Annotated in this window: 47 protein-coding genes and 2 pseudogenes (2 of these 49 only partly in view); 25 read left to right on the forward strand and 24 right to left on the reverse strand. The window is 71.7% G+C overall.

From position 1 onward, the window contains the following. A protein-coding gene (locus PV682_RS27840) for a hypothetical protein (protein ID WP_319734545.1) crosses the window boundary here: on the forward strand, positions 1-2,623 show its 3' portion. 1,319 nt of this gene lie to the left of the window's left edge; only the last 2,623 of its 3,942 coding nucleotides appear in the window; the start codon falls outside the window, past its left edge; it ends in the stop codon at positions 2,621-2,623. A gap of 127 nt (positions 2,624-2,750) precedes the next feature. Beyond that, positions 2,751-3,290 carry a hypothetical protein gene (locus PV682_RS27845; protein WP_319734546.1) on the forward strand — a complete coding sequence of 180 codons (540 nt, stop codon included), beginning with the start codon at positions 2,751-2,753 and terminating at the stop codon, positions 3,288-3,290. Here the strand turns inward: PV682_RS27845 and PV682_RS27850 are convergent. Then, entirely contained in the window at positions 3,287-3,781 is a 495-nt protein-coding gene (locus tag PV682_RS27850) for a hypothetical protein (RefSeq protein WP_319734547.1), read from the reverse strand. The genes PV682_RS27845 and PV682_RS27850 overlap by 4 nt on opposite strands. A 13-nt stretch (positions 3,782-3,794) precedes the next feature. Next, positions 3,795-4,319, reverse strand: a complete 525-nt coding sequence (locus PV682_RS27855) for an RNA polymerase sigma factor (protein ID WP_319734548.1) — start codon at positions 4,317-4,319, stop codon at positions 3,795-3,797. Between the two features lie 92 nt (positions 4,320-4,411). Here PV682_RS27855 and PV682_RS27860 point away from each other — a divergent pair, with 92 nt between their 5' ends. Next, positions 4,412-5,329 (forward strand): MerR family transcriptional regulator, encoded by a 918-nt coding sequence (locus PV682_RS27860; protein ID WP_319734549.1) that lies wholly within the window; start codon positions 4,412-4,414, stop codon positions 5,327-5,329. Here the strand turns inward: PV682_RS27860 and PV682_RS27865 are convergent. From PV682_RS27865 to PV682_RS27880, 4 genes are all read right to left on the reverse strand, one after another. Beyond that, entirely contained in the window at positions 5,304-6,629 is a 1,326-nt protein-coding gene (locus PV682_RS27865) for a cryptochrome/photolyase family protein (protein WP_319734550.1), read from the reverse strand. The genes PV682_RS27860 and PV682_RS27865 overlap by 26 nt on opposite strands. An 81-nt stretch (positions 6,630-6,710) precedes the next feature. Further along, positions 6,711-7,352 carry an alpha/beta fold hydrolase gene (locus PV682_RS27870; RefSeq protein ID WP_319734551.1) on the reverse strand — a complete coding sequence of 214 codons (642 nt, stop codon included), beginning with the start codon at positions 7,350-7,352 and terminating at the stop codon, positions 6,711-6,713. 110 nt (positions 7,353-7,462) lie between these two features. Continuing rightward, a complete protein-coding gene (locus tag PV682_RS27875) occupies positions 7,463-8,983 on the reverse strand; it encodes a glycoside hydrolase family 43 protein (protein WP_319734617.1) in 1,521 nt (506 codons plus the stop codon). Positions 8,984-9,123: 140 nt separating this feature from the next. Then, complete coding sequence (locus PV682_RS27880; RefSeq protein ID WP_319734552.1) at positions 9,124-10,164, reverse strand: LacI family DNA-binding transcriptional regulator; 1,041 nt, start codon at positions 10,162-10,164, stop codon at positions 9,124-9,126. A gap of 203 nt (positions 10,165-10,367) precedes the next feature. Between PV682_RS27880 and PV682_RS27885 the strand changes: the two genes are divergently transcribed. Continuing rightward, positions 10,368-12,074, forward strand: a complete 1,707-nt coding sequence (locus tag PV682_RS27885) for a cellulase family glycosylhydrolase (RefSeq protein ID WP_319734553.1) — start codon at positions 10,368-10,370, stop codon at positions 12,072-12,074. A 186-nt stretch (positions 12,075-12,260) separates the two neighbouring features. Here the strand turns inward: PV682_RS27885 and PV682_RS27890 are convergent, their stop codons facing one another. Next, positions 12,261-13,031: an NADPH-dependent F420 reductase gene (locus PV682_RS27890; protein WP_319734554.1), complete on the reverse strand. Its 771-nt coding sequence runs from the start codon at positions 13,029-13,031 to the stop codon at positions 12,261-12,263. 218 nt (positions 13,032-13,249) lie between these two features. Between PV682_RS27890 and PV682_RS27895 the strand changes: the two genes are divergently transcribed. Together PV682_RS27895 and PV682_RS27900 are read left to right on the forward strand one after the other, a co-directional pair. Further along, on the forward strand, positions 13,250-13,885 hold the full coding sequence (locus tag PV682_RS27895) for a TetR/AcrR family transcriptional regulator (RefSeq protein WP_319734555.1): 636 nt from the start codon (positions 13,250-13,252) through the stop codon (positions 13,883-13,885). A gap of 169 nt (positions 13,886-14,054) precedes the next feature. After that, positions 14,055-15,260, forward strand: a complete 1,206-nt coding sequence (locus PV682_RS27900) for a cytochrome P450 family protein (RefSeq protein ID WP_319734556.1) — start codon at positions 14,055-14,057, stop codon at positions 15,258-15,260. 35 nt (positions 15,261-15,295) lie between these two features. Here the strand turns inward: PV682_RS27900 and PV682_RS27905 are convergent, their stop codons facing one another. After that, positions 15,296-16,750, reverse strand: a complete 1,455-nt coding sequence (locus PV682_RS27905; RefSeq protein ID WP_319734557.1) for a carboxylesterase/lipase family protein — start codon at positions 16,748-16,750, stop codon at positions 15,296-15,298. Between the two features lie 88 nt (positions 16,751-16,838). Here PV682_RS27905 and PV682_RS27910 point away from each other — a divergent pair, with 88 nt between their 5' ends. The 4 genes from PV682_RS27910 to PV682_RS27925 all read left to right on the forward strand — a co-directional run bounded on the left by PV682_RS27910 (position 16,839) and on the right by PV682_RS27925 (position 21,113). Then, positions 16,839-17,930 (forward strand): DUF3592 domain-containing protein, encoded by a 1,092-nt coding sequence (locus tag PV682_RS27910; RefSeq protein WP_319734558.1) that lies wholly within the window; start codon positions 16,839-16,841, stop codon positions 17,928-17,930. A 10-nt stretch (positions 17,931-17,940) separates the two neighbouring features. Continuing rightward, positions 17,941-18,798, forward strand: coding sequence for a DUF3592 domain-containing protein (locus tag PV682_RS27915; RefSeq protein ID WP_319734559.1), 858 nt, complete (start codon positions 17,941-17,943; stop codon positions 18,796-18,798). A 66-nt stretch (positions 18,799-18,864) separates the two neighbouring features. Continuing rightward, positions 18,865-20,562: an acyltransferase gene (locus PV682_RS27920; protein ID WP_319734560.1), complete on the forward strand. Its 1,698-nt coding sequence runs from the start codon at positions 18,865-18,867 to the stop codon at positions 20,560-20,562. Next, the gene (locus tag PV682_RS27925; protein ID WP_319734561.1) at positions 20,559-21,113 is read left to right on the forward strand and encodes an SMI1/KNR4 family protein; all 555 of its coding nucleotides are present in this window, start codon (positions 20,559-20,561) and stop codon (positions 21,111-21,113) included. The genes PV682_RS27920 and PV682_RS27925 overlap by 4 nt, the downstream gene beginning before the upstream one ends. A gap of 2 nt (positions 21,114-21,115) precedes the next feature. On the opposite strand, the gene PV682_RS27930 is transcribed toward PV682_RS27925, so the two are convergent. The 3 genes from PV682_RS27930 to PV682_RS27940 form a co-directional block, all read right to left on the reverse strand. Then, positions 21,116-22,081 carry an aldo/keto reductase gene (locus PV682_RS27930; RefSeq protein ID WP_319734562.1) on the reverse strand — a complete coding sequence of 322 codons (966 nt, stop codon included), beginning with the start codon at positions 22,079-22,081 and terminating at the stop codon, positions 21,116-21,118. Positions 22,082-22,198: 117 nt separating this feature from the next. Then, complete coding sequence (locus PV682_RS27935) at positions 22,199-25,081, reverse strand: aminotransferase (RefSeq protein WP_319734563.1); 2,883 nt, start codon at positions 25,079-25,081, stop codon at positions 22,199-22,201. 379 nt (positions 25,082-25,460) lie between these two features. Next, on the reverse strand, positions 25,461-25,874 hold the full coding sequence (locus PV682_RS27940; protein WP_319734564.1) for a helix-turn-helix domain-containing protein: 414 nt from the start codon (positions 25,872-25,874) through the stop codon (positions 25,461-25,463). Between the two features lie 239 nt (positions 25,875-26,113). On the opposite strand from PV682_RS27940, the gene PV682_RS27945 reads away from it, so the two are divergent. From PV682_RS27945 to PV682_RS27970, 6 genes and pseudogenes are all read left to right on the forward strand, one after another. Next, positions 26,114-27,184, forward strand: coding sequence for a DUF3533 domain-containing protein (locus PV682_RS27945; protein ID WP_319734565.1), 1,071 nt, complete (start codon positions 26,114-26,116; stop codon positions 27,182-27,184). A gap of 181 nt (positions 27,185-27,365) precedes the next feature. Further along, positions 27,366-30,563, forward strand: a complete 3,198-nt coding sequence (locus PV682_RS27950; RefSeq protein WP_319734566.1) for a Tn3 family transposase — start codon at positions 27,366-27,368, stop codon at positions 30,561-30,563. A 54-nt stretch (positions 30,564-30,617) separates the two neighbouring features. Continuing rightward, positions 30,618-31,265, forward strand: coding sequence for a hypothetical protein (locus PV682_RS27955; protein ID WP_319734567.1), 648 nt, complete (start codon positions 30,618-30,620; stop codon positions 31,263-31,265). A gap of 167 nt (positions 31,266-31,432) precedes the next feature. Continuing rightward, positions 31,433-31,834: pseudogene (locus tag PV682_RS27960) on the forward strand (recombinase family protein); the annotation flags it as partial. 107 nt (positions 31,835-31,941) lie between these two features. Then, positions 31,942-32,361 (forward strand): resolvase, encoded by a 420-nt coding sequence (locus PV682_RS27965; protein ID WP_319734568.1) that lies wholly within the window; start codon positions 31,942-31,944, stop codon positions 32,359-32,361. A gap of 189 nt (positions 32,362-32,550) precedes the next feature. Next, positions 32,551-33,165 (forward strand): DUF1707 SHOCT-like domain-containing protein, encoded by a 615-nt coding sequence (locus PV682_RS27970; protein ID WP_319734618.1) that lies wholly within the window; start codon positions 32,551-32,553, stop codon positions 33,163-33,165. Positions 33,166-33,168: 3 nt separating this feature from the next. Here the strand turns inward: PV682_RS27970 and PV682_RS27975 are convergent, their stop codons facing one another. From PV682_RS27975 to PV682_RS28005, 7 genes are all read right to left on the reverse strand, one after another. Then, complete coding sequence (locus tag PV682_RS27975) at positions 33,169-33,564, reverse strand: hypothetical protein (protein WP_319734569.1); 396 nt, start codon at positions 33,562-33,564, stop codon at positions 33,169-33,171. 147 nt (positions 33,565-33,711) lie between these two features. Beyond that, positions 33,712-34,686, reverse strand: a complete 975-nt coding sequence (locus tag PV682_RS27980; RefSeq protein ID WP_319734570.1) for an ArsR/SmtB family transcription factor — start codon at positions 34,684-34,686, stop codon at positions 33,712-33,714. Positions 34,687-34,856: 170 nt separating this feature from the next. Further along, positions 34,857-36,581, reverse strand: a complete 1,725-nt coding sequence (locus PV682_RS27985; RefSeq protein ID WP_319734571.1) for an amylo-alpha-1,6-glucosidase — start codon at positions 36,579-36,581, stop codon at positions 34,857-34,859. A gap of 45 nt (positions 36,582-36,626) precedes the next feature. Next, positions 36,627-37,436, reverse strand: coding sequence for a carbohydrate ABC transporter permease (locus PV682_RS27990; protein ID WP_319734572.1), 810 nt, complete (start codon positions 37,434-37,436; stop codon positions 36,627-36,629). Further along, the gene (locus PV682_RS27995) at positions 37,433-38,362 is read right to left on the reverse strand and encodes a carbohydrate ABC transporter permease (RefSeq protein WP_319734573.1); all 930 of its coding nucleotides are present in this window, start codon (positions 38,360-38,362) and stop codon (positions 37,433-37,435) included. The genes PV682_RS27990 and PV682_RS27995 overlap by 4 nt, the downstream gene beginning before the upstream one ends. 8 nt (positions 38,363-38,370) lie before the next feature. Further along, the gene (locus PV682_RS28000) at positions 38,371-39,609 is read right to left on the reverse strand and encodes a sugar ABC transporter substrate-binding protein (protein WP_319734574.1); all 1,239 of its coding nucleotides are present in this window, start codon (positions 39,607-39,609) and stop codon (positions 38,371-38,373) included. A 46-nt stretch (positions 39,610-39,655) separates the two neighbouring features. After that, complete coding sequence (locus tag PV682_RS28005; RefSeq protein ID WP_319734575.1) at positions 39,656-40,675, reverse strand: LacI family DNA-binding transcriptional regulator; 1,020 nt, start codon at positions 40,673-40,675, stop codon at positions 39,656-39,658. Positions 40,676-40,977: 302 nt separating this feature from the next. On the opposite strand from PV682_RS28005, the gene PV682_RS28010 reads away from it, so the two are divergent. Both PV682_RS28010 and PV682_RS28015 read left to right on the forward strand, forming a co-directional pair. Beyond that, positions 40,978-44,580 (forward strand): LamG-like jellyroll fold domain-containing protein, encoded by a 3,603-nt coding sequence (locus PV682_RS28010; RefSeq protein ID WP_319734576.1) that lies wholly within the window; start codon positions 40,978-40,980, stop codon positions 44,578-44,580. Positions 44,581-44,722: 142 nt separating this feature from the next. After that, positions 44,723-45,256, forward strand: a complete 534-nt coding sequence (locus tag PV682_RS28015) for a 2,4'-dihydroxyacetophenone dioxygenase family protein (RefSeq protein ID WP_109363080.1) — start codon at positions 44,723-44,725, stop codon at positions 45,254-45,256. On the opposite strand, the gene PV682_RS28020 is transcribed toward PV682_RS28015, so the two are convergent. After that, positions 45,232-47,274 carry a HelD family protein gene (locus PV682_RS28020; RefSeq protein ID WP_407705751.1) on the reverse strand — a complete coding sequence of 681 codons (2,043 nt, stop codon included), beginning with the start codon at positions 47,272-47,274 and terminating at the stop codon, positions 45,232-45,234. The two genes, PV682_RS28015 and PV682_RS28020, sit on opposite strands and share 25 nt — an antisense overlap. Positions 47,275-47,569: 295 nt before the next feature. On the opposite strand from PV682_RS28020, the gene PV682_RS28025 reads away from it, so the two are divergent. Continuing rightward, positions 47,570-47,962, forward strand: coding sequence for a hypothetical protein (locus PV682_RS28025; RefSeq protein WP_319734577.1), 393 nt, complete (start codon positions 47,570-47,572; stop codon positions 47,960-47,962). Between the two features lie 10 nt (positions 47,963-47,972). On the opposite strand, the gene PV682_RS28030 is transcribed toward PV682_RS28025, so the two are convergent. Next, positions 47,973-48,857 (reverse strand): IS5 family transposase, encoded by an 885-nt coding sequence (locus PV682_RS28030; protein WP_319734578.1) that lies wholly within the window; start codon positions 48,855-48,857, stop codon positions 47,973-47,975. A 53-nt stretch (positions 48,858-48,910) separates the two neighbouring features. Then, positions 48,911-49,822 (reverse strand): annotated as a pseudogene (locus PV682_RS28035) (IS5 family transposase). Between the two features lie 37 nt (positions 49,823-49,859). Here PV682_RS28035 and PV682_RS28040 point away from each other — a divergent pair. Then, positions 49,860-50,489, forward strand: coding sequence for a class I SAM-dependent methyltransferase (locus tag PV682_RS28040; RefSeq protein WP_319734579.1), 630 nt, complete (start codon positions 49,860-49,862; stop codon positions 50,487-50,489). A 525-nt stretch (positions 50,490-51,014) separates the two neighbouring features. Here PV682_RS28040 and PV682_RS28045 read toward each other — a convergent pair. Together PV682_RS28045 and PV682_RS28050 are read right to left on the reverse strand one after the other, a co-directional pair. After that, positions 51,015-51,767 carry a hypothetical protein gene (locus PV682_RS28045; protein WP_319734580.1) on the reverse strand — a complete coding sequence of 251 codons (753 nt, stop codon included), beginning with the start codon at positions 51,765-51,767 and terminating at the stop codon, positions 51,015-51,017. 104 nt (positions 51,768-51,871) lie between these two features. Further along, a complete protein-coding gene (locus tag PV682_RS28050; protein ID WP_319734581.1) occupies positions 51,872-52,645 on the reverse strand; it encodes an alpha/beta fold hydrolase in 774 nt (257 codons plus the stop codon). A 398-nt stretch (positions 52,646-53,043) separates the two neighbouring features. On the opposite strand from PV682_RS28050, the gene PV682_RS28055 reads away from it, so the two are divergent. From PV682_RS28055 to PV682_RS28065, 3 genes are all read left to right on the forward strand, one after another. After that, on the forward strand, positions 53,044-53,256 hold the full coding sequence (locus tag PV682_RS28055; RefSeq protein ID WP_319734582.1) for a hypothetical protein: 213 nt from the start codon (positions 53,044-53,046) through the stop codon (positions 53,254-53,256). Further along, positions 53,225-53,404, forward strand: a complete 180-nt coding sequence (locus PV682_RS28060; RefSeq protein WP_319734620.1) for a substrate-binding domain-containing protein — start codon at positions 53,225-53,227, stop codon at positions 53,402-53,404. Before PV682_RS28055 ends, PV682_RS28060 begins: the two co-directional genes overlap by 32 nt. Positions 53,405-53,508: 104 nt before the next feature. Beyond that, positions 53,509-54,141 (forward strand): permease prefix domain 1-containing protein, encoded by a 633-nt coding sequence (locus PV682_RS28065; RefSeq protein ID WP_319734583.1) that lies wholly within the window; start codon positions 53,509-53,511, stop codon positions 54,139-54,141. A 23-nt stretch (positions 54,142-54,164) separates the two neighbouring features. Here PV682_RS28065 and PV682_RS28070 read toward each other — a convergent pair whose 3' ends face one another. Continuing rightward, the gene (locus PV682_RS28070) at positions 54,165-54,491 is read right to left on the reverse strand and encodes a PadR family transcriptional regulator (RefSeq protein WP_055721870.1); all 327 of its coding nucleotides are present in this window, start codon (positions 54,489-54,491) and stop codon (positions 54,165-54,167) included. An 89-nt stretch (positions 54,492-54,580) separates the two neighbouring features. Here PV682_RS28070 and PV682_RS28075 point away from each other — a divergent pair, with 89 nt between their 5' ends. Further along, positions 54,581-56,719, forward strand: coding sequence for an MMPL family transporter (locus PV682_RS28075; protein ID WP_319734584.1), 2,139 nt, complete (start codon positions 54,581-54,583; stop codon positions 56,717-56,719). Between the two features lie 75 nt (positions 56,720-56,794). After that, on the forward strand, positions 56,795-57,671 hold the 5' portion of the coding sequence (locus PV682_RS28080; protein ID WP_319734585.1) for an arsenic resistance protein. Its footprint extends 68 nt past the window's final position; 877 of the gene's 945 nt are visible here — the first part of the coding sequence; it begins with the start codon at positions 56,795-56,797; its stop codon lies beyond the right edge, outside the window.

Below are 57,671 nucleotides of genomic sequence, written 5' to 3' on the forward strand. Positions count from 1 at the left end.
GACGGCGCTGACCGCGTCGAACGCGGCGAAGGCGACGGCGGCCGACAGCCAGGCGCTGCTGGCGCTCGCCAAGACCCAGTCGCACGCCCTCCAGACGGAGTTCCGCAAGGCGGCGGCGCTGGAGGCAGCGGCGCAGGCGAAGGCGGCGGCCCAGGCGGCCGACAGGCAGGCCAAGGAGGCCGCCGCCAACGCGACGAAGGCGAAGAACGCGCAGGCCACGGCCGAGGCGGCGGAGAAGACCGCGCAGGCCGGCGCGGCCGAGGCGAAGCGGCAGCGCGGGATCGCCGAGCGGGAGAAGGCGAACGCGGTCGCGGCGCGGGCCGACGCGGCGCGCGAACGCGGCAAGGCCGCCGACGCCGAGCGGCGGGCGAGCGCCGAACGGGACGCGGCCGGTGTGGCACGCGGCGCGGCGGAGACGGCCGGTACGACAGCCGCGCAGAAGCGGGCGGAGGCCGAAGAGGCCGAGGCCGAGGCGTACTTGGCGCGTGACCTGGCGGCCGAGGCCGAGCGGGAGAAGAAGGCGACCGAGTCGCGGGCGCGGGCGCTGGAGGCGGCTGCCGCGGCGGCGGTGGGCACGTCCGCCGCCGGTGAGGCGCGCGAGGCGGCGACGGAGGCGCGCGGCGCCGCCGACGACGCCACGGCCGCCGCGGGCCGGGCACGGTCCGCGGCGAACGACGCGTCGACGGCGGCGGTGAACGCGCGCGCCGCCGCGACCCGCGCCCAGGGTGCCGCGTCGCGCTCCCGCGCCGCGGCGGACGCGGCCTGGTCGGCGTACACCACCACGCACGCCGCCGCGGCCACCGCCCACGCGGCGGCGGCCGACGCGATCGACGCGGCGGCGGCGGCCAACCGCAACGCCCGCAGCGCCGAGGCCGAGGCGAAGAAGGCGCAGGCGGCGGCCATCGCGGCGCGCAAGGAGGCCACCGCGGCGCAGGCGGAGGCCCTCAAGACCGCCGCGTGGGCCGTGAAGACGGCCGGGTTCGCGATGGCGACCAGCCAGGCGGCGACGGCGGCCCGGGACGCGGCGAACGCCGTCACCAAGGCGGCCGACACGGCGATCTCGCTGGGCGCGCCCTACCAGGAGAGCGACGTCTCCGCCGCGTTCGCGGTGCTCATCGGGCAGACCTCCAAGACGCTCGCCGAGCAGCAGGCGTCGGCGGCGAAGGCCAAGGCCGACGAGGCGAACAAGGCCGCCGCGACCGCGAAGGCCCTCGCCGACAAGGCGGCCGGCGACGCGAAGATCGCCGCGCAGGCGGCGGCCGACGCGGCCTCCGACGCCGCGAAGGCCCTGGTGTCGGTGGCGGCGGCCCGCGCCTCGGCCGCCGAGGCGGACAAGGCGGCAGCCGCCGCGAAGAAGGCCGACGCGAACGCCCAGCGGTACGACGAGCAGGCCGGCGTGGACGCCGTCTACGCCGGGTACGCCGCGACCGACGCCGAGTCCGAGGCCGCTGCCGCCGACCGGGACGCCACGGACGCCGAGCGCGACGCGGCCAGTGCCCGATCGTCGGCGACGGCCGCCGAGTCGGACGCGGCGAGCGCCCGGTCCACCGCGACGAAGGCCGAGTCGGACGCCACCGCCGCCGAGACCGCCGCGAAGAACGCGGACGGCGCCGCCAAGGACGCCGACGCCAGCGCGGACCGCGCCGAGGCCGCCGAGCGCAAGCGGCTCGAAGAGCAGCGCAAGGCCGCGATGGAAGCCGGTGACACCGGCACCGACGGCCCCAAGGAGGCGGGGCTCAGCGCCGAGGACGAGGCGATCCTGCTGGCCCAGTGCGGTCAGAAGTGCGTCGACGAGTACCGGGAGGCGCTGGCCGCCGTCAACAAGTCGATCATCGACTGGGTCGTGGAGAACGGCGGTCAGATCCTCCTCGAAGTGCTCGGCGTGGAGAACGTCAAGCGGTGCTTCGGGCAGGGCGACATCGAGAGCTGCCTGTGGTCGCTGGTCGACGTGGGCAGCCTGGTCCTGGTCGCCGGGAAGCTGCCGGCGGTCGGCAAGGCGATCGTGCGGGTCGTCAGCGGCGTCACGAAGTTCTTCGAGAGCGCGCAGCGGGGCCGCAAGTCCCTGAAGATCCTCAAGTCGATCATCGAGAAGGCCCGCAAGGGCGAGGAGCTCGGCGAATGCGTCCTGGACGCGGCCGAGCTGTTCCCCGGGGTCGCCGCGCGCACCACGTTCTCGGCGAAGGCCGCCGGGGGCAAGAAGCGGTTCTGCGGGATCAAGCACATCTCGCCGGTCAGCCGCGACTGGTGCACCAAGAAGGGCGCGCACGTCAACCTCCTCAACGGCGCCGAGGTCGGGCTCCAGACCACGCACGAGCCCGGCGGTCTGATGGCGGTCGCGCTGCGCATGAAGGACGACAAGGTGCCGACCGACGCGGAGATGAAGGCGACCATCCAGGCCATCATCGACGACGACATGCTCCGTGAGGACCTGATCTCCAAGTCCCGCGAGGCCATGACGATCTTCAACCAGGACGCCAACAACCAGCGCTACAACGACAACCTGCCGCCCGGCGGGAAGCGCAAGCCGCTCAAGTTCGGCTGCGCGACCAACTTCGCGCCGAAGCTGAAGCGCCTCATCGACGCGCTGAACATCATCACCGAGCAGAAGGCGGGCCGCCGCTGACGCTCCCCGCGAGAGGGCCGCTCCAGAAGGGGCGGCCCTTTTCAGGATTCTCCGGACCGCCCGCGCGGCGGCGGTCTACGGTACGAGCACGAGGCGTTGCCCACCGTGACCGTCCGAGGAGGCTTCCGTGCCCGCGCCCTGTGACCCCGCGTACGCACCCGTCGGCGATGTGAGCACCGCGCTCATGATGATCGACTCCCGGCTCAAGACGCTGTACTCGGGGCGGACCACCACGGACCCCGAACAGCAGAAGATGATCGACCAGTACACGGACTCCATGACCCCCCAGGGGGCGCGCGACGTCCTCGACGGGGCCTGCACGCTCATCTACGTCTACATGAGGTGGCTGCGGCTCGCGCACGCGGAACACGACCGGGACGTCATCGAGTACGTCGTACCGAGCCTCGTCGCCACCCTGCGCCAGATGACCGTCAACGTCCGCCCCGAGGCCATCCCCACCATGGTCGGCCTCGTCGTCTCCTCCGCCATGGAACTCAGCCCCAGCCTGTGGCGCCAGCAGTACGGGGAGTGGACCGAGGCGGAGATGATGGCCCTGGAGGCGACGGCGACGCTCCTCGCCGAGCACATCAACCGGGTGACCGACGACCACGACTTCGCGACCCGGCTGATCACGGACGCGTTGTCGCGGGCGGAGGAGGACGATTAGCAGGTGTGCTCGACGTCCTTCGCGATCACGCTGTGCAGGGTGGCGGTGTCCGGTGCGGTGGGATCGGGGACGGCGAAGGTGTAGTCGACGTTCTCGGGGTACTCCCCTACGACGACGGTGAGTTGAGTCGTGACGGCGGATGGCTCCCCCAGCTCCCACTCCACCCCGGCCGTCGCGAACAGCTCCTTGAGCTCGGCGAACGTGACCTCCGACGCGAGGGCCACCACCTCCCCCGGCCGCCCGGTGGGCACCTCCACGGTCCCGGTCCATGTACTCAGGGCGACCTGGAAGATCTCGCGGCAGCCGCAGACTTCGAGGCGTACGTCGCCGTAGGCGAAGGTCCGAGGCCAGGTCCCCTCCGGACTGGGGAAGTAGTCGGCCTCCGCCGGCGGTCCGAGCACCTCGGTGACGGCGTCCAGTCCCGCTCCCGGTCTCAGGACGCCGACGCCGCCCGTCGTCGCGTAGTCCATCAGCACGTCTCTCATGTCCATGCCGGAAATGATCTCAGGCTTCCTGGAGGGCGTGGCGGAGTCGGTGGAGGCCGCGCCGGGTGTGGCTCTTGACCGTGCCGAGGGGCCAGCCCGTGCGTTCGGCGATCTGGGGGTGGGTGAGGTCCTCGTAGTAGGCGAGGGTCAGTACCCGGCGTTGGGGCGGGGAGAGTCGGGCGAGTGCGGCGTGGATCAGGACCCGGTCGAGGACCGCTTCGGGGCCCGGGGAATCGGTGGGTGTGGCGCGCGGTTCGCCGCGGCGGGCGCGGGCCGCGAGCGCGTCGGCGATGCGGTGGCGGGTGATGCCCATGATCCAGCCGGGGAAGGTGCCGAGGTGGGGGCGGTAGCCGTGGCGGCCCCGCCATACGCCGAGGAAGACCAGCTGGGTGACGTCCTCGGCCTCCTCGGCGTCGCCGAGGCAGCGGCGGGCCGTGCCGCGCACCAGCGCCGACCAGCGGTCGTAGGCGACGGCGAGGCACGACTCGTCGCCCTGGACGACGCCTCGCGCGAGTTCGTCGTCCGGCATCGAGGTGGGGTCCATGGCGTCATCGTGCGGAGCCGCCGGAGCCCCCTCAACTCGCGTCGATAGTGCGTCGTTTCCCGAGGCGCCCCTCCTCAAGGAAGGCTGACCCCATGCACCGCCCCGCCCTCACGACCGGCGCCCTGGCCCGCCGCCTCGGCATCGCCCCCACGACCCTCCGCACCTGGGACCACCGCTACGGCATCGGCCCCACCACCCGCCCCACCGGCACCCACCGCCGCTGGACCCCCGCCGACGTGGCGGTCGTGGAGCGAATGTGCCGCCTGACATCGACCGGCACACCTCCGGCGGAGGCGGCACGGCTGGCGATCAGGGAACGGGACCTGGAGGAGGGGCGGGCGGCCGTCGGGGAGCAGACCCCGGCAGCACCCCACACCCTCCCCCTCGGTGACCTCCGTCATGGCCTCGCGCGGGCCGCTCTGCGGCTGGACTCCCCCGCTCTGGAACGGCAGTTGGCCGTAGTGGTGGACGCCTGCGGTGTAACCCGCGCCTGGGAGGAGGTCATTGCTCCCGTCCTGCACGCCGTGGGCCGTAAGTGGGCGTCCTCCGGGGAGCGTTACGTGGAGGTGGAGCATCTTTTGTCGTGGCATGTGTCCACCGCTCTCCGTCGGCATACCCGCCCGGCGGTCGGGGCCGACCCCGTGGTTCTGGCCTGCGTGCCGGGTGAACAGCACACGCTTGCCCTGGAGGCTCTGCACGCCGCACTTGGTGAACGGGCCCTGCCGGTGAGGATGTTCGGCGCCGCGCTCCCCGTACCCGCTCTCGCGGCAGCCGTGTCCCGGCTCGGACCGTCCGTCGTCGTCCTCTGGGCGCAGACCCGTTCGACGGCGGACCCGGCGTTGACCCGGCGGATCGCGCGCACCCGGTGGGGTGTGCGGGGCGCCCGCAGCGGCCCCCTCGTCGTCCTCGCCGGCCCCGGCTGGCTGGGCCGGGTGGGCGACGGAATGCTGTGGCCCGGCAGTCTGCGGGACGCGGTCGACGCGGTCAGTCGAGGCCGCGGGCCCGTCTGAAGCGGGCGAGGCCGAAGGGGAGGTCGACGATCGGGTCCGGGTAGTCGCCGATCGACGCCCGGTCGAGGCCCTGGAGGCGCCACGGCTCGTGCACCGACGGGCCCTGGACACCGGCGAGTTCGGGAACCCAGCGGCGGACGTACACCCCCTCGGGGTCGTACCGCTTCGCCTGGGTCACCGGGTTCAGGACGCGGTTGGGCCGGGAGTCCGTGCCGGTGCCCGCCGTCCACTGCCAGTTGAGCTGGTTGTTGGCCACGTCCCCGTCGACGAGCAGCGACATGAAGTGGGCGGCGCCCACGCGCCAGTCGACGTACAGGGTCTTCGTGAGGAAGCTCGCGGCCAGCAGGCGCCCCCGGTTGTGCATCCAGCCCTCGGCCAGGAGCTGGCGCATCGCCGCGTCCACGACGGGGTATCCCGTACGCCCCGCCTTCCACGCCGCGATGTCGTCCCGCGCGTCCTTCCCGGTCCGCCAACGGTCGTGTTTCGTACGGTAGTCGGCGTGCGCGGCGTCGGGCCGGGCGGCGAGCACCTGCCGGTGGAAGTCCCGCCACGCGACCTGCCTCAGGAACGCCTCGGCCCCCGGTCCGGGTACCGTCCGCGCCAGGTGGACCAGCTCGACCGGCGAGAGCGTCCCGAAGTGCAGATGCGCGGAGAGCTTGGAGGTGGCGTCCCCGGCGAGGTCGTCGTGCCGCTCCTCGTACGCGTGCACCCCCGTACGCAGCCACGCCGCGAGCCGCGCCCGGCCGGCCGTCTCACCACCGGTTCCGTCCCCCGGAGGCAGCGCCTCGGACTCGACGCCCTCGGGGACCCGTACGGTGCGCGGCGCGGCGAGCGGGTCGCGCAGCGGCGTGCGGGCCCAGTGCCGGTGGTACGGCGTGAACACGGCGAAGTGGTCCGACCCGGCGGGGAGGACCGCACCGGGGGCGACGGCCGCGTTCACCGCGTCGTGGACGTGCAGCCGTCCCCCCAGCTCCCGCCGGAGCCGCTCCTCCCGGCGCTGCGCGAACCCGCTCACGTCGGCCGCCATGTGCACCTGACCTGCACCGGTCTCGGCGACGACCCGGCACACCTCCTCGACGGCGTCCCCGCTGCGGACGACCAGCCGCCCGCCCCGCTCCCGCAGCCCGGCGTCCAGGTCGCGCAGGCAGTCCGCGAGGAACGCCGGCCGGCCCGGGGCCGTGAACCGGGGCTCGCGGACGAAGAGGGGGACGACCTCGCGGGCTCCGGCGAGGGCCGCCGTCAGCGGGGGATGGTCGTGCAGGCGCAGGTCGGAGGTGAACAGGACGACCGAGACGTTCATGGTGGGTGACTCCGGGAGCGGGACGGGATGCCTTCCACCGATCTCTTCCGCGGCGGGGCGGTGTCCGGATGCTCCGAAAGGTCACACGTTCCACGAGGTCGGCAGGAGGTCCGCCGGCAGCGGGTCCGGGCCGGCCCCGGGGTCGACGAGGTGCGCCACCAGCGCCGCCGTCGTCCGCTGCCAGACGCGGTAGCGGCGCAGCATCGCGTGATCGCCGCCCGCGACGAGGGCGAGGTCGGCGCGTACGGCGATGCCCTGGGCCCGCCGGATCAGCTCGGCCGTCTCGGTCGCGGACGTGATGTGGTCCCGGTCGCCGTGCAGGGCGACGACCCGCCGCCCGGCGAGCTGGTCGACGGGTTCGCCGGGCGGCCACCACGGGGCGAGCCCCACCACGGCGTGGACCAGCGGATGCCCGGCGGCGTGCAGCGCGGCCCGCCCGCCCATGGAGTGCCCGACGAGCACGGTGGGTACGTCCCCGTACCGCTCGGCGAGGTCGTCGAGCGCGCCGAGGGTGTCGCGTACGGGGTCGGCCCGGACGCCGTTCCACCCCCGTACCCGGTACCGCACGCGCGTGACCACCGCGTCCTCCCCCACCGCCGTGTCCAGCGCCCGCACCACGGGCCCCAGCCGCAGCGCGGCCAGCTGCCGGTCCCGGCTCGGCCGCACGTCCTTCACCGCACCACCGTGCAGCACCACCACCGCCGCACGCACCCGCCCGGACACACGCCTCACCTCCTCCCCCGATCTTCCCCCGCCGTCGGGGCCCGATACGCGCGGGGGCGGACTTTCTCTCCGTGGGGCGGGTGGGCGCGGCCGTTCGCGGCCGACGGGGGTCAGGAGTCGGTCGGTTCGTAGGCGCACCAGTCGAAGTGGACGGTTCCTTCGGCGGCGTACATGCCGATGACGCGGCCGGTGAAGCCGCCGGCGACCTCGGTGGAGAGGTAACGGCCGTCCAGGGCGGCGAGTTGGACGTACGTGCCGTCGGGGTTCTCGATGCCGAGGGTGACGGTGTCGGGGCCGGTGCGGGCGCCCCGGGGTTCGGGGGCGGTCGTCTCGACGCGCAGGACCACGGGTCCTGGCGGGGTGGGGTGGGTCGCCACGACCGGGTTCAACGGGCCGATGCGGGCGCGGACCTGGACCTCACCCTGGGTGGCCTCGATGGAGTAGTGGTGCTGTTCGTCGAGGCGGACCGCGAGGCCGCCGCGGCCCTCGGCGGGGTCGATCAGGGTGCGGGTGCGGGAGTGGGGGTGCTGCTGGCGGCGGCCGGTGAAGACGACGTCCGGGGCGTCGAGGGAGGTGCCCCGGGCGCGGAGGGTGAGCCAGCCGGGGCGGTCCTTGGTGGTGCAGTGGGTGGTGGGGCGGTCGCGGAGGGAGATCCAGTGGGGGGCGAGGTCGGCGAGGTCGAAGTCGTCGTGGGGCGGGTCGAGTTGCGCGGGGGTGCGCGCCGGGTCGGCGGCCGGCGAGGTGAACTCGCCGCCGACCGCGGCGGGTTCGGGTGACGTGAGTTCGCCGACCACCGGCCAGCCGTCCTCCCACTCCACCGGCGCCAGGAACGTCTCGCGGCCCAGGACGTGCCAGCCGGGGGTGCCTTCGGCCGGACGTACGCCGAGGAACAGCATCCACCAGGTGCCGTCGGGGGCCTGGACCAGGTCGGCGTGGCCGGTGTTCTGGACGGGGTGGTCGGTGCCCCGGTGGGTGAGGACGGGGTTCGTGGGGCAGGGCTCGAAGGGGCCGTCGGGGGCGGGGGCGCGGGCGATGGAGACGGCGTGGCCGCGTTCGGTGCCGCCCTCGGCGATGAGGAGGTACCAGAAGTCGCCGATGCGGTAGAGGTGCGGCGCCTCGGGGGCCTTCGCGCCGGGCGCGCCGGACCAGACGCGGCGGGCGGGGCCGAGGGTCTCGCCGGTGCGGGGGTCGATGCGGTACTGGCCGACGCCGGCGACCGTGCACCAGCAGGTGCCGTCGTCGTCCCAGGCGAGGTCGGGGTCGATGCCGTGGACGCCGGTCAGGAGGACCGGTTCGGACCAGGGGCCCGCCGGGTCGGTGGCGGTGACGAGGAGGTTCCCGTCGCCGCTGACGTTCGTGACGATCAGCCAGAAGCGGCCGTCGTGGTGGCGGAGGGTGGGCGCGTAGATGCCGCCGGAGGAGGGCGAGTCGAGGGGGAGCCGCAACTGGGTGGGCCGGTCGAGGGCGTTGCCGATGCGGGTCCAGTTCCGCAGGTCCCGGCTGTGGAAGAGCGGTACGCCGGGGAAGTACTCGAAGCTGGAGCAGGCGAGGTAGTAGTCGTCACCGACCCGGCAGACGCTGGGGTCGGGGTGAAAGCCGGGGAGGACGGGGAGGACGGGGTGGGCGACCATGGGGATCACGACCCCTGGGGGCGCCCGGCGTTGGCAAGTGTCGTTCCGTAGATCGGAAAGTTTCGCGCGGATCATCGGAAACTTTCTCGGCGGCGTCCTCACGCGAACGCGCTGCCCGCGTGAGGGCGCCGCCGTCACCGTCACCGCGCGGGCGGGGGCGCCGTGCTCTCCCGTACCGTCAGCCGCGTCGCGATCTCCACCCCGACCTGCGGCGCCTCCTCCCCGCGCCCCAGCAGCAGCGCCAACTCCGTCGCGGCCACCGCCATTTCGGTGAGCGGCTGGTGGACCGTCGTGAGCGGCGGGTCGACCCACCCGACGACCGGCAGATCGTCGAACCCGACGACGCTGAGGTCCTCCGGGATGCGCAGCCCCGCTTCCCGCGCCGCCTGGTAGACGCCCAGCGCCTGGAGGTCGTTGGCGGTGAAGATCGCCGTGGGCGGGTCGGGCAGCGTCAGCAGGGCGCGGGCGGCTGCGCGGCCGTCCTCGCGGGTGAGCTGGGTGTGGACGACGAGTTCGGGGTCGTCCGGCAGTCCGGCGGCGCGCAGGGCGGACCGGTGTCCGTCCAGCCGGGCGGCGCAGCAGAGCTGGTCGCGGGGGCCGCCGATCATGGCGATCCGGCGGTGTCCGAGGCCGGTGAGGTGGCGGGTGGCCGCGCGTCCGCCGGACCAGTTGGTGGCGCCGACGAAGGGGACGTCGTCCGGGAGTTCGACGATGGGGTCGAAGACGACGAACGGGATGCCCTTGGCGGTGAGCTGGGCGCGTTCGGCCTCGGAGAGCTGGGCCACGGACAGGACGCAGTTGGGGCGCCGGGCGACCGTGTCGTCCCAGCCCGGCGCGGAGTCGTGCAGGCCGAAGCGGGAGACCATGAGGCCGACGCCGTTGCGCCGGGCGACCTCCTCGACGCCGCGGATGATCTCGACCGCCCACATGTCCTTGAGCTCACGGAAGACGAGTTCGACGACGTTGCTGCGGCCGGCGCCCGCGGGTTTGCGGTAGCGGTACTTGTCGACCAGCGCCTCGACGCGGGCCCGGGTGTCCGCGGAGACGCCGGACTTGCCGTTGATCACCTTGGAGACGGTCGGGACGGAGACGCCGGCCGACTCGGCGATGTAGGCGATGGTGACGGGCCGGGGCGCGTCGGTGTCGTGGCCGGTCACCCGGTCCGTTGCGTGCTCCTCCAAGGTCGCCTTCCTCGTCGTCGGTACCGGCATTCTCGCACCGGCTCTGGCCCCTCGCGGCTCCCCGTGTTAATTTCTCCGCCGCAGAGAGCGAAAGTTTTCCCGCACGGCCCGAGTTTCCTTCGCACCGGCTTCCTGAGCGGCGGCCCACCGAGAGCGGCCCGCGTCCCGGCTAGGTCCCGCACCCCACCGTCCGGAAGGTGCACATGGCGAACCTCCTCCGCCGCAGAACCCTGCCCCGGCTCGCGGCCCTCCTGCTGGCCCTCCTCCTGCTCCCCCTGCTGCCGGCCACCGCGCACGCCGCCGACCCGCCCCCGCCCGCCTCCGCCGCCGCCCGCGGCGCGGTCGCGGCGATGCAGCCGGGCTGGAACCTCGGCAACACGTACGACGCGATCCCCGACGAGACGTCCTGGGGCAACCCGCCCGTCACCCGGGCCCTCCTCCACCACGTCAAGTCGCAGGGGTTCCGCAGCATCAGACTCCCCGTCACCTGGAGCGGCCACCAGGGCGGCGCCCCCGGCTACACCATCGACCCCGTCTGGCTGGGCAAGGTCCGGCAGGTCGTCGACTGGGCGCTCGACGAGAACCTGTACGTCCTGCTGAACATGCACCACGACTCGTGGATGTGGCTCAACACGCTGCCCACCGACCACGACAACGTCCTCGCCCGCTACACCGCGACCTGGACGCAGATCGCCGCCGCGTTCCGCGACCACTCCCCGAAGCTGACGTTCGAGAGCGTCAACGAGCCCACGTTCACCGGCACTTCGGGCGACGACCAGAACTACCGGCTCCTCGCCGAGCTGAACCGCGTCTTCCACACCGTCGTCCGCGCGTCCGGCGGCGGCAACACGAACCGGCTGCTCGTCCTGCCGACCCTCTACACCAACTCCGAGCAGGGCCGCCTGGACGCGCTCGCCGCCGAACTCACCGCGCTGCGCGACCCGATGATCGCGACGACCGTCCACTTCTACGGCTGGTGGCCGTTCAGCGTGAACATCGCCGGGTACACGCGCTTCGACGCGACCTCCGAGCAGGACCTCACCGCCCAGTTCGACCGCGCGTACAACACGTTCACCGCGCACGGCGTGCCCGTCATCATCGGCGAGTACGCGCTCCTCGCCTACGACCACACCCGGCCGGGGATCATCGAACGCGGCGAGGTGCGCAAGTACTTCGAGTACGTCGGCGACTACGCGCGCCGGCGCCACCTCACCACCATGCTCTGGGACGCGGGGCAGTTCCTGAACCGGGGCACCCTCCAGTGGCGCGACCCCGAACTCTTCGCCCAGATCAAGTCCGGCTGGACGACCCGCTCGGGCACCGCCTCCACCGACCAGGTCTTCCTCCCCAAGTCGGCCCCGATCACCGCCCGGACGATCACCCTCAACCCCAACACGACCACCTTCCAGGGCCTGCGCGCCGGCTCCCGCACCCTCCTCCAGGGCCGCGACTACACCCTCTCCGGCAACCAACTCACCCTCACGGCCACCGCCTTGACGGAGCTCGCGGGCAACCGCGCGTACGGCCTCAACGCGACGCTCCAGGCACGCTTCTCGCGCGGCGTCCCCTGGCGGATCGACATCGTCACCTACGACACCCCGGTGCTCTCCGACGCCTCCGGGAACACCAGCGGCCTGACCATCCCCACCCAGTTCCGCGGCGACCAGCTCGCCACGATGGAGGCCCGCTACGACGACGGCACCAACGCGGGACCGGCCAACTGGACGCCGTACCAGCAGTGGGACACCGCCTTCACCGCGTACACCTCCGACTCGATCAAGCTCACGGCGGAGTTCGCCAACTCGCTGCGGGACAACGCCCGGGCGACGCTGACGTTCCACTTCTGGAGCGGGGCGACCCTCACGTACCACGTCGTCAAGGCGGGCGGGGTGGTGACCGGGACCGTCTGACCCACAGCTCCTGCCCGTGACGCGCTGCCGTGCGCGTCACGGGCAGGTTCGGCGTTTCAGCGCTTCGCGGACGGACGGTGCCGCCCCCGCCGACCGGGGACGGCCCCGGACCGGCCACGCGGGCGAGGCCGGATGGGGCGAGGCCCGGTGGGGCCCGGCCGGGCGGAGCCGCTGTGGCGGGCCCGGTCAGGCGACCACGCGGTCGGCGGTGAGTACGCGTGTCGCCTCGGTGAGCAGGGTGTACAGCCGTGCGGCGGGCAGCGGGGCGCCCGGGTCGGCGGGAGGCGGCGTCTGCGGCAGGTCGCCGGTGCGCAGACCTTCGGCGAACCGCGCCATGAAGGCCCTGATGCCGGTGGCGTCGGCGAAGTACGGCACCGCGTACGCGGGGGTCTCCGGTTCGAAGCGCCAGCTCTCGGCCAGCGAGCCGGCGTCGACGACGTCGAAGCCCAGCAGCCCGATCAGGTCCGCGGCGTCCTCCTTGGCCCGCGGGTCGTCGCCCGCGATGGGCAGGGCGGTGCGGTCGACGGCGTCGGCGGGGCGGGCGAGCGCGGGGATGTGGAAGTCGCTGATGTTGTTGAACGCCTTGACCAGCTTGGCGCCGGCCAGGTGTTCCTGGACGAGTTCGCTGGTGGTGGCCTTGCCGGTGTCGAGGACCTCTATGCGGCCGTCGCGGAACGGGTAGTAGTTGCTCGTGTCGAGCACGACCTTGCCGGCCAGCGCGGCGGTCGGCAGGGTCCGGTAGGCGGTCAGCGGAACGCTCACCACCACCCAGTCACCGGCCCGGGCCGCCTCCTCGGGGGTCGCGGCGCGGGCCCGCGCGCCGAGTTCGGCGACCGTCTCCGACAGGGTCTCGGGGCCGCGGGAGTTGGACAGGACGACGTCGACGCCGACCGCGACCGCGAGGCGGGCGATCTGCGTGCCGATGCTGCCGGTGCCGATGATGCCGAGTGCTGCCATGGAAGGGGTCTCCTGATCTCACGGGTCGCGGGGTCCAGCGGAAGTCGAGCGGGGGTCGAGCGGAAGAAGTGCACGCTGAGGCCGGGGCTTCCCGCACCACCGAACCGGAGCAAGCGCTCCCCTTCAAGGTAGCACAAGCGGAGCGAATGCTCCTCTTAAGTGGAGGATAAACGGAGCGAGCGCTCCGCAATATCGCGGTTCCCTGTACCCTGAACCTCGTGAACCTCGCCGACCAGCCCACTTCCGCGCCCGCGCCCGAACCGCCCGCCAGACGCGGACGCCGGGCCGACGCCGAGCGCAACCGCGCCACGATCATCGAGGCGGCGACCGCCGTCTTCGCCGAGCACGGCGGCGCCGTCGACGTCCGCGAGATCGCCCGGCGCAGCGGCGTCGGCATGGGCACCCTCTACCGGCACTTCCCGACCAAGGAGGAGTTGCTCACCACGGTCCTGGAGCTCCAGTTCGCGTCCTGGCTCACCACCGCGCACGACGAGGCGACCGCCACGGAGGATCCCTGGCAGGCGCTCACCGGCTTCTTCGAGCGGATGCTGACGACCCAGGCCCGCAACCGCGCGGCCGTCGAGAGCTACGCCACCGCCGGCGGCCCCTCAAGCGCCTGCGCCCAGCGCTGCTACTCCGTCATCGACGAACTGCGCACCCGCTGCATGGACGCCGGCCTCCTGCGCCCCGACGTCACCACCCCCGACCTGGTCCTCCTCAGCGGCTCCCTCACCCAGGCGGTCCTCACCACAGCCGCCACCCATCCCGGCCAGTGGCGCCGCCTCCTCCACATCTCCCTGGACGGCCTCAGCAGCCGCAACACGGACCCACTCCCCACCCCCGAACCGACCTGACCCCACTCCCCGTCGAGGTAGGCGGCGAACTCCCGCCCAGCCGTCGGGGTTCCGTGCTCGTCCCCGTCAAGGCAGGTCCCCTTTTTCTCCCAGGGGCTGTCACAGGCCCGCCTCCTGCCTTGTCATACCAGGGAGGCGGCATCGAGTCGCCCAGGACGAGGAGGGGTTCGTGGAGCGGCAGGCGGCGTATGTGCTTGATCCGACAGGTGCTGAACGGGAGGTCGAGCATCGGGTGTTGCGGGAGCGGGGACCGGTGACGCGGGTGGACATTCTCGGGGTGGAGGTCTGGGCCGTGTCCGAGCCCGGCCTGCTCAAGGAGTTACTGACCGACCCCGGTGTCTCCAAGGACGCGCGGGCGCACTGGCCGGAGTTCGCCGAGGTCGTGCCCCGATGGCCGCTCGCCCTGTGGGTGGCCGTCGAGAACATGTTCACGGCGTACGGCGGGAACCACCGCCGGCTGCGGCAGATGGTCGCGCCGTCGTTCACGGGGCACCGGATCAAGGCGCTGGTGCCGACGGTGGAGCGGATGGTAACCGGGCTCCTGGACGCGCTGCCGGCCGGCCGAGGCGTCGTGGACCTGCGGGAGCACCTCGCCTACCCGTTGCCCATCGCCGTCATCAGCCACCTGCTGGGCGTCCCGCAGGACCGGGCGAACGGCTTCCGCGAGGTCGTCGACGGCGTCTTCGACACGACGCTCACCCCCGCCCAGGCCCAGGCCAACACCGCGCTGCTGTACGAGAAACTCGCCCAGCTGATCCGTACGAAGCGAGAGGCCCCCGGCGACGACCTCACCTCCCAGTTCATCGCGGCCCGCGACGACGACGGCACCGGTTTCACCGAGGACGAGCTGCTCGGGACGATGGTGCTGATGCTGAGCGCGGGGTACGAGACGACGGTGAACGTCATCGACCAGGCGATCACGCTCCTGCTGACCCACCCCGATCAACTGGCCCTGGTCCGTGCCCGGCGGTACGGCTGGAGGGACGTCGTGGAGGAGACCCTCCGCCTGGAACCGGCGGTCACGCACCTGCCGTTGCGCTACGCCCTCAAGGACCTCACCCTCCCCGGCGGCACGACGATCGCGAAGGGCGAACCGATCCTCGCGTCGTACGGCGCCGCGAACCGGCACGGCGCGAACGCGGACGCCTTCGACATCACCCGCGTCGACAAGGACCACCTGGCGTTCGGCCACGGCGTCCACTTCTGCCTGGGCGCCCCGCTGGCCCGCCTGGAGGTGACGGAGGCGCTGCGCCAGTTGTTCGAACGCTTCCCTGACGTCCGCCTGGCGGTCCCCGCGTCCGACCTCCGCCCGCTGGCCTCCCTGATCAGCAACGGCCACCAGGAACTCCCGGTGCGTCTCGGGAACCCGGCGTAGACCTACGCCGGGTTCCTCGGCCCCCTCCACGCCGATCACCCCCGGCCCAGAGGCAGCCCGGTGAAGGTGTGGTTCTGCCAGAGCCGGCGTGACGTCTCCTGCGGGTAGGCGGTCACGGCCGGTTCGGTGGCCAGGGTGCGGGTGAGGCGGTCCTCGGGGGTGTAGGCGGGCCACCCGGGGTCGCCGGTCGCGGCGAAGGCCGTCCACGAGCGGCGCAGGTGTGCCGAGAGGGCTTCCGCCTCGGGGGTGGGCTTCGGGCCGATGAGGAGGCGGGCGAGGAAACCCTCGTACACGCCGAAGGTGAGGGGCACGTCCAGGGCGTGGCAGGCGCCCGAAGGCCGGGTCAGTTCGTACAGGTGGGCCCGGCCGCCGCCGGCCGTGTGCGCCTCGGCGAGGTGCAGGGACGGCATACGGAAGAAGCGGTCGGACTGGACGAGTTCGTACAGCCGCTCCGGGGAGGCGTCCGGGTACGCGGCCCGGTAGTCGGGTCCGGGTCCGAAGTACGTCAGCGCCTCCGCCGCCATCGCCTCGTCGACCTTGCCGATCAGCCCGCCCAGCAGCAGGAAGAGCCGGAACTCGTCCCGGTTGTGCCCGACGACCAGTTCCACGTCCGCCGCGCCCCCGCCGGCGAGGGCCTCCCAGGGCGCGCACGGCAGGACCTCCCCGTCGACGACGGGCGCGTACGGCGTCGTCGTCAGCGCGGTCGGCCCCCACCGGTCGAGGTGGTCCCGCATCCGCAGGCCCGCCCCGGCTTCGGGGAGCCTGCGGGGGTGTACGGCGGAGAGGTCGCCGGTGGTCGGGCGCAGCCCGAGTTCCGCGGCGAGGGCGCGGGCGATGTCCCGGGCCAGCGGGGCGGTGAAGAAGCCGCCGGGGACGCTCTGGGCGATGGCCCGCCGGAACAGTCCCCGTGCGCACGGCATCGTCATCAGCGCGGCGATGGACCCGGCGCCCGCCGACTGCCCGAAGACGGTGACGCGCCCGGGGTCGCCGCCGAACCCGGCGATCGAGTCGCGCACCCACTCCAGGGCTGCGACCTGGTCGAGGAGCCCCCGGTTGGCGGGGGCGCCCTCGATGAACGCGAACCCCTCGGCGCCGACCCGGTAGTTGAGGGTCACGACGACCACTCCGCCCTCGCGGGCCAGGCGTCCGGCGTCGTAGCCGGGGTCGGCGGTGTCGCCGAACCGGTAGCCGCCGCCGTACAGCCAGACCATGACGGGGAGCCGGGCGGCGGGGTCCGGGGTCCAGACGTTGACGGTGAGCCAGTCGTCGCCCACCAAGGAGCCGCCGGGGCCGGAGGGGCCGTTCTCCTGCGGGACCGGCGGCCCGAAGGCGAGGGCGTCGCGGACGCCGTCCCAGGGCCGCGGCGGGCGCGGGGCCGCGAACCGCAGCTCTCCCACCGGGGGCCTGGCGTAGGGGATGCCCCGGAAGACGGCGAGGCCGTTCTCCCGGCGCCCTCGGACCGTTCCCGCGGCCGTGCGCACCTTGGTCATCCTCGTATCGTCACACCGGGACGGACGGAGGACATTCCCTTCTTCGGAAGGTCTGTCGGACGTCACCCGGAACCCGCACAATCGGGCCATGACGATCACCGGGGGCACGGCGACTCCTCAGCACACCAGGCCGTTGGACCTCGTCCGGGGGGTGCTGGCCGGCGGCGTGACCGGGGTGTCGCTGGCCGCGTTCGTCGTCGGGATCGTCCTGGAACGGGTGCCGCTGATCGTCGGCGCGCTGGTCCTGCCGACCGGGTACGGGCTGCTGGTGCTGCTCACCGGCGCGCCGGCCAGGGCGCGGGCGCGGGCCGTGGCGCCGCGCACGTCCCTCGCGGTGATCGAGAGCCGGGAGGTCACCCGGGGCGAGACCAGCGATGTGCCGGTGACGTTCGAGGTGACGGTCGCGCCGGACGAGGCGTACGCCTTCCGGGTCCGGTTCCGGCAGGACATCAACGTCGCCGACCTGCCCGACTACCGGCCGCGCGACGTCGTGGTGGTGGCGTACCCGCCGGACGAGCCATGGAAGGCGCGGATCGTGCGGCGGCCGACGCCGGAGTGGGAGGAGCGGGCGGCGGGCGCGCGCCTGGACCCGGTGCCGGGTCCGGTCCTGGAGAGCGATCCGGCGCAGGGGTGCGCGACCGGGTTCCTCACGCTGGTCGCGCTGCTGCTGGGGGCGGCGGCCGTGGTGTACGGGTTCCGGGGCGACCTGTTCGACTCCGACTCCCCCGCGAAGCCGTCGACATCCTCGTCATCCTCTTCGTCCTCGTCGTCGAACACGTCGACGACGTCGACCACGGTGACCGTCACCGCGTCCACCGGGACCGTCGCCCTCGGCCCCGGCCAGTCGATGCTCGACCCCGGCGAACTGCGCCGGTCGGTCGAGTCGTTGGCGCAGGGGAACCACCGCAGGGCGATCACCGTCGTCGTACAGGAACGGCTCCTGACGGTCGTCTTCTCCCCCGTTTCCTCCCCCGCTGACGGTGCCGCCGGGTTCGATCCCCGGTCCCTGCCCTTCGACCGCGTCCCCGCGCTGGTCGAGGAGGCCGGGGCCCGGCTCGGCGCGCCGCGCGTGTGGCGGCTCACCGCCGACGGCGCGGCTCTCCACGTCACGGTGACCGGGCGGGGCGGTACGAAGTCGCTGGAGGCGGACGGGAAGGGCACGGTCGTACGTCGAGGGTGAGGGAGGGCGCGTGGAGGTGTACCTCGCGTTGTGGTGCGCGGTGCTGGGCGTGGCCGCGCTGGCCGGGTACGGCAGGTCGCTGTCCGGGATGACCAAGGCGCAGCGGACGGTGCGGGCGCCCGGGCGGATCGAGCGGGTGCGGGAGCCGAGGCACGGGGGGTCGTCCCGGGGCGGGGTCTCCGTGGTCGTCACCTACGTCGAGCCGGAGACCGGACAGCAGGTCACCGTCACGAACGAGGGCGAGCGCGGCGAGAGGATCACGGAGGCGTGGGCGGGCCGGGAGATCGAGGTCAACCATCCGCGCGGCAGGCCGCACGCCTACGCGTTCGCCACCACGCCGACCGAGCCCGGCCGGGGGCTCGGCCGGCCGAACTTCGCGGTGTTCCTGATGTACGCCGGATGCGTGGTGTACCTCGCGGTCGAGTACGCGTGGCCGTGGGCGCTGGTCGGGTTCGGCGGGCCGTGGGCCGTGCTGGCCGCGCTCCACCTCCCGGAGAACGTCCGCGAGAGCCGGGCCCGCAAGGAGCGGCTGGCCTCGATGGTCGCCGTACCGGGGCAGGTGATCGCGGTCCTCAAGGACGTCAGCACGGACTCCGAGGGCAGTACCACGACCACCATCACGCCGGTCGTCGCCTTCACGACGGCCGACGGCCGGGCCGTCACGGCGCACTGCCGGTCCGGCGTCCCGGACCCCGCCGGCTCGTACGGCCGTGACGTCACGGTCCACCACGACCCCGCCGACCCCGCCCGCTTCGTCTTCGACCCGGCAGCCGAACTCCGCTCCGAGAACCGGGAGGTGCCGCTCGGCGCCCTCGTGGTGGCGGTGCTGGCGGGAGCGGCGGCGGTGGGGGCGGTCCTGCTGCTCTGAGGCGTCGTGAGCGGGGGCGTCCGTCGGCCCTTCTCAGCGCGGGTTCCCCGGGTTAGCGTTCCTCCCGTGGATCAAGAACGGCGTTTCGACCACTGCCCCTGGCTGTTCCCCGACGAGGCCGGCGACGAGGAGCGGGCCGTCCAGCGGGAGCGGCAGTCCGGCATCGGCGGGGACACCATGGTCGGCGAGCGGTGTTACGTCGCCGGCTCGGCAGCCGTGTTCCCCGACCGGCTGCGGCTCGGGGACGACTCGTACATCGCCGCGCACGCCTATGTCACCGGGGAGTTGACGACCGGGACCGACTGCACGGTGAACCCGTTCGCGACGGTGCGGGGGACGGTCGTCCTCGGGAACGGGGTGCGGATCGGGGCGCATACGTCGCTGCTCGGGTTCAACCACTCCATGGCGCCCGACCGGCCGGTGTACCGGCAGCCGCTGACCAGCCGGGGGATCACCGTCGGGGACGACGTGTGGATCGGGTCGCACGTGGTCGTGCTGGACGGGGTGTCCATCGGGGACCACTGCGTGGTCGGGGCCGGGGCGGTGGTGACGAAGGATCTGCCGGCGTGGACGATGGCGGCGGGGAACCCGGCACGGCCATTGCGGGACCGGCGGGAGACGAAGCCGGGGGCGGCTGCGAAGGAGGTCGTGCAGGCAGCTTCGGATCCGGCGGATGCCACACAGGCGGGTGCGCCGAGGACTGACGCGCCCGGGCTCGTGCACGCCGACCCCCTCGCCCGTTTCGCCGAGACCGTCCGCGCCCAGGCCGCCGACGTCCTCGGCCGTTGCTGGGACGGCGACCGGTACGTCGACCGGCCCGGGGCCGCGCCCACGCTGCGCGCGCACTGCGACGCCGTCGAGATCGCGGATCTGCTGCTCGGTTCCGTACCGGAGCAGTTGACGGCCGAGGAGCACGTGAAGCGGCTCGCCGGTGCGCAGGACCCGCGAACCGGGCTCGTGCCGGAGTTCGGTGAGGCGGTGCCGGTGCCCGAGGGGGACGGGTTCATCGGGGACGGTTCCGCGCTGTACCACGTGCTGTCCGTGGGGTACGCGCTCGACCTGCTGGGCTCCGCCTTCCCTCAACCGGTGCGCGGCGTCCGGGACATGACGGCCGGTCAGCTCACCGCGCGGCTCGACGGGTTGCCGTGGCGGGACGGCGCGTGGGGCGCCGGGGCGTGGATCGACGCGTGGGCGACGGCCGCACACTGGACGATACGCCAAGGGGCCGGCGCACAACCCGGCGCCCTGGAGGCCCTGTTCGGCTGGCTTCTCACGCGCGCCGACCCGTGGACCGGCATGTGGGGCACCCCGTCCTCCGGGGCCGGGCGCCTCCAGGTCGTGAACGGGTACTACCGCCTCACCCGGGGCTCGTTCGCCCAGTTCGGCCTCCCGGTCCCGCACCCGGAGCGGGTCGTGGACGCGGTGCTCGACCACTCCCGCGACCCCCGCCACTTCGGCCCCGGCCGGGACAACGCGTGCAACGTCCTGGACGTCGCGCACCCGCTGTGGCTGTGCGGACGCCAACTGGACGGCTACCGTTCGGCGGACGTCCGTGCCTGGGCGGACCGGCAGCTCGCCGCGCTCCTCCCCCGCTGGCAGGACGGCCGGGGCCTGGCCTTCGCGTCCGGTGAACCCGGCTTGCAGGGTACGGAGATGTGGCTGTCCATCATCTGGTACCTGGCCGACCTGACCGGCCGCGCCGACACCCTCGGCTACCGCCCACGCGGCGTCCACCGCCCCGAACCCGCCGGAGCCCTCCGATGAACCGCGAAGCCGAGAACGTCCGGCGGGCCTGGGCCCGTGTCACCGAGTGGCTCGGCCTGCACGCCCCGAGCAACGCGGCCTCCCTGTGCGCCCCCGCCCGGCCGAAGGAGATCACCGACGCCGAGGAGTCCCTCGGCGTCGGCTTCCCGCAGGAGCTGTGGACGTGGCTGCTGGCCAACGACGGCGTCCGCATGGCCGACGGCCATCTCGCGGAGCCGGACGGGCACTTCCTGCCGTCGGGCTGGCATCTCCTGTCGGTGGACCAGATCGTGCAGGTCTACCGGACGCGTTCCGGGTACGCGGCCATGGAGCCGTCCCCGGACCCGGATCCGGCGGTCCTGGCCTGGTATCCGGACTGGGTGCCCTTCGCCGTCGAGACGGACTGGCTGTACGGCCTGTTCCTCGACACCGCGACCGGCGAGGTGGGCGAGTGGAGCGACGGCGACCTGAACAGGTTCGGTGTCCACGCCTCGCTCGCCGCCTACTTCGACTTCCTCGCGGACGGGATGCGCGACCGGGGCAGGGTCGAGGACGGCCGTCTCAGGTGGTGACGTCAGCTGTAGAAGTTCTTCTCCCATCGGTGCTTGGCGAGGATCGCCAACTGCTCGGCGGTCAGCGGCGGTTCGTCGGAGAGCGCCGCGTTGCGTTCGACGTTGGCCAGTGACCGCATCCCGACGATAACCGTGGAGACGGCCTGTCCGGCGAGCGCGAACCGCAGGGCGACGGAGGGGAGTTCGGCGGGCTCGATCCCCAATTCGGCGACGAGCGCGTCCACTCGGCTCGCGACCTGTACCGGGCGGTCGTCGCGGAAGTACCAGTTGCGCCAGTCGCCCTCGGGGAAGGCGACGCCGGGCCGGACCGTGCCGGTGAGCGCGCCCTCGTCGAGGGCGACCCGCACGATGACGCCGACGCCGTGTTCCTCGCAGGCGGGCAACAGGGCGTCCGCCGGGGCCTGTTCGAAGATGTTGTAGATGACCTGGACGGTGTCGAGGACGCCGGTGCGCAGGACGCTCAGCACGTTCTCGGGCTGGTGGTCCTTGACGGAGATGCCGAAGTACCGGATCTTTCCCTCTTGTTTGAGGTCGGCGACCGTCTCCAGGAGGTCGCCCCGGCCGGTCCACTCGTCCTCCCAGGTGTGGAGCTGGAGCAGGTCGACGTGGTCGCGGCCGAGTTCGCGCAGGCTCGTCTCCAGGCTGCCGCGCAGGTGGGCGCCGGGGAAGGTCTCCATGGGGTCGAGTCCGCTGGCCGCGAGGGACACCGGCACCTTCGGACCGGCCTTGGTCGCCACGAACACGGTGTCGCCGGGGCGCTCGCGCAGCGCGCGTCCGACGACGCGTTCGCTGCGCTCGTACGCCCTGGCCGTGTCGATGAAGGTGACGCCCAGGTCGAGCGCGCGGTGCAGGGCGCGGACGCCGGAGTCGTCGTCGGCACCGACCCAGGCGCCCTGGCCCAGCCCCCAGGCGCCGTAGCCGATCTCCGACACGGTCGGGCCGGTGCGGCCGAGTTCGCGGTTGCGCATGTGCTGTCCAGACTTCCTGTCCGACGGTCCCGGTGATCTTCGACGACCGTACCGGCGGCGCTGTGCGGTCGCCACCGGCGCCGGATCACCGAAATTTTCAGTCCCCGGTGACGCACCTCACCAGCCGTGCGTGAGGACGTCGTCCAGCGCCTCGACGAACACGTCCGCGTCGTCCCGGGTCAGGCAGAGCGGCGGTTTGATCTTCAGGACGCACTGCCGGTCCGACGTCGGCTGCATGATCACGCCGAGTTCGCGGAGGCGTTCGCAGATCGCGGCGGTCTCCTCGGTGGCCGGCTCCAGGGTCGTGCGGTCGCGGACGAACTCCACGCCGAGGTAGAGGCCGGAGCCGTGGACGGCGCCGATCAGCTCGTGCCGGCCGGCGAGTTGCCGCAGGCGCTCCTTCAAGTGCCCGCCGACGTCGAGGGCGTTGGCCTGGAGGCCCTCGTCCCGCAGCGCGTCCAGCACCGCGAGGCCGACGACCGAGCTGACGGGGCTGCCGCCCGCCGAGGAGAAGAAGTAGCCCTGCGTGCGGTAGGCGTCGGCGATCTCCCGGCGCGTGACGACCGCGCCGAGAGGGTGCCCGTTGCCCATCGCCTTCGCGACCGTGACGATGTCCGGTACGACGCCCTGCTGTTCGAACCCCCAGAAGTGGGTGCCGAGCCGGCCGTAGCCGACCTGGACCTCGTCGGCGATGCAGAGGCCGCCGGCCTTGCGGACCGCCTCGTAGACCTGCTTCAGGTAGCCGTCGGGCAGGGGCATGCCGCCCGCGTTGCCGTAGAAGGGTTCGCAGATGAACGCGCCGGGGCGGACGGCGGCGATGCGCGCGGCGGCCTGTGGGGCGTACCGGTGGGCGTCCTCGCCCCGGTGCAGGCCCCGGTAGGAGTTGGGGGCGGCGACCGTGTGGACCCAATCCGGGCGGGAGGCCAGGGCGTTGGGGTTGTCGGCGACCGAGGTGGAGACGGCGTCGCTCGCGAACGTCCAGCCGTGGTAGGCCTCTTCGACGGCGACGGTGTCCTGTCGGCCGGTCGCCGCCCAGGCGAGCCTCAGGGCCAGGTCGACCGCTTCGGAGCCGCTGTTCACGAGGAACACGGTGTCGAGGCCCTCGGGGAGCAACTCCGTGAGGCGTTCGGAGAGTTCGACGACCGAGGCGTAGTGGAAGCGGGAGTTGGTGTTGAGCTTGCGCCACTGCTTGTGGACCGCGTCGCCGAGGGCGGGGTGGCCGTGGCCCAGAATGGTGACGTTGTTGAGCATGTCCAGGTAGGGGCGGGCCTCGGTGTCGAAGAGGTGGTGGCGCCAGCCGCGTTCGATGCGGGGCGGGGCCGCGTAGTAGTGCTCCTGGACGGGGGCGAAGGCTCGGGTGCGGCGGGCCAGGAGGGGAGTCTCGGGTGGGCCGGGGTGGGGGGTGGTGGTGAGGAGGAGGGGGGTGGGGTCGGGGCACAACGTCAGCCAGGCGGAGGCCAGTTCGGCGGGGGCGAAGCGGGGCGGGCGAGGGCTGTCGGGGTGGGTGCCTTCGGGGAGGGCATCTTCGGGGTGGGCGCCTTCGGGGAGGGCGTCTTCGGGGAGGGTGCAGAGCTGGACGTGGAGGTGGCGGGAGGCGGTGCCGAGGAGGTCTCCGGCTTCGACCTGGCCCGGTACGCGGTCGACGCCGTCCAGGAAGAGGGCGGGACCGTCGCCGGTGAGCCTGACGCCGTCCGCCGTGCGCGTGACCGTGCCCGGCCAGGGCGCCCGCACCTCCAACTCCCCTTCCACGTACACCTCGACACCGAGCGCGCACGTGTCCCCGCCCGCCCGCGTCAACCGGAACTCCCCGTGCCGGGTCACCGCCGCCGCGTACCCCTCGGCGAGCCCCGCCTCGATGCCGGGTTCGCGCCAGCGTCCGCTGTGGAGGTCGTCGCTGTGCACGGAGAGGTCGAGGGTCCGGGCGTCGTCCGGCAGCCCCGGCAGCAGCCGGTGCCCGCACACGGCGCCGGCTGCCGTACCCCCGGCCAACAGGGCTGTCATCACCTCCACCGGCACCGACACCGCCGCCTCGAACATCGCCCACTCCCGTTCGAGCGCAGCCGACGCGTACGCGTTCCCCGGGTCCAGCGAAGCGTCGTACTGTCCGCTGACCACCAGCACCCCGGCCCGCAGCACCACGAGCGGCCACAGCACAGCCAACTCGGCCTCGGACAGGGGCCGTTGCGCGCGGAAGGCGTCCACGGCGGGCAGGACCGACGCCGGACCCGCGCCGTGGTGGTGCAGCACCGACGTACAGGTGACCGCGAGCTCCGACACCGCCCAACCGGGCCCCAGGTCACCGAAGTCGATGACCCCGACCGGCATCGGGCGGCCGTCCGCCCCCGTGTCGCAGACGACGTTGTTGTCCGTGAGGTCGCCGTGGATCACCTGCACCGGCAGGCTCCCGGCGTACGGCTCGACCGCGGCCCAGGCGGCCCGCGCGGCGGCGAGGACCCGTGCGGCGCGTTCCTGGTCGGCCATGCGCGGGGCCAGCGCCTCGATCACCTCGGCGGCGTACCTGAGGTCCCACAGGCGTCCCGACTCCGGCTCGACCGGCCCGGCGGTGGCCAGCGCCGCGACGACGCGCCCGGCCAGTTCACCGAGCCGGGCGACGACCGGCGGGGCGAAATAGCGGCTGTCCATGACGGGTTCGCCGGGGACGTACGCGAGGAGCCGGCAGGCGAGGCGCTCCTCCCCCGCCGGCAGCCACTGGACGACGTCCCCGTCGGCCCCGGCACGCGCCCGGGGCAGCCGTACGTCGGGCAGTTGCTCCGCCAGCCGCTCGATCACCGCGCACTGGGCGCGCAGCGCGCCGACCGCCGTCGCCGGGTTCGCGATCTTCAGGACGTACGCGCCGACCCGGTAGTTGCGGTCCTGCTGGCTGCCGAGGTCCCGCAAGTCCCCCTGGACACCGAACCGTTCGGCCAGCAGCGCCGTGACCGCCGCCTCGTCGACCGGCGGCATGGGCCGGACGAGCCACTCCTCGTCGGGAAGGGTCATGCGGTGCTCCACTTCTGTGCTCGGCCCGACACCGGAGACGGCGTGGCACCGGATCGGCGGGTGGTCAGCGAGGACTCGACGGCGTCAGCGTGCGTGCCCCGTCGAGGAGGCGGGAGTCCGTGAAGGCGCAGGCCGCCTCGGCCTCGACGGTCTCCAGTCCGGCGGCGGGCGCCGGGTACGCGGGGTTCCGCCGGACGGCCGGTGGGGGGCGAGGGCGATCTCGGGGAGTTCTGCGTACGGCGCGGACCGCAGGGGGTCCAAGGCCCGGAGGGTGGCGGTCGCGCCGGCCGGGGCGTCGAGGAGGATCGCCGTACCGGCCCCGCTGTCCACCGGGCACCGTTGCCACAGGCGTCTGTCGCCGCGCACGTCGTCCCCCGGGTCAGTCTTCGGTGCGGCTCTCGCGGCGGGCGAGTACGTCGATCATGTCGCTGATCGTGTCCACGCCCTCCGGCGAGAGGTTCACCGCCCGCAGCGCGACACTGCGCACCTTCGCGTCCCGCAACGCGCCGAGCAGCTCCAGCTCCCGCGCGATGGCGGCGCCCTGGTCGTCGTCGAAGAAGTAGGCCACGGGGACGTCGAAGAACCGGGCCAGCGCTTCGAGGTGCCGTTTCGTCGGGTTGTCGCGGCGGCCCGTCCTCAACTGCCACAGGTAGGTGGCGGAGAAGGTCTCGCCGGTGGCCTCCCGGCAGGCCCGGGCGACCTCTTCGTGACTGAACCGCTCGCGGTCGGGCCGCCGCACGACGCGGAAGAGGGCCTCGATCTTCTCGGCGAGGGTCGTCGCGGTGTCGCTCACGTCCTGCCTCCTCAGCCCGCGTGGGTCGCCTGCGCGGGTCGGCCCACGATAGCTGACGGCGGGACGCCGGGAGTTTCGCGTCATCCGCTGGGTCACGAACCCTTTACGTCGCCATGGTCTCCGCGAGGACCCGATCCACTCCGTGCTCACCGCCCGCTTCTCGGCGGGGCCGTATCTCAAGGAGATCTCCTACGGTTCCAGGGAGTGGGCCGTTCGCGGTCGCGTGCGATCATTCGCCGGTGAACACGGACAACGGCCCATCCCAGGGCATTCCCCCCACTCCGTCCCCTGCCGGCTCCCGTGGTTTCGCGGCCGAGTTCAAGGACGCCGTGACGCTGCGCGCGTTCGGTCTGGTGCTGGGCGGGCTGGTGGTCCAGCTCGCCTTCATCGTGTCGTACGTCGGCGCGTTCCACTCCCCCACCCCCCACCGCATCCCCGTCGCGGTCGCCGCGCCGCAGCAGGTGTCCGCGAAGATCGTCGCCCAGCTCGACGCGCTGGACGGCGATCCCGTGAAGGCCGAGGCCGTCGCGGACGCCGGCTCGGCCCGGCAGCGGGTCCTCACCCGGGACACCGACGCCGCGTTCCTCTTCGACGCGACCGGCACGCGGGACACGCTGCTCGTCGCGTCGGCGGGCGGGCCCTCGGTCTCGCAGACCGCGGCACAGATCGCGCAGAAGATCGAGGCGGCGCAGCAGCGGCAGATCACCATCACCGACATCCGGCCGCCCAACTCCGGTGACGGGCGCGGGATGACGTCCTTCTATCTCGTCGTCGGCTGGGTCATCGGCGGCTATCTGACCGCGACCATCATGGGCATGGCCGCGGGTTCCCGGCCCGCGAACCGGTCCCGCACGCTGATCCGGCTCGGCGTTCTCGTCCTGTACGCGCTGGTGTCGGGGCTCGCCGGGGCGGCGATCGTCGGTCCCGGGTTCGACGCGCTCGGCGGCCACTTCTGGGCGCTGACCGGGATCGGGACGCTGATCGTGCTGGCCTCGGCGACGACCGCGCTGGCCCTCCAGACGCTGCTCGGGCTCATCGGGACCGGTCTGGTGATCCTCCTCTTCGTCGTGCTCGGCAACCCGAGCTCGGGCGGGGTGTATCCGGCGCCGCTGCTGCCGTCGTTCTGGAGCGCGATCGGCCAGGCGCTGCCGCCGGGGGCGGGGACGACGCTGGTCCGCAACACGGTGTACTTCGCGGGGCACGCGACGGCCGGGGCGGTGTGGGTGCTGGGCGCCTACGCGGCCGGCGGAGCGCTGCTGGCGGTGGGGGCGTCGTGGTGGCGGGAGCGGGAAGGGGTTCCGGCGGCCTGAGGCCGCGGTGCGGGGGTCCGGGCGCGATCCTCCGGACCTCCTGCCGTACGAGGGGCGTGACCCAGATACGCCAGAAACCCGCCTCGGGATGATCTTGAGCTGTTGAGCGCCTTACCCCGTCACCCGTTCGGCCCAGTGTCGTTGGTGGTGATGTTGGGTTTCGTCTGGGGCGGGGTGGGTTGTGACCTCGATCGAGAGGACCGCGTATCCGCGGTTCAAGCGGCTGATCACCGCGCATGAGCTGCACCTATTCTTCACGCCGAGCCTTGACGAGGTCGAGTGGACTGCGGCCCGCACCGACTGCGACGAGCACCTTCTGGCCCAGATGCTCGCGCTGAAGTCGTACCAGCGGATGGGGTGCTTCCCGAAGCTGGATGAGATCCCGGAGACCGTGGTCGACTTCGTGCGCCGCGCGGTGGACCTGCCGGAGGGCACGGTTCCGAAGGCCGCGAACCGTACGGCGGAGCGGCAGCGGACCGCCGTTCGCCAGCGGACGGGTTTGTCGTACGACAAGGCGAGGGCCCGCAACATCGCCGAAGCGGTGATGCGGAGCGAGACCGTCTCGAAGAATCGGCCGGCCGATCTGATCAACATCGCCCTGGAGAAGGTCGTCGAGGCCGGGCTGGAGCTGCCGGGCTTCACCACCCTGGACGCGCTCGCGGCAAAAGTCCGCACCGAGGTGAATGCCGCGATCTGCATGGGCATCTACGACCAGCTCAGCGAAGCCCACCGCGAGCGGCTGCTGGCCCTGCTGTCGGAGAAGGACACCTCCGGCACCACGAAGTACAACAGGCTGAAGCAGTCGGCCAAGGCTCCGACGTGGTCGCACTTCCGTGTCCAGGCCGAGCACCTTGGGTGGGTGGACGAGCTGGGCGAGACCGGCGTGTGGCTGTCCGCCGTCGCCTCGGGAAAGATCACGGACTTCACCGGGGAAGCCGACGCCGCGGACGCGCCGGGGATGCGGGACTACAACCTGGTGAAGCGGATCGCGCTGCTGGTGTGCCTGGTCCACAAAGCGCGGATGCGGGCCCGGGACGACCTGCCCACGATGTTCTGCAAGCGGATCGCATTGCAGGTCAAGCGGGCCAAGGCGGAGCTGGAGCAGATCCGCGAGCAGCAGGCCATCGTCGAGGCGCTGATCGGAAACTACCGCACGGTGCTCCAGCACATCGACGCCGACTCTCCCGTCCAGGCAGCCCGGGAGAACGCGGCCGAGCTGACCGCCGAGATCCTGACGGCGGTCGGGGAACTCGATCAGGACGCCGCGCCTGATGCCGTCGCGGCCCGGCTCGGCGACGGACTCGCACCCGACCTGCACACGATGGCGAAGGCCCTGCGGGTGCAGGCCGGCGCCCTGGGAGTGCCTGCGGCTGCGGTGGACGACTTCGGCGGGTTCGAGGGGCAGTACGAGCAGATCGAGAAGGTCGCCGCCCACCACGGCAACTACTGGGAGGTGTTGCTGTACGGGCACCTGCTCAAGGACCGCTCCACGATGTACGACCTGACCAGCCGCCTGGAGCTGCGGGCGACCTCCGAGGACAACCGCGTCCTGGACGCGCTCGCGCACGCCCGCCGCCACAAGAACCTGCGCGACTACATCCCTGAGCGGCACGAGGACGGCCGCCCGGTCGACATCGCGTTCGCCACGCTGAACTGGCAGAAGGCCGTCCGCGACAAGAACCGGCCGGGCGCCTTCGTGCGCAAGCACTTCGAGGCCATGGTGTTCGCCGCGCTCGCCGAGGAGCTGCGTACTGGTGACGTCGCGGTGGCCGGCTCCGAGGAGTATGCCGACTGGAGCGAGCAGCTCCTGCCGTGGGAGGACGTCGAGGCGAAGTTGGGCGACTACCTGGTGGAGGTCGGCCTCGCCGAGCCCGGCGACCCGGCGCCGTACGACGCGGTGACGTTCCGCCGGCAGCTGGAGGACAAGCTCACCGCGGCGGACGCCGGGTACCCGGACAACGAGGGCCTGGTCATCGACCCGGAGACCGGCATCCCCTCCCTCAAGGCCCACCGCTCCGAGGGCCAGCGGGCCTCGGCGAAGGCCCTGGAGCAGGAGCTCAAGGCGCGGATGCCGGAGCGCTCCCTGCTCGGGATCATCTCCCGCACGGCGTACTGGGTGGAGTGGTGGCGCCGCTTCGGCCCGGCCTCCGGCAACGAGCCGAAGCTGAAGGACCCCTTCGGCCGGTACGTCATCACCGCCTTCGTCAAGAGCACCAACATGGGCCCCTACGAGGCCGCCCGCCACATCCCCGGCGTCTCGGGGCACGAGCTGTCGCTGGGCGCGAACCGGCACTTCTCCATCCCGACGCTGAACGAGGCGATCGCCGACCTGGTCAACGCGCACGCCCGCCTGGACATCTCGCAGGAGTGGGGCGACGGCTCCGCGGTCGCGGCGGATGGCACCCACATGGACACCTACCTCAACAACCTGCTGTCCGAGACGTCCGTGCGCTACGGCAAGCCGGGCGGCATCGCCTACCACCACATCTCCGACACGTACATCGCGCTGTTCACGCACTTCATCCCGTGCGGTGTGTGGGAGGCCGTCTACATCATCGAGGGCCTGCTGAAGAACACGTCCGAGGTGAAGCCGACCATTGTGCACGCGGACACCCAGGGCCAGTCGTTCCCGGTCTTCGCGCTCGCCCACCTGCTGAGCTTCGACCTCATGACCAGGATCAGGAACTGGAAGGACCTGACCTTCTACCGGCCCACGAAGCAGGCCGAGTACGTCCACATCGACGCCCTGTTCGGGGAGCCGGGACGCAACGTCATCGACTTCGACCTGATCGAGTCACAGTTCCGGCACCTGATGCGGGTGGCCGTCTCTGTACGCGAGGGCGCCAGCTCCTCCACCCTGCTGCTGCGGCGCCTGCGCGCAGGCTCGCGCAAGAACGCCACCTACACCGCCTTCCGCGAGGTCGGCCGCGTCATCCGCACCGTCCAGCTGCTGCGCTACCTCTCGGACGCCCCACTGCGCCGGCGGGTCACGGCCGTGACGAACAAGGTCGAGGCGTTCAACGGCTTCTCCCAGTGGATTGGCTTCGGCAACGGCGGTGTCATCACCGACAACGACCCCGTCGAGCAGGAGAAGACTGCGAAGTTCAACGCGCTGCTCACGAACGCGGTGATCTTCCACAATGCCCTGGACATCGCCGAGATCGTGCGCCAGCTCCAGGAGGAGGGCCACGTCGTCGACCCCGAGGACTTGGCACACATCTCGCCGTACCTGACCGAGCACGTCCGCCGCTTCGGCGAATGCTCCACCCACGAACTCGGCCTTGAACCGGAGGCGTACGACCCGCACCTGGACGTCGACTTCAGCCCGCTGCGCGGAGACGGTCGGCCGGAGGCCGACGGCTACAGCCGGGCAGCGTGACCTCAGCGGCAGGGCAACGAATGGTCGCCGGATTGCCGATGGCAAGATCGGGCCATGGGATTGAACATAGTGGTCGGGGTCCTCGTCGACGCCGAGGACGACGACTACACCGAGATGGTCCGCGCTGACTTCGTCGCGATTGGCGAGCTACTGGAGCGCGCGGGAGCGCGACCGTGGGCTGAGCCCGACCTCGATGAGGAGGAGGGCGCGGAGTTCGAGGCGTGGGGTTACTCGGGCCTGCACACCGTCCGCCGTCTCGCTGTCCACCTTGCAGCGGACGGGCACCTGCCCGAGCCGTTGGACGGCAGCCAGCGGGCGACTGACGACCCGCTCCTGAGTGAGGTGTACGAGGCTCTCCCGAGTGATCCTCCTGGACCGTTCGACCATCTGGTCCATCATTCGGACTGCGAGGGCTACTACGTCCCCGTCGACTTCGCCCAGGTCATCGTGGACAAAAAGGCACCGGGCGGCTACCTGGGGTCTTCGGTGCGTCTGCTGGAGGAAGCCCGTCGACTCGCTGAAGCCCTCGGTCTTCCAGAAGACCTCGATCCGCACTCCGAAGAGGTCTTCGAGGCCGCCGATGCCGAGAAGCCGGCCACTGAGGGGTGGCGGCGCTACGGCGTCGAGTCCTATGTATGCCTGCAACTCCTCCACGCTGCGAAACTCTCGATCTCGACTGGAGCGGCCATTGCCTTCACCTGAGAAGGTGTCGTCAAACGAACGAATGACGACAGGCGCGGCGGGCGTCCAATGAACCTGGACTTTTCGGGGCCCGACAGCGGCGCCGATCCGATCAGATCCGATGGCGGCTGATGACAGGGTTTGCTGACGGCTAGGGTCGAATGCGACCGCCGAGAGCGGGGAGCGGCATGGCCAACCTTGTCTACAAACGGGTGTCGACCGACCAGCAGTCCACCGCCCGGCAGAACCTCGTCCTCACCGAGGCCGGGATCGAGGACCCGGTCGTCTTCGAGGAACAGGCCGGCACCTCCAGCCGCCTCCACCCGCTGGAACGTCCGAAGTTCGGCGAACTGCTCGTCTACGCGCGGCCGGGCGACACGTTGCACATCTCCGAGATGTTCCGCCTGGCGCGCGGCACCGGACACATCCTCGACGTGCTCGACGTCCTCCACCGCGACCGCCTCGCCCTGCGCATCCACGACGGCGCGTTCTTCGCGATGGACCTCACCGCCCGTCATCCCCGCACCGGGGAACTGCTGTCCACCGTGAAGTTCATGGTGCAGACCCTCGCCGCCGCCGGCGAACTCCAGCGCGACCTCCAGCGCGAGCTGACCTACGACGGACTGCGGGCCGCCGAGGCCAAGGGCAACAAGGGCGGGCGCCGCCCCCGGCCGTCCCGGCCGACAAGACCGACGTCGTGCGCGCGACGTACCTGGAAGGCCGCTCCATCGCCGCCCTCGCCCGCGACCACGGCGTCAGCCGCGGCGCCATCCGCACCGCCGTCGCCGACCTCCTGCCCGAATACACGGCCGCCGACCCAATCGCCCCGGCCCCGGAGCTGCCGGTCGTCCTCGACATGCCCGGCAAGGTCGCCGACTTCCTCCGGGCCGCCGGCCTGGAACCTGCCGAGCGCGTCGCGCTCGACCAAGGGGTGGCCGTACGACGCGGCCAGGGCTACACCCTGCGCGTCAGCGCCACCCCCGCGGTCCACCGCCGGCTCCTCATCCGCTGCCAGTCCCTCGACGACATCCCGGACGCCTCAGCGATCCCGGCCCAGCGCAAGGCGCGCCGCGAGTACGAGAACCGCGTCACCGCCCTCGCGAGCAACACCCCGTAGCGAGACCTCCGGTCTCCAAGATCATCTCGTGGCGGGTTTCTGGCGTATCTGGGTCATGCCCCTACGACGGCGGGCGGTCCGGGTACCCGGGCGCCGCGTCGAGGACGGCCTGTACGAGTGGCCGCGCCGCCCGCCATCGCGATATAGCGTTAGTCAGCGAGCCACGCCGAAGGGAACGGGATGGAAGCGATGCCGGAAGAGAGTTCGGCCGCCGGAAGGCTGCGGGCCTCCCACGCCGACCGGGACCGGGTGGTGGACGTCCTGCGGATCTCCGCGGGTGACGGCCGCCTCACCGCCGCCGAGCTGGACGAGCGCATCGAACTCGCCCTCTCGGCCCGCACGGTGGCCGACCTGGCCGCGCTCACCGCCGACCTGCCGCCGGTCTCGGTGTCCTCCGGCACGGCCGTCGCCGACGTCAAGGACGTCCTGCGCATCGAGCAGACGTTCAGCGACGTCGAGCGGGTGGGCCGCTGGGTGGTACCGCGCCGCCTGGAACTGGCGACGCAGTGGTGCGACGTGACGCTCGACTTCACGCAGGCGGAGATCACCCAGCCCACGCTGCACATCGACCTGGCGGTGCACGGCAAGACCCTGACGCTGATCACCCGCCCCGGCATCGTCGTGGACGCGGACGGCCTGCGTGTCCACCACGCGAAGGTCAGACACGCCCGCCCCCACGACGACTCCGCCCCCACGGCCCTGCGCATCGAACTCACCGGCGACAAGGCGTTCGGCCGCGTGGTGATCCGCCCGGCACGCAGGTCGCTGGGGCAGTGGCTGCTGCGCAGGCCGCCCGGCCGCTGAACGTCAGCAGGGTTTGACGTACCAGACCGGCGTCCAGTCGTACGAGGGGTTCGACGCGTAGGCAGCCGCGCTGCGGCCGACGACGGTGACGCCGTCACGGCCGTAGAAGGTGGCGACCGTCCCGGGGGTCTGGTTGTTGATGTACGAGCCCCTGCCGACCCAGCCGCTGATCGGCACCTTGGTGCAGTGGAAGAACGTCCGGTCCGGGTCGGGGCCGTCGGGCCAGCCGCCGCCCCAGTTCTGCGCGTGCCACATGCAGAAGTAGCCGTCCTTGCAGCCGCGCACCTCGGCCGGGGCGGCGCCGGCGGACGAGACGGAGGCTGTGGCGGAGAGGGCGAACACCGTCGCGAGGACGGTCAGCGCCTTTCTCCACGGGGTCGAGCGAACGGGTCGGATCATGCCGGCTCCCTGGTGTGAGGTGGTCGGGTCCGCTGGGACCGGAGGGCGCGGTGTCCCCCGTGTGCCTCCGGCCCCAGCGGGTGACTCCATCGTCGGGGCGGCGGGCGCGGTGGCCCATCGGGTGCGACGGTGGTCGAAGAGTCCAGGTCAGCCGTGTGTGAGGTGCGTGCCGAGCGGGGTCGGGGCGTGGTGGGCGTGGAAGCCTTCGCGGCGGGTCGTGATGAGGCCCGCGTCGCGCAGGAGCGCCGTGTGGTGGGAGACGGTGGCCGGGGAGATCCCGGCGTGGCGGGCGAGGTCGGCGGTGGTGACGCCGGGTCCGGCGACGACGGCGCGCAGGACGGCGGCGCGGGTGGGGCCGAGGAGGGCTCCGAGCGCGTGGGGGCCGGGGCGCGTGTCCGGGGTCCAGAGGGTGTCGTGGGTGACGGGGTAGAAGACGACGACTGGTTCTTCGGGCGCGTACTGGATCGCTGCCTCCCGGCCGCAGAACAGGGAGGGCACCAGCCGTACGCCGTGACCCTTCAGGGGGATGTCGACGTCGTGGCCCGAGGAGGCGATCTCCAGGACCGGCGCCTGCCAGGTGATCGTGGGGTGCAGCGCGCGGAGCATCGCGTCCAGGCCCTGGGCGAGGAGGGTGCGGGCCGCCGTCGAGCGGGTCTCCTCGATCCGGCCGTGCAGGTGCCGGTGCATGGGCGCGATCACCGCCTCGTGCCAGTCGCGTACCGCCCGCGCGACCGTGTCGAGCGCGCGCGGCGATCCGGCGGCGAGGCCGTCGGCCCACGGCGGCAGCCGGGAGCCGGTGAGGCGGACGAAGTCCTCAAGTCCGGTGCGCAGGACGGCACTCGGCGTGTGCAGCAGCGTGTCGAGCCCTTCGTCGAGGCTCGCGTGGGCGGCGGGGGTGAGGAAATCGGGGACGGCCTTCCTCGGCGGGACGATCGCGCGCAGGACGTGGACCGAGGGCGGCACCCGTTGCCGGGCCCACCGCTGCCAGGGCCCCAGCATCGGGCCCGGCCTGCGGTGCTGGAGGACCCGCAGGCTCGTCACGGTCTCGGTGAGGAGCGCGGGACCGTCCGCGAGGGTCACCCGGAGCAGGTCCTCGTGCGTCAAGTGGAGCCGGAAGGCCACCGTTTCCCCTCTCAGGCCGTGGCGGGCACCCACCACGTATCCCGGGAGGGGGTCCGGCCACAAGCGGGGCACCGGCCATGTGCGGGGCCGATGCGGGCGCCGGCTCCGCTGCCCCGGCCGGTGCTCGCGCCTGTCCCGGCGGTCGGCCGGTCCCGGCCGCGCCTGTCCCGTCAGTCGCCCGCGCGCCGCGCGTACGCCTCCGCCAGCAGCAGATACGCCGACGCCGTCCACGTGTACGCCCGGTCCCGCAGCCCCGTCCCCGTCAGCGCGTCGAAGTTCTCCGCGAAGCCGTGGGTCTCGCACAGGGCGCGGAAGCGGGCGTTGATGTCGTCGGCGAGGCGTTCGTGGCCGGCGCGGCGCAGGCCGTCCTCGACGAGGATGGTGGCGGGGGCCCAGATGGGGCCGCGCCAGTAGCCGTCGGGCAGGTAGTGGGGGGAGTCGGTGAGTTCGGTGGCCAGGCCGTAGGGGGTGAGGTGGGATTTGATGCGGTCGGCGAGGGTGCCGGCGATGTCCGCGGGGAGGTGTTCGCCGAGGGCGACCGGCATGAGGTCGAGGAGGCCGTCGGTGGTCCAGGTGGCGCCGGTGGTCGCGGAGCGGGCGGCGAAGCGGTCGCCGGTCCACAGCTGGTCGAGGAGGGCGGACTGGATCCGGGCGGCCAGTTCCGTCCAGCGCGTCGCGTCGTGCGGTCTCTCCAGTTCGCGGGCGAGGGCGGCGAGTTCGTGCAGTTGCAGGATCAGGAACGCGGCGAGGTCGGCGGTGACGACGACCCGCTCGGGGTCGAAGGTCGTCGCGTTGTCCCAGCCGCTGTCGTTGCCGTGCTCGTAGTGCGGCAGGTCGGCGCCGGGTGCGCGGCGGGCGGTGAGCCAGAAGCCGGTCCAGCGCTCCAACCGGTCGTAGGCCTCGGCGAGTTCGTCCCGCGTAGGGGGTGTGGGGAGCCGGCGGCGCAGGTGGCCGAAGGCCCAGCCGTGGATGGGCGGTTTGACGAAGTTGCGCAGCACCTCGGAGTGGGTGACCGAGTCCGGCAGCGCGCCGCTCGCGTCCTGGTGGTCGAAGGGCAGCGCGAACTGGTCCCACGCCAGGGCGGGGTGACCGGGCGCGAGGGCGAGGGCGTTGAAGCAGTGGTCCCAGCTCCACACCTTGTCCATCCAGTGCTTGGACATGAGGACGCCGGGCCGCGTGACGAGCCCGGTGGGCCGTACGGTCGCCGACCACAGGACGTACGCGGCGAGTTCGGCGGCCGGGGTCTCGGCGGAGCGCCAGGGCGCCACGGCGTCGGCGAACGCGCCAAAGGCGGCCCGCGCGGCCCGCACCACGTCGTCGAAGGACGCCGAGGACGTGTACGCCGGGCGCGCGGTGTCGATCTCCTCGACGGCGATCTCCCACTCCCCCGAGACGGCGACCCCGCGCTCGGCGCCGCCCAGCGCCTGCGCGCCCATGGCGTCGGCGAGGGTGCCGGACAGGACGGTGACGCGGTAGCGGCGCCCGGTCTCGTACGACGTGAAGACGTGGGCGCCGGTCGCCGGGTCGGGGAAGAAGTACGTCCCGCTGAACGGTGTCAGGGTCGGCGCGGCGGCGAGGACGCCGAGGCCCAGGCCGGTGCCGCGCAGCCGCAGCGTGTCCGGTGTCTCGTAGGCGAGGTCGACGCGCCCGGCCGCGCCGGTCCAGCTCAGCAGGGCGGGCGTGGCCTCGATCCGGGTCTCGGCGCGGGCGCCGGTCGCCGGGTCGAGGGGGACGAGGCGCAGGACGCCGTGCATGCCGTTCTGGTGCGAGACGAGGTGGAGGTCGTCGGCGTACGTCTTCTCCGCGACGACGGGCGAGATGTCGAACCAGGAGCCGGAGCAGCTGAACGGGATGTCGTGGACGGAGAAGGCCGGACCGGAGGGGGCGGCGGTCATGGGGGGAGACTCGTTTCTGGAGCAGTTGCTGGGGCGGATGGTGGGTCAGTCCTTGACCGCGCCGGCGGTCACACCGGCGGCGACGTAACGCTGGGCGAGGACGAGGATCACGGCGGCGGGGAGCGACGCGACGACCGCGGTGGCCATGACCGCGTTCCATTCCTGGTTGTTGTTGCCGATGTAGTGGTAGATCCCGAGGGTGATCGGCTCGTGCGCGCCGCCGTTCACGAGGGTGCTCGCGAACACGAAGTCGGACCAGGACCAGAGGAACGCGAACAGGGAGACGGTGACCACGGCGTTGCGGCTCATCGGCAGGACGATGGACCAGAACGTGCGCAGTGTCCCGGCCCCGTCGGTCTTCGCGGCCTGGAGCAGCTCGCCCGGGATGCCGGACATGAACGCCGTGAAGATGAGCACCCCGAAGGGAACGGCGAGCGTGGAGTCCGCGACGATCAGCCCGGGCACGGATTGCAGCACCCCGAGTTGCAGATAGATCGCGTAGAAGCCCATCGCCATGATGATGCCGGGGATCATCTGCGCGGCCAGCAGGACGAAGCTGAGCACGCCCCCGCCCCTGGGCCGCAGTTTGGCGAGCGCGTATCCGGCGGGCGCCGACAGCGCGACGGTCAGGGCCACCGTCCCGAGCCCGATCAGCAGGCTCGTCCCGAGGTAGGGCAGTTGGTCGTCGAGGACCGTGCGGTATCCGTCGAGCGTGCCGTGCAGCGGCAGCAGGTCCGGCGGGCTCTTGCGCATGTCCTGGTCCCGGGTGAACGAGACGTTGACCATCCAGTAGACCGGGAAGAGCATCACCCCGGTCAGGACCAGCCCGATTCCGGTCTTCCAGCCTTTTCTCATGACAGGGCCTGCTTCCGCTGGACTCTCAGATAGACGAACCCGAACACCAGCGCGGCGGCGACGAGCAGGTTCCCGACGGCCGCACCGGGCCCGAAAGCGGGCAGCAGATTGCCGAATCCGAGCTGATAGGACCAGGTCGCGAACGTGGTGGACGAGTCCGCCGGACCGCCCTTGGTCATGATCCAGATGATGTCGAACACCTTGAGCGTGTAGATCAGCCCGAGCAACAGGGTGATCGCGGAGACCGGCCGCAGCAGGGGAAAGGTGATCGACCAGAACCGCTGCCAGGAGTTCGCCCCGTCGAGCGCGGCGGCCTCGTAGAGGTTCGCGGGGATGGACTGGAGCCCGCTGTAGAGCACGACCAGGTTGAAGGGGACGCCGATCCAGATGTTCGCGACGATCACCGAGACCAGCGACCAGGACGGCGAGGTCAGCCAGTTGACCGAGCCGAGCCCGACGGCCTTCAGCGCGGCGTTCACGATCCCGGAGTCGCTGTTGAGCATCCACGACCAGGTGGACGCGGACACGATGAGCGGCAGCAGCCAGGGGACGAGGAAGAGGGCGCGCAGGGTCGCGGAGAGCCGGAAGTGCTGGGTGAAGAAGACGGCGAGGGCGAGCCCGATGGCGTACTGGAAGACGAGGCTCACGGCGGTGAACAGCACCGTGTGGACGAGCGCGGGCATGAACGTCGGGTCGTCGAGGACGGTCCGGTAGTTGTCGAGCCCGGTGAAGGGCGCGTCGCCGTTCACGAAGGAGCGGACGGTGTAGTGCCTCAGGCTCAGATCGAGGTTGCGGTAGAGGGGATAGGCGTAGAAGAGGACGAGGTAGAGGGTGACCGGCGTGAGGAAGGCCCACGCCGCCCACTGGGAGGAACGCGGCCGGCGGCGCTCGGTCACCTTCCCCACGGACACCTGGTCTCGGGCCATCTGCAACGTCACTTGACCGCGCCCTGCGCCGAGGACAGCGCGTCCTTGGGCGACTTGGAGCCGCTCAGCGCGGACTGCACGGCCTTCCACAACTGCTCGGAGATCTTCGGGTACTTGGTGCCCAGGTCGTCGCTGGTGCGGCCCTTGGCGGACTTGACGGCGTCGACCCACGGCTTCAGCGCCGGGGTCGCGGCGACCTGCTTGGCCTGGACGGTGGCGGTGGGGGCGACGTAGGAGAGCGCGGAGTCCGTGTCGTACAGGCCCTGCTCGCTGGTCAGGCAGGTCGCGAGCTTCTGGGAGGTGGCGTAGCGGCCGGTGTCGTCCTGGACGGGGAGGGTGACGAACTCGCCGCCGGTGGGGGCGGGTGCGGTCGCGGCCGAGGCGCCGGGGATCGGGAGGACGCCGTACTCGAAGCCGGCCTTCTCGGCGTTCGCGAGCTGCCAGGTGCCGTTCTCGGCGAAGGCGTAGTCGCCGGTCGCGAACTCCTGCCAGCTGGTGGTCTGGGTGTTGTTGAGGACGGAGTTGGGGGCGTAGCCGTCCTTCAGCCAGTCCTTCCAGAGCGTCAGCGCGGACTCGGCCTGGGCGGAGTCCAGCCCGGTGAGCTGGGCGCCGGAGCCCCAGAACCAGGGCAGGAACTGGAAGCTGCCCTCCTCGGTGCCGATCGCGGAGAAGGTGATGCCCTTCTTGCCGGCCTTCTTGACCTTGCCGAGGGCGGCGGTCAGGGAGGGCCAGTCCTTGATGGTGGCGACGTCGACTCCGGCGGCCTTCAGGACGGTCTTGTTGTAGTAGAGGGCGAGGGTGTTGGCGCCGATCGGGGTGCCGTAGGTCTTGCCGCCGGACTGGCCCGCGGCGAGGAGGTTCGGGTCGACCTTGGAGGTGTCGAGCTTGTTCTCGGCGGTCGTGGTGAGGACGCCGGCCTCGGCGAGGGTGGAGACGACCGGGTTGTCGACGACGAGGACGTCCGGGGAGTTGCCCTGCTGGGCCGCGAGGAGCGTCTTGTTGGCGAGGTCGCTGGTGTCGAAGCCGGTGCGCTTGACCTTGACGCCCGCCTCGGTGCCGCAGCGGTCGAGGAGCTTCACCCACGCCGAGTCCTTGGCGAACTGGGGGTAGGGGTCCCAGACGGTGTAGGTGCCGCCGTCGGAGCTCTTGCTGTCGCCGCCGGAGTTCGAGGAGCAGGCGGAGACGGTCAGGGCGAGGACGGTGAGGGTGGCTGCGGTCAGACGGCGTTGTCTGGAGGAGGTGTTCATCGCGGGGTTCCTTCGGTGACTGTCGATGGGCATGCCGGGCGGGCGGCTACGGCATCGCGGGGGTGGCGGGGCCGGTGCTGGCCCGCAGCGAGATCGGCGGCGTCAGCAGGTGGTGGCGCGGGGGCGCGTCCGGCTGGTCGAGGCGTTCCACGAGCAGGTCGACGGCCCGGCGCCCCATCTCCTCGGCCGGTACGTCGGCGGCCGTGAGCTGCGGCGTCACCGTCTGTGCCCACCGCGCGGCCACGACCCCGGTGACGGAGAAGTCGCGCGGGACATGGCGTCCGGCGTGCGCGAGCCCCCGGTAGATGCCGCCGAGGCACGCCTCGTTGAGGGTGACGAGCGCGGTCGTCGCGGGGTCGTCGTACAGCAGCCGCTCCACGCACGCCTGCCCCGCCGCCGCGTCGTCCCCGCAGGTGTACGCCCGTACGGCGAGCCCGCGTTCGGCGGCGGCCTTGGTGAAGCCGTCGAGCCCGCGGTGCGCCGACTCGTAGCCGGCGCGCAGGAGTTGGGCGGGGCGGTTGACGAGCGCGATGCGCTGGTGGCCGAGGTCGGCGAGGTGGTGGACGCAGGCCGCCGCGAGCGCGGTGTGGTCGACGCCGACCCACCAGGTCGTCTCGGGGTGCGCGGTACGGCCGATGGTGACGGCCGGGAAGTCGAGGGCGGCGAGGTGGTCGACCCGGTCGTCCTGGAGGCGGATCTCCATCAGGATGGCGCCGTCGACGCGGCGTTCTCCCAGGAGGCGCTGGAAGGAGCGGTCGCTGTCGACGCCGCTGGGGGAGAGCAGGACGTCGTAGTCGTAGGAGGCGGCTGCCTCGACGACGCTGCCGATGAAGTCGAGCTGCATGCCGGTGTAGTGGTCGCCGGCGGGCGGGAAGACCAGGCCGATGGTGTTCGTGCGGCCGTTGGCCAGGGCGCGTGCGCTCGCGTTGGGGCGGTAGCCGAGTTCGTCGATGACGCGCTGGACGGTGCGGCGGGTGTCGTCGGAGACGGGGCGTTTGCCGCTGAGGGCGTACGAGACGGTGCTCCGGGAGACACCGGCCCGGCGGGCGATCTCACCGATGTTCACGGGGCTCCTCCGTCCGACGTCTGGGTCGAACCGGTTCGGCGGCGGGTCAGGCGTCGTCGAACCGGTTCGCGTGAAGTGAAGGTAGGGAGCGGCCGAGCGGGTGTCAACACCTGCGACACGACTTCACGGGTGCCGGAAACAACCGTTGTCGAGGGGATTGCCGGGCACTCGTGCCGGTGCTAGCTTCCCGAACCGGTTCGATGAACTGATCCCTCCACGCTCCCGACCCCCGCTCGCGGGTCAGCTTCTCGAACCGGTTCGACGACTCCCAGGCACCCATCCAAGGATTGAGGACGCGATCCATGCCATCCCCTGAGAGATCCCCCCGGCGCCGCGCCCCCGCCGCCCTGGCACTCGCCCTCGGCGCGGGCCTCCTGGCCTCACCGGCGGTCTCCGCCCGGGCCGCCGACACCCCCGCCCCCGTCGCCCACTACACCTTCGACCAGGACGACACCGCCTCCGGCAGGATCACCGACACCTCCGGCAACAACCTCACGGCGACCCTCGTCAACCCCTCCACCGCCCGGTCCGTCACCGGCGCCGACGGCGGCACGGCCCTCGCCCTGCCCGGCGGCGCGCCCACCTCGAACGGCGCATACGTCCGCCTTCCCCGCGAAGTCCTCGGCGACGCCGCCGACCTGACGGTCTCGGCCCGCGTGAAGTGGGGCACCGACGCCTCCTCCTGGCAGCGCCTCTTCGACCTCGGCACCGACACGTCGACGTACCTGTTCACGACCCCCTCGAACGGCAGCGTCCTGCGCACCGCCCTCACCACCAACGGCGGTGGCGGCGAGGCGCAGGTCTCCGGGTACGCCCCGCTCCCCGCCGACCAGTGGCGGACCGTCACCGTCACCCTGGACACGGCCGCCGGCCGCATCACCACCTACCTCGACGGCGTCGCCGTCTCCTCGGCGCCGACCAGCGTCAAGGCCCGGGACCTGCTGGCGGGTTCCGCGACGACGGCCGGCTACATCGGCAAGTCCTTCTACCCGGACCCCCTCCTCAAGGGCGCGATCGACGACTTCGCCGTCTGGCACACCGCGCTCACGCCCGAGCAGGTCGCGGGCCGGATCGGCACACTTCCCACCATGACGCAGCTCTCGCAGACCGCCTTCACCCTCCGGACCACGACGGGCAAGGCCCCGGCGCTGCCGGCCGCCGCCCGCGCCTCCTTCTCCGACGGCTACGACCGCGACACCCCGATCACCTGGGACGCCGTCCCCGCCGACAAGTACGCCCGGCCGGGCACCTTCACGGTGGCCGGGACCGCCGCCGGGCGCGCCGTCACGGCGACCGTCACGGTCGTGCGCGAAGGCGAGCTGACCGTGGACCTCGCCGCGAACACGGGCGCGTTCCACGGCGGCGCCTCGGGAACGCTGTACGGCGTGTACGGGCCCGACGTCCCGACCAACAACCTCATCGAGGGCATGGGGCTGCGGACCGTCTCGACCAAGGCGCAGGACGGGCCCCAGCATCCGGGCGCCGACGCGCTGGAGGTCGTCAAGCCGCTCGCCGACTCCACGAACGGCGACGTCTACATCTACATGACCGACATCCACCGCGGCTTCCCGTACCAGTGGCCCGGTGACACGCCCGGCGAGAAGCTGAAACTGTACGAGGAGAAGATCGCCAAGCAGGTCGACCAGGTCCTGCGACTCCCCGAGAAGTACCGGGACAACATCGTCTTCGTGCCGTTCAACGAGCCCGAGGGCAACATGTTCGGGACCGGCGAGTGGAGCTACAACAAGGTCAGCTGGCTGACGGACCCGGCGGACTACTTCGCCGCGTGGGACTCCGCGTACAAGCTCATCAAGGGCAGGATGCCGGACGCGCGGATCGCGGGCCCCAACACCAGCATCCTGTACGACCAGGTGAAGGGGTTCCTCACGCACGCGAAGGCGGCGGGGACGCTTCCCCAGGTCGTCACCTGGCACGAGCTGAGCCACCCGGAGGCGGTGCGGCAGAGTGTCGCCAAGTACCGTGCCTGGGAGAAGGAGTTGGGGATCGGGCCGCTGCCGATCAACATCAACGAGTACGCCTTCAACTACCACACCTCGGTGCCCGGGCAGATGATCCAGTGGGTGTCCGCGATCGAGGAGTCCAAGGTCGACGCGGACATCGCGTACTGGAACATCGACGGCAACCTCTCCGACTCCGCCGTGCAGTCCAACCGGGGCAACGGGCAGTGGTGGCTGCTGAACGCGTACGCCTCCATGAGCGGGCACACCGTCGCCGTCAACCCGCCCTTCCCGGGCCAGAACTACACGATGCAGGGTGTCGCCACGCTCGACGAGGCCAAGAAGCAGGCGCGGCTGATCTTCGGCGGGTCCGGCGGCAAGGGGCACATCACGTTCTCCGGCGTGCCGCGCAAGGTGTTCGGGGGTGAAGTCCACGCCTGGGTACGGGAGATCGAGTGGAGCGGGCAGGTCGGTGACAACTCCGGGCCGAAGCTCCTCAGCGAGCGGAACCTGAAGGTCACCGCCGATGGCACGGTCTCCGTCGACTTCGGCTCGCTCAAGGAGTCCTCGGCGTACGAGATCGTCCTCACCCCGGCCGGCAAGGCACGCGGCGTCCAGTCGGCGCCGGTGCGCTGGCAGGGGTCGTACGAGGCGGAGGACGCCGCGCACACCGGCTCCGGCTGGTCCAGGAACGGGCCCGAGGGGTCGCCGAGCGACGTCTCGAAGTTCTACACGTCCGGCGGGTACGACGTCGGCGGGCTGCGCACCGGCTCCGACGTCACCCTGGACTTCACCGTCGACGTGCCCGAGGACGGCGCGTACGACCTGAGCGTCTTCGCCAACTCCCTCAACACGTACGACAAGGTCCGGGAACAGGGCCCCACGAACGTCTTCCTGCGCGTGGACGGCGCCGCCGAACAGGAGCTGCACCTCCCCCTCGGCTACAAGTGGGTCGTCTGGGACCACACCGACACGAAGATCCACCTCACCAAGGGGAAGCACACCCTGACGCTCGCCGCGAAGAGCCTCGACGGCAAGCGCGCGACGAAGGGCGACGCGATCGTCGACCGCCTCACGCTGGCCCTGCCGTCGGCGTCGGCCGGCACCCAGGTGTACGAGGGTGAGCTGGCGTGGCTCGGCGGCGGCGCCCGGCCCGTGTACGGGCCCGCGCTCACCGGGTCCGGCGGCGCGCAGGTCGGGCGGGGCCAGACGGCCACGTTCTGGGTCTACTCCCCCGGCGACCGCGAGGCCACGCTCACCGTCGACTCCCTCGGCGGCGCCGGTGCCCGCCTCTCCGTCAACGGCCACGACGTCCTGCGCCTCACCCCGGGCCGGCGCGCCGTCGCGGTCTCCCTCTCCGGGGGCGTCAACAAGGTGACGGTGACGGGGAGTTCGGCCCCGACGCTGGTGGACCGCCTCACGGTCACGCCCACCGAGGGCCGCCTGCCCGTCCGCACGTACGAGGCGCAGGACGCCACCCTCGCGGGTACGGCGAACCTCGTCGCCCTGCCGCTCGCGAGCGCGGGAACGGCGATCACCGGGATCGGCGGCGATCCGGGCAACGCCAACACGGCGACGTTCACCATCACCGCCGGCAAGCCCGGCCTGTACGCCCTCCGCATCCGCTACTCCAACCCCGAGCAGTCCCCGGCGACCCACTACAACCCCGACCCCCTGGCCCGCCACGCCGACCTCTCCGTCAACGGCGGCCCCCTGCGCCGGGTGACCTTCCCGCACACCTTCCACCAGGACAACTTCTGGGAGCTGACCGTCCCCGTCCAGCTCCAGAAGGGGGCGAACAAGGTGACGTTCCGCTCGGAGGAACTCCCCAACTTCGACGGGACGACATACGCCTCCGCCACCTTCCCGGGAGTCCTGCTCCGCTCCCGGTACGCCCCCCTGATCGACCGCATCGCAATCGCGCCCTACGCCCGAGAGGTGAACTGACCCGTCACACATCCAGGCCGGGGGCGCGCCGTACCGGCGCGCCCCCGGCCCTTGACAGTGCTCGACCGCCGATGTTTACCTGAGGTGTCAGAGATTCACACCTAAAGCCAATGGCTCAGAGTCCCCCCGAAGGACACCGACCATGCCCGAAGCCCCCGGCACCGAGTTCTGGCAGACCCTCAAGCCGATCGCGAACTCCCTCAAGCCCGACGCCCTGCCCGAGGTCTACCTCTCCCAGGTGGCCACCGACGACGACCGCTACTACGTCCCGTTCACGGAGACCGTCGGTTCTCGACCCTTGTGGATCAACGTCAAGGACAACTCGTGGGCGGACATCCTGCGGGCCAAGGAAGCCGGGCTCGTCAACCGGCACTACCACCCGCACGAGGTGTTCGCGTTCACCCTCTCCGGCAAGTGGGGCTACCTGGAACGGCCCTGGACGGCGCGCGCCGGGGACTTCGTGTACGAGGCCCCCGGCGAAGGACACACGCTGGTCGCCTACGAGAGCGACGAGCCGATGAAGGCGTTCTTCATCGTCAAGGGACCCCTGATCTGGCTCGACGAGGACGGCAAGCCCGACGGGTACTTCGACGTCCACGACTACCTCGCGATGTGCCGCGCGCACTACGAGGAGGTCGGGATCGGCGCCGACTACGTGGACTCGCTGCTGCGCTGACGCACGGCGATCGTGCACAGCCGTTTCGTCGCCCGCGTCAACCCGACGTACAGATCCCGCTCCCCGCTCACCCGCGCCGCCTCGATCCCCTCGGGGTCGAGGACCACGACCCCGTCGAACTCCAGGCCGCGCGCCTGGGACGCGGGAATCAGGTGGGCCCAGCGGGTCACCCCAGCGGCGTGCAACTCCTCGGTACGGGTGTCGGCGCAGATCACGCCGAGCAACTCGCCGGGATACTTGGCGTGTTGCTCCTGGAGTTCCGTCAGCAGGGCGGCCGTCGAGCCGTCCGGCGTGGCGGTCAGCGTACGGGGGACCTCACCGCGCCGGATGGCACTGCTGGGCTTCTGACCAGGGGCGATACGGGTCAGGAGATCATGGGTGGTGGCCAGGATCTCGACCGTCGTGCGATAGCTGACCGTGAGGGTGTGCAGCTCGAAGCGCGCCCCGACGTGCGGGGTCAACGCCTCGCCCCAGTCCCGTGCCGTCGTCGCCGGTCCCGCCTGCGCGAAGTCCCCGACCAGCGTCATCGACCGCGCCGGACACCGCCGCACAACCATCCGCCACTGCATCGCGGTGAGTTCCTGCGCCTCGTCGACGACGACATGCCCGTACGTCCGCGCGGGCGGCCCGTCGACGAGGCTCGCGGCTTCATCCAGCAGCGGCACGTCCGCGTCGGACCACAGCCCCTCGTCCCCCGGTTGGGAAACCCCCGACGCGAACAGCGCCCGTACGACGGCCTCAGCGGTGAGCGTCGGCCACAACTCCTCCACCGCCCGCTCGACTTGAGGATCCTCCAGCAGCCCCTCCCGCACCGCCTCCGCGTCGAACTCGTCGGCGGCACTGCTCCCGGCCGCCTCGTCGAACCCCAGCTTCCGCAGGTCCGCGGCGGCGGCCCGGTCGAGATCCAGCCCCGTCGCCTCGGCCACCTCGGCGTCGATGCGCTCCAGCGTCTCCAGGGCGTCCCGCTCCAGCGCGTCGGTGACCAGGTCGACGAGGTACTCCTTGAACACCTGCCGGGCACGATTGTGCCCAAGTCCCGTCCCCACAGCGGCATCCCGGGCCCGCCCGACCTCCCGCTCCCCGAGCCGGACGCCTTGGACGGCGAACTCGCCCCGCACCGCCTGCCGTTGCCGGACCACGTCGGCCAACGCGTCCGCCAACTCCGAACTCCCCTTGATCCGCGCCGACTCGGCCGGTTCCGCCACCGTCGGCACGACCCCGGCGAGTTCCTCGCACGTCGCGAGAACGACGTCGTTCTCACCGAGGGACGGCAGCACCTGGGAGACATAGTCGAGGAACCGGGCGTTGGGCCCGAGGACCAGCACCCCGCGTTCGGCGGCACGCGGGAACGCGTACAGCGCGTACGCCGCCCGGTGCAGCGCGACCACCGTCTTCCCCGTGCCGGGTCCCCCCTGCACGACGGTGACACCCCGGTGCGGTGAGCGGACGATGGCGTGCTGCTCCGCCTGGAGCGTGGCAACTGCCGTACCCATACGGCCGGTTCGCCGCGCCTGGAGGACCTCCGTGAGGGGGCTGTCCCCCACGACGTCATCGGCGGTGGCCTCGGAGCCGTCGAGAATCTCATCGTTCACGGCACCGACGGTTCGGCCCTCCAGCCGTAGGTGCCGCCGGCGCCGCAACCCCATCGGGTCGACGGCGGTGGCCTCATAGAAGGGCCGGGCCGCCTCCGCCCGCCAGTCGACGAGCAGCGGCAACTCAAGCTCCTCGGCGTGCAGGCCGAGGCGCCCGATATGCAGAGCGGTGCCGTCCGCGGCGTCGGTCCGGCCAAAGACCATGCCGCTCTCGGCCGCCTCATAACGCCGAATCTCCCCGGCGAGCCGGGCCGCGGCAAGATCACGCTCGTACACCTCCCGCCCACCGTCGGCCGGCTCCTTGAGAACGGCCGCGAGCTGCGCCCGAACCTGCGCGACCCTCTCGTCGAACAGCCCGTACATGGTCGCCACGTAAGCCTGCTGCGCCTTCACCTGACGCGCGGGACCGTCGCTGATCTGCGACAACGGGGGGCCTCCTCTGGGTGCGGCTCACCACTATGGGGGTGGGAGCCCGCAAAGGTAAGTCTTGATTACCCGCCCTGCGGATGCCCTCCCGCTTGACTCGGTACGGTTGCCCGCCGCTCAACGCAGTGCCGCCGCCGACAAGTCCCCGCCCAGCACGATCAGTTGGGGATGAGACGCCGGGAGACTTCCGGGACGGCCGGGCCCCAGATGTTCGTGAGGGGACTAGGGCCTGTCCGATGGGTCGTATGAGCTGATCAGGGACGTGGCCTACTGTTCGCTGAACGAAGGGGGTCGCATGGCACGCGATACAGCTGAAGCAGAGGCGGAGATGAAGGGGATCACGTTTCCTGCCTGGCACGGAGAGCACTACGTGACGCTGGCTGAGCTACTGGTTCGCCTCGGCAGCTTCGGCCTGGACCTGACGTGGCGCGTCGCGTTCGACGAGATCGTCGATCCTCGCTGTGTCGAGATGGAGAGACGCGCCGACGCCGGCATGGACACGTTGACCTTGTTGTCGTTGACGACCCCCTTCCTCCAGTTGATCGACGCCGAAGCACGTGGGTTCGCCGAGGACAAGCTGGTACTTGTCCTGACCGAGTTCGACAGTTCTCTGTGGGACGTCAGGGCTGTCGACGAGCGCGTACTCAGCGAACTTCGCTACCACTACCCGGATGCAAAGGATCTCTGAACGGGCCACTTCACCCCGGACGCAGCCATGGGCGGATCGCCGCCACGGTGACCGTTCCGTGGAAGACGTACGCCCGTTTGTCGAAGCGCGTGGCGATGGCGCGGAGGTTCTTGAGCCGGTTGATGGTCCGCTCGACTTCGTTGCGGCGGCGGTAGACCGTCTTGTCGAACCCTGTGGGCCGACCGCCTTGGCTACCGCGGCGCTGGCGGTTGGCCCGCTGGTCTCTTGGCTCGGGGATCGTGTGCTTGATCTGGCGTCTGTGCAGGTGACGCCGGTTGTGGCGTGACGAGTACGCCTTATCGCCACTGACATGGTCGGGCCGGGTGCGCGGTCGTCCACCAGCCTGCCGGGGCACGCGGATCTCTTCCAGGACGGGAATCATCTGCGGTGCGTCGCCCCAATGGCCGGGCGTGATGAGGAATCCGAGCGGGCGGCACCCGCCTTCCCCGGCAAGGTGAATCTTGCTTGTCAGTCCGCCTCGCGAGCGTTCCAGGGCCTCATCGGAGCGGTGACGTGCCGGGGTCCTGCGTCGACCCGGGATCTTCGGGGCGCGGGTGGAGGCGCCGGCCGCGTGCTGATGAGCGCGGCAGGTCGTGGAATCGACGCTGGCCCTGCTCCAGTCGATCCGGCCCTCGGCGTCGGCGTCGGCCTGGACGGCTCGCAGGATTCTCTCCCACGTGCCGTCCGCCGACCATCTTCGATGACGGTCGTGGACCGTCTTCCAACTACCGAAGCAGGGAGGCAGCTCCCGCCAGGGGAGGCCGGTCCACTGCCGGAACAGAATCCCGTTGATCACACGGCGGTGGCATTGCCAGCGTCCACCCCGTCCGCGATTCGTCGGCAAGTGCGGCTCCAGCCGAGCCCACTCCTCATCCGAAAGACCTCCCTGCCCCATGACTCTCGGAACGAGTCTCCAGCGGGAGCGTCACTCGACCCATCGGACAGGCCCTAAGGCGTGTCTGACAAACGATCACCTGGTTGCTTCGCGAAGCCAGAGAATCAGCGAGGCCAGAACGACTCCGGCCCGGTAACGGGCGGCAAGTTTGTCGAACCTGGTCGCGATCGCACGGAACTGCTTGAGGCGGGCGAAGCATCGTTCGACTACGTTGCGGGCGCGGTAGATCTCCTTGCCGAAGGCGGGTGGGCGGCCGCCGAGACTGCCGCGTCGCCGCCGATTGGCCACTTGGTCGCGGCGTTCGGGGATCGTGGCAGCGATGCCCCGGCGTCGCAGCAGGTGGCGGATCGCTCGGCTGGAATACGCTTTGTCACCCAGCACCCGCGCCGGTGTCGTGCGAGGCCGGCCCGCAACGATGCGCGGGATGCGGATGCTGTCGAGGACCCGGGCGAAGACGGTGGCGTCGTGGGCGTTGCCGGGCGTGAGCACGATGGACAGCGGGAGGCCGCGGCCATCGACGGCGAGGCGGACCTTGGTGGTCAGCCCGCCCCGGGACCGGCCGAGGGCCTGGCGCGCCTGTGAGCGGCCCGGGTCTTCCAGTTCGTCCCCGTCGGCGGCCCCTTTTTTCGGGCGCCAGCTGCGTGCTGATGGGCCCGGTTGATTGTGGAGTCGACGGCGACACTCCACTCCACTCCGCCCACCGCGTCGTCACGGACCTGGACGTGCTCCAACAGCCTTGCCCAGGTGCCGTCCGCCTCCCAGCGGGCGAACCGCTCATAGACGGTCTGTCACGGACCATACCTCTCGGGCAGGTCGCGCCAAGGGGCCCCGGTCCGCAGCCGCCACAGCACACCATTGACCACCTGCCGGTGATCACGCCACGGACGGCCACGCCCACCCGCCCGCGGCAACAAGGGCTCAATCCGCTCCCACACCATGTCCGCCATCTCACCTCGACCTGCCACAAGATCAATTATTCAGACCGGTTATAGAGTCCCGCCTGTGGCGAATCATCAGGACAAAACCATGGCGGCCTACGACGGAGTCGTCGAGCTGTACGCATCACTGTTCGCGAACAGACTGGAGACACAGCCGTTCGCCCGGGCCATGATCGGCACCTTCGCCGAACTGGTCCGCGCGACCGGCAACCTACGAACAGCGGACGTTGGGTGCGGGCCCGGACACCTGACGGCCATGCTGCACGAACTGGGCCTGGACGCCTTCGGACTTGACCTCTCCCCTGGCATGGTCGATCACGCCCGACGGGCCCATCCGATACTGCGCTTCCAGGAAGCGCGGATGGAGTCCCTGCCGATCGAGGACGGCGCACTCGGCGGCATACTGGCCCACTACTCGATGATCCACACCCCTCCGGCAGAACTGCCGGAACTGATCGCTGAGCAGGGACGCGTACTGGCGCCGGGTGGCCTGCTCCTGGTCTCCTTCTTCGGGACCGACGGACCGGAGCCAGTCCAGTTCGACCACAAAGTGGCGCCGGCCTACAGCTGGCCGGCGGACCGTCTCACCGAACTACTGGACGATGCCGGGCTTGTTCCCTTCGCCCGGCTGCTCCACGATCCGGCCTCTGAACGGGGCTTCCTCGACGCCTACCTGCTGGCCCGCCGCTCGTAGGTCCTGGCCGGCAATGTCCACCGGGTGGTTGACGCACCCCCGGGCTGCCTGCCAGACGGGCGCTCGCTGACCCAACGAGAATTGTCAGACAGGCACTAACCCCGCGTCTACGGGAAGCACTGCCCGTGCTCCGGGCCGTCCTTCCACTCCGCCGGTTCTCCCCCACGCCTGCGGAAAGCACTTCGCGGCCCGGTCGGCCTCCTCCCGCTCGCGCGGTTCGCCCCCGCGCCAGCGGGAGGGTGTCCAGTGAGGTGGGCCTCGGCCTGCGGGAAGGTCAAAGGGACGGGACGGGCGGCCCAGGGCGAGGTCGCCGTCCTGGACGATGTCAGGGTTTGCCGTGGCCTTGCTCGCGGAGAGGGTGTTGTCGTTGGTGTCGAGGCGGTTCGTCAGGCACCGTTCGAGGCGGAACTGCGCATGCAGGGGCAGGCCCAGGTGAACACCGTTGTCTGGCCTACTATTCGGTTCGCCGAGGAGACTAGTCGTCGGGGCGTCCGCAATCGGCCATCTGTGGTCGAGGGCGCGTGCTCACCCCTCCGTCACATCCGGCGCTCGCAGCAGCCGCAGGAACGCCTTCACCCCCGCGATGATCTCCTTGTTGTCGGTGAGCCGGTTCACCGTGGACTCGAACTCCCGCCCCAGTGCGGTGAGCCGGCGGTCGGTGTCCTCGGCGCGTTCGTAGGTGACCATCGTCAACGCGTCGACCGTGCGCCGCAGTTCGGCGAGGGACCGGTACTGTTCCTCGGCCTTCTCCTCCAGGACCTTGTGCGCGGCCTCGGTGCGGGCGTGGCGGGCGCGGAGGTCGACGACGTCGTCGCGGGGGTGGGTGACCTCCTTGAGGAGGGTCCGCAGGCAGCGCCGAAGCTGGCCGAAGTAGGCGCCGGCGGGCCGGAAGAGGGTGCTGAGCAGGAAGAATCCGGCGAACCAGTACCCGGTGAAGCCACCGGTCGCCCAGGTGACCGCGAGGACGACCACCGCCGTCAGGAGGTGACCGGCGACGGCCGTACGCAGCATCATGCGGGCGATGCGAGTGGCTTCCGCGTCGCGCGCCGGGGACACCTCGATGCCCTTCTCCCGGCTGACGGCGATCTCGGCCAGGACGGTGTGGGCGCGGAAGTACAGGTTCCACGGCAGGGTCAGCAGGATCGTCAGCCACAGCAGACTCAGCACGCCCGCACCGACGGCGAACACGACCACACTCGGCGCTCCCGCCGCATAGGCGAAGACCAGCGCCGCCACCGCCGCGACGACCGCCGCCACCGCCCCCAGGACTCTGCCCATGCCCTCGAACTCCCCCGCTCACGCCGACTTTTATTCATCGTCCCCGGCGTGGCACGGGTCGGCATGAGTAGCCGTACTCACCTGTTCCCCGCTGACCAACCCCTTTACGGGGAGCCGGGGTTCGAGCCCCCAGACATCCAGTCGGCGATCAGCCGTACCGTCCGCTCCGGCTGCTCCTCGTGCACATAATGCCCAACCCCGGGCCAGTGCTCGACCCGCGAGCTCCGGGTTCCCTCTTCCCAGGTCGCGGCCTCCGCCGACGTCCAGACCGTCAACGCCGGTTGTGTGCGCAGGCGGAGGAACGCCTCGGTCAGCGGGCGCACGCCGATCGCGTCGGGGTCGACGTACATCCCCGCGTACGCCTGGGAGATGACATGGTCCGGGGTGCCGAGGACCGTACGGATGTGGGCGGTGCGCAGGCCGGGCGGGGCCTGCGGGGAGAAGGCGCCCGCGACGAACTCGGCTGCGGCGCGGGCGCCTTGGGATTCGTACGTCGCCAACCTCGCCGGGATGCCGTCGACTTCGGCGCCCGTCGCGCCGTGCGCCGGGTCGAGGGCGACGACCGAGTGGACGAGGTGGGGGTGGTGGACGGCGAGGAGGTTGACGACCTGGACGCCCATGGAGTGGCCGACGGCGGTCACGGGGGTGTCGCCGAGGAGGGCGGCCAGGTCGTCCGCCATGGGCGCGGGCGTGTTGCCCGTCGCCGGGACCGGGGAGCGGCCATGACCGCGCAGGTCGGGGACGATCACCCGGTACCGCTGCGCCAACTCCTCGGCGTGGTAGGACCATTCACGCCCGTCGCCGCCCCAGCCGTGCACGAGCAGCACGGTGGGGGCGTCGGCGGGTCCGAGGGTGGTGGAGAAGAGCCGGGTGGTCATCGTGTGTCAACTCCTGTGGAGTACGAGGGTGCTGCGGGGGTGCTGACCGGCTCCGATCATCCTGCCGGTGGCCGGGTCCGTGCCGGGCCGAACTCGTGGCGCGCCGGGGTCGTTGATCGCGTAGTCCCGCAGGATCCAGTCGGGCGCGGTGAGCGTCTCGCCGGTCGTCCCCGGATGGTCGCCGAGCGCTGGTCGACCGGCGTGACCTGCCGGGAGCGGAAGCGCAGCGAGACGAAGGGGTCGGGGGCCTTCACCTCGGGGAGGGCCCAGTTGCTGTAGTGCGGGAAGTGCCGGCGCCAGTGGCCGCGGCTGGATTTGAGCATGTCGGCGTACACGGTCCGGCGCACCGGCGGGGGCAGTGAGGGTGAGGTCGTCGAACCAGGCGGGACCGGAGAGCCGTGAGCGCGGCTGCGTCGGGGCGCTCCGGCGTAATCGACCGCGCCCCGGCCCTGGACATCCCCGGCACGTACACCCGCGCCTCCGGTCACCGCCGGGTCCACGACGCCCTGGGCGGGGGCGTCGGCTTCACCGCCATGTCCGGCGTGTACGGACGCGATCGTCGCCGGTGCGACGGCCGCGCTGCGGGGAGCGGGGCGGCGCGTCCCGCGTGACGTGTCGGTGGTCGGCTTCGACGGCGTCCACTGCGCGACGGACCTGTGCCCGTCCCTGACGACGCTCCGGGTGCCGTACGGCTCATGCCGGACCGGGAGGAGACGATCACGGCGGGCGATCACGGAGTCGGTGCGGGCTGCGGGGTGAGCGACGCGTCCTGGGATCAGGGTTGTCTCAGGGTCTTCCCCGATCTTCCGGTGGATGGGCGTCCCTATGCTGGTGGAGAACCGCATGCGGCAGGGAGTTTCCGGGTGATCGAGCACTACGTCGCCGAGTTGGACAGGGCGTTGCGCGGTCCGCGGGCGGTCAAGGCGGACATGCTCGCGGAGGCGCGTGACGGCTTGGCCGACGCGGCCGAGGCGTACGAGGAGAGCGGCCTGGACCGGGCGTGCGCGGAGGCGTGCGCGGTGGCCGACTTCGGGCCCGTGGAGCGGATCGCGCCGGAGTTCCAGACGGAGTTGGCGCTGGCCCAGGGCCGGCGTACGGCGCTGCTGATCTGCGGGGTGCTGCTGGCTCAGCCGGTGGTGTGGTGGCTGCTCAGCCTGACCGGGCAGAACTCGAAGGACCATGCCGGTTCGGTGTACAACCTGGCCGATTCGGTGGTGAGTTGGGCTGGGGGCGGGTCGATAGCGCTGGCGCTGACGATCGTGGTCGCGACCGGGGCGCACGGGTTGAGCGCGTCGCGGCGGCTGGTGCGGGCGGCCGGGTTCTTCGCGTTCGCGGTCTGCGGTGTCTTCGCCCTGCTGGGGGGGCTGCTGACGGTCTACAACCCGGCCGGGCACTCGCTCCTGGGCGTGACGGGACTGCCGACGACGGCCCTGCTGCTCGGCCTCCCCCTGTCGACCGTCGCCGTCGCGGGCCGCCGCTGCCTCAGGGCCGCCTGACGGTCCGCCCTCGGAGGGCTACCTCAGGCCGTACCCGGCCGCAGAATGCCTTCGACCATCGTCGAGAAGTCCCGCCACTGGGTGCGTTCCTTGGCCAGTGCCCGGTTCCCCGTCGCCGTGAGCTGGTACGTCCGCCTGCGGCGTCCGCCGACGGTGCTCCACTCGCTCTCCACGAGCCCGGCGCGCTCGAGTCTGCGCAGGGCGGGGTAGAGGGAGCCGGTGGGCAGGTCGAGGGCGCCTCCGCTGCTCACCTGGAGGGCCTCCATCACGGCGTATCCGTGGAGGGGCTCTTTTTCGAGGACCGCGAGGATCAGCGCGTCCAGATGACCCCGTAGCGCTTCTGACATCACGTAGACAATCTACATGACGTGTTAGCGTTGAGTGTCTACATGTAGGCGTTCTATCTATTGGCGTGTTGAGTGCAGGGGAGGTCGGGCTGATGGCAGCGCCCGAGCAGAGTCGTACCGAGACGGCGGACGGGCCGGGGAGGCCGAGCGTCTTCGAGCGGCTCGCGCAGGTGTCGTACCGGCGGCGGTGGTGGGCCCTCGTGGGGTGGGTCGTCGTGCTGGTGGCGGTGAGCCTGGGGTCGCAGGCGGTCGGTGACGCGTACCGCAACGACTTCAGCCTGCCGGGCACGGAGTCGCAGAAGGCGCTGGACCTGCTTCAGGAGCGGGCGCCGTCGCAGGCGGGCACGTCGGTGACGATCGTCGTCGAGGCGAAGGACGGCGTCGCCGGGGCCCGCGCGCGGGTCGAGTCGATGCTCGCCGAGGTCGGCGGGAAGCCGCACGTCGTCGGGGTCGTCAGCCCTTTCGACGACGCCGGGGCCGTGTCGAAGGACGGCACGATCGCGTACGCGACGGTCGCGCTGGACAAGCAGGCCGAGGACATCCCCGTCGACGACACCCGCGCGATCATCGACACCGCGCAGCAGGCCGACGGCGACGGGCTGCGCGTCGAGCTGGCGGGCGACGCGGTGCGCACCGCGCAGGAGCAGGAGGGCGGCGCCGCCGAGGGCATCGGGATCATGGCCGCGCTGGTGATCCTCGTCCTGCTCTTCGGCTCGCTCTTCGCCGCCGTCCTGCCGGTCGCGATCGCCCTGTTCGCGGTCGGTACGACGCTCGGGCTGATCATCCTCGCCTCGCGCGTCGCGACGATCGCCGACTTCACCGCGCCGCTGATGATGCTGGTCGGCCTCGGCGTCGGGATCGACTACGCGCTCCTGGTGTTCTCGCGGTTCCGGGGCGAACTGGCCGCCGGGCAGGGCCGCGAGCCGGCGACCGTCAAGGCGATCGACACCGCCGGGCGCACGGTGTTCTTCGCCGGGTGCACGGTCATCGTCGCGCTCCTCGGGCTCGTCGTCCTGGGCCTCGGCTCGCTCCAGGGCGTGGCCGTGGCGGTCGCGCTGACCGTCCTGCTCACGATGGTCGCCTCGCTCACCCTGCTCCCGGCGCTGCTCGGGCTGTTCGGCGCGAGGATCGAGAAGCAGGTACGGCGCCGTACGGCGAAGAAGCCCGCCGGTGACCGCTGGAGCCGCTGGACCGGCGCCGTCCAGCGGCGCGCCTGGGTGGCCGCCCTCGTGCCGACCGCGCTCCTCGCGGCGCTCTCGCTGCCCGCGCTCGACATGCGCCTCGGTTTCGCGGACGCGGGCACCGACAGCCCGTCCACGACCAGCCGCCAGGCCTACGACCTGCTCGGCAAGGGCTTCGGGCCCGGCTTCAACGGGCCGCTGATCGTGGTCGCCGAGGGCGACGCCACCGCCGCCGGGCGGGCGCGTACGACGCTGGCGCAGACCGAGGGCGTCGCCGCCGCGCTGCCGCCGCAGTCGTCCGGCGACGGGCTGTCGACGATCATCGTCTTCCCCGACTCCGCGCCGCAGGCCGCCGCGACGAGCGGCCTCGTCGACCGGCTGCGCGACGACGTCCTGCCGTCGCTGGCGCGGGAGACCGACGCGCGGTTCCTCGTCGGCGGCAGCACCGCCGCGACCGAGGACTTCTCCACCGCCGTCGCCGACCGGCTGCCCGCGTTCGTCGCACTGGTCGTCGGCCTGTCGATGCTCCTGCTGCTCCTCGTGTTCCGCTCCCTGCTCATCCCGCTCAAGGCCGCCGTCCTCAACCTCCTCAGCGTCGGCGTCGCCATGGGGGTGATGACCCTCGTCTTCCAGAACGGCGCCCTCGGCGCGGAGAAGGGGCCGATCGAGGCGTACGTACCCGTCATGATCTTCGCGATCGTCTTCGGGCTGTCCATGGACTACGAGGTGTTCCTGCTCTCCCGGATGCACGAGGAGTGGGAGCGCGGGAAGGACGCCGCGCAGGCCGTACGGCACGGGCTGGCCACCACCGGGCAGGTCGTGACGGCAGCCGCCGCGATCATGATCGTGGTGTTCGGGGCGTTCATGTTCAGCGGGAACCGGATGCTGACGCAGTTCGGGTTCGGGCTGGCTGTGGCGGTGTTCGTCGACGCGGTGGTCATTCGGTGTCTGATTCTTCCGGCGGTGATGCAGCTGCTGGGGCGGCGGGCCTGGTGGCTGCCGGAGAGGCTGGCGCGGGTGCTGCCTCGGGTGGCGATCGAACACGACTGAGGGGGTACGGTCGGAGGGTCCGCCCACCCTCAGGAGCACTCCCCGTTGCCCTCCCCTTCCGCCCTGGTCACCGGAATGGAACGTCACCAGGTCGCCCTGTACGTCGGTGCGCTGGCCGTCGGCGCCGTCGTCGGCCGGGCGGCGCCCGGCACGGGTCCCGGACTGGAGCACGCGATCAACCCTGCGCTGGCCGCGCTCCTGTACGTGACGTTCCTCCAGGTGCCCGCCGCCGAACTGGTCCGCTCCGCGCGGGCGGGCCGGTTCCTGGGGGCGGCGCTGGTGGTGAACTTCGTCGTCGTACCGCTGGTCGTCGCCGCGATGGTCGCCTTCCTTCCCGGCGACCGGGCTGTCCGGCTCGGTGTCCTGCTCGTGCTGCTCGCCCCTTGCGTCGACTACGTCATCGTCTTCAGCGGGCTGGCGGGCGGGAGCGGTGAACGGCTCCTCGCGGCCACGCCGTTGCTGCTTCTCGCGCAGATGGTGCTGCTGCCGGGGTACCTGTTCCTCTTCATGGGTCCGGATCTCGCGGACGTCGTCGACGCCGGTCCCTTCCTTGAGGCGTTCGCGGTGCTGATCGTCGTCCCCCTGGCGCTGGCCTGGCTCACCCAGGCGTGGGCCGCGCGGCGCCTGTCGGGCCGCCGCTTCACCGACGGTGCGGGGACGACGATGGTGCCGCTGATGGTCGCCGTCCTGCTCACCGTCGTCGCCTCGCAGGTGCCCAAGCTCGACGACGGGTCGGGGCGGCTCGGTGACGTCGCGCGTGTCGTGCCGTTCTACGTCGTCTTCCTGGCCGTGATGCCGTTCGCGGCGCTGGGTGTCGTACGGCTGTTCCGGCTGGGGGCGCGGGACGGGCGGGCGATCGTGTTCACGGGGGCGACACGGAACTCCCTGGTCGTGCTGCCGCTGGCGTTGGCTCTGCCGGAGGGGCTGGCGGTGGCGGGGGTGGTCGTGGTGA

Origin of the sequence: Streptomyces niveiscabiei (assembly GCF_033794345.1) — a bacterium.
In the GTDB taxonomy this organism is placed as follows: domain Bacteria; phylum Actinomycetota; class Actinomycetes; order Streptomycetales; family Streptomycetaceae; genus Streptomyces; species Streptomyces niveiscabiei.

Coding starts and splice junctions, on each gene's coding strand:
- PV682_RS28000 (WP_319734574.1), bottom strand. CDS start 39,609: ATGAACACCTCCTCCAGACAACGCCGTCTGACCGCAGCCACCCTCACC.
- PV682_RS28045 (WP_319734580.1), bottom strand. CDS start 51,767: ATGGGCAGAGTCCTGGGGGCGGTGGCGGCGGTCGTCGCGGCGGTGGCG.
- PV682_RS28050 (WP_319734581.1), bottom strand. CDS start 52,645: ATGACCACCCGGCTCTTCTCCACCACCCTCGGACCCGCCGACGCCCCC.
- PV682_RS27875 (WP_319734617.1), bottom strand. CDS start 8,983: ATGGTCGCCCACCCCGTCCTCCCCGTCCTCCCCGGCTTTCACCCCGAC.
- PV682_RS28010 (WP_319734576.1), top strand. CDS start 40,978: ATGCCATCCCCTGAGAGATCCCCCCGGCGCCGCGCCCCCGCCGCCCTG.
- PV682_RS27935 (WP_319734563.1), bottom strand. CDS start 25,081: ATGACCCTTCCCGACGAGGAGTGGCTCGTCCGGCCCATGCCGCCGGTC.
- PV682_RS28030 (WP_319734578.1), bottom strand. CDS start 48,857: ATGGGGCAGGGAGGTCTTTCGGATGAGGAGTGGGCTCGGCTGGAGCCG.
- PV682_RS27975 (WP_319734569.1), bottom strand. CDS start 33,564: ATGATCCGACCCGTTCGCTCGACCCCGTGGAGAAAGGCGCTGACCGTC.
- PV682_RS27850 (WP_319734547.1), bottom strand. CDS start 3,781: ATGGACATGAGAGACGTGCTGATGGACTACGCGACGACGGGCGGCGTC.
- PV682_RS27925 (WP_319734561.1), top strand. CDS start 20,559: ATGAACCGCGAAGCCGAGAACGTCCGGCGGGCCTGGGCCCGTGTCACC.
- PV682_RS27890 (WP_319734554.1), bottom strand. CDS start 13,031: ATGGCAGCACTCGGCATCATCGGCACCGGCAGCATCGGCACGCAGATC.
- PV682_RS27885 (WP_319734553.1), top strand. CDS start 10,368: ATGGCGAACCTCCTCCGCCGCAGAACCCTGCCCCGGCTCGCGGCCCTC.
- PV682_RS27930 (WP_319734562.1), bottom strand. CDS start 22,081: ATGCGCAACCGCGAACTCGGCCGCACCGGCCCGACCGTGTCGGAGATC.
- PV682_RS27905 (WP_319734557.1), bottom strand. CDS start 16,750: ATGACCAAGGTGCGCACGGCCGCGGGAACGGTCCGAGGGCGCCGGGAG.
- PV682_RS27865 (WP_319734550.1), bottom strand. CDS start 6,629: ATGAACGTCTCGGTCGTCCTGTTCACCTCCGACCTGCGCCTGCACGAC.
- PV682_RS28075 (WP_319734584.1), top strand. CDS start 54,581: ATGGCAGCGCCCGAGCAGAGTCGTACCGAGACGGCGGACGGGCCGGGG.
- PV682_RS27985 (WP_319734571.1), bottom strand. CDS start 36,581: ATGACCGCCGCCCCCTCCGGTCCGGCCTTCTCCGTCCACGACATCCCG.
- PV682_RS27855 (WP_319734548.1), bottom strand. CDS start 4,319: ATGGACCCCACCTCGATGCCGGACGACGAACTCGCGCGAGGCGTCGTC.
- PV682_RS27990 (WP_319734572.1), bottom strand. CDS start 37,436: ATGAGAAAAGGCTGGAAGACCGGAATCGGGCTGGTCCTGACCGGGGTG.
- PV682_RS28025 (WP_319734577.1), top strand. CDS start 47,570: ATGGCACGCGATACAGCTGAAGCAGAGGCGGAGATGAAGGGGATCACG.
- PV682_RS27910 (WP_319734558.1), top strand. CDS start 16,839: ATGACGATCACCGGGGGCACGGCGACTCCTCAGCACACCAGGCCGTTG.
- PV682_RS27860 (WP_319734549.1), top strand. CDS start 4,412: ATGCACCGCCCCGCCCTCACGACCGGCGCCCTGGCCCGCCGCCTCGGC.
- PV682_RS28015 (WP_109363080.1), top strand. CDS start 44,723: ATGCCCGAAGCCCCCGGCACCGAGTTCTGGCAGACCCTCAAGCCGATC.
- PV682_RS27995 (WP_319734573.1), bottom strand. CDS start 38,362: ATGGCCCGAGACCAGGTGTCCGTGGGGAAGGTGACCGAGCGCCGCCGG.
- PV682_RS27955 (WP_319734567.1), top strand. CDS start 30,618: ATGGGATTGAACATAGTGGTCGGGGTCCTCGTCGACGCCGAGGACGAC.
- PV682_RS27970 (WP_319734618.1), top strand. CDS start 32,551: ATGCCGGAAGAGAGTTCGGCCGCCGGAAGGCTGCGGGCCTCCCACGCC.